Below are 56,369 nucleotides of genomic sequence, written 5' to 3' on the forward strand. Positions count from 1 at the left end.
GTGCGAAATAGGATTTCGGCGCGGTGGGCGCCCCCTGCGCGCATTTATCCGTGCCGGTTTCGATCGGTTGCGGACCTTCTTCTCCCCTCCCGCCCGCGGGAGGGGGCGGGGGAGGGCCTGTGATGGTGCGACAACCCTCCCCGCTGCGGCTAGCCAGCAAGCTGGCAACCCTCGCTGCCCCTCCCGCAGGCGGGAGGGGTGATCAGCTCGCTGCTGTAATGTCAGCTTCCCACCCCAAGGCCGTCAGTCAGCACCCCCGCACAGCCGCCAACGGCCATGTTCGACATGGGTGGTCTTGCCGACGATGCTTTCGGTCAGGATGATTTCGCCCACCGTCCAGCTGATCGGCGGCATTTTCTGCGCATTCAGCCGGTCGCCGCGATAGTTGATCGTGATGTGCGGTTCGGGGGTGGTGCCGTCCATGATCGGCGCCTTTTCGCGCAGCAGATGGTTCACCAACGCCTTCTGAAACGCCCGCGCCTCGGCCAGCGGATCGCGCGTGCGCAGCGTCACCGCCTTGCGGTTCTCGATCCGGTCGAAGCGGAGCGGGAAGGGCGCCGCGGCGAAGCCGTCCAGCGCGGCGATGGTCGCGGGCAGCCACTCGGGTGGCGCATAATGCAGGTCGTAGAGCGAGATCAGCGTGACATGGAGGAGGTCGGGCCCGCGCGAAGGATCGTTGCGGGGCAGCGCGGCGATCAGCGCCTGCACCTCCGGCGGCGGCTTGGCCATAACGTAGAGGGGGTTTCGGGCGCGCATGGATGGGAGTGTAGCATGGTGTGGGGGTGATGCCGACTGCTGCTCGCTCCATCCCCCCGGATGCAGGGCAAGGGCATCACGGGAACGACAACATCGCCACGCGCGACACGGTGAAGCGCAATGCGCCGCTCGGGCATCGCTATGTGGAGGTGGTCAGCGGCGAGACGCCCGCCGAGGTGCGGGCGACGGTGCGAAAACGGGTCGGGGGTGAGTGCGGCCTAACTCGTTTTTATTGACTATCCGAATATCTGTACAGCGGCGCCATTTTTATACGGCCCTTGCTATTCCTGGGTTATAGATAATCGAGTATCTCGTTCAATTAGACCATATTTCCCATCACCGAAATAAAATATTTCAATAGTTTCTATTCTGAGAACTCGAAAAACTACCATTTTTATATTCATGCTAATAACGGCATGGCCGAATGGAAGTAGATATATCTTTCTCCAGCGCTTTTCTTTCAACTTTTCTGTTAGATTCTTTACGATCTTGTCGATTTCTGCATTCACAGTCGCCGTGGATGAAAAATCGAGGCTGCCGGTTGATGCGGGATATAGTTCACCCTTGATGAACTCTAAGGGTAGAGGATGAACCCCTACATTGCTTACAATAGTGAGCTCGTCAGCCTCTGTTCCATCTCCCTGTAGAGCTTGTTCAATGAAACCACGCCCGCGTCTTTGGGCGATCTTTCGAACGATGTTTACGTCGTCATCAGGGCTCACCATTGAAGCGCCTTTCCCTTCGAGAATAGAAGAGAAATGTCTCGTTCGATCGATAAAAATAGGGGTGAACCTTCTTTGAGAAAGAATGCCGGAGGCATATCTGGCTGAGGTGCGTTAAAGTACATCTTCAACCAAATTCCTTCATCAACTTGAACAAAATTGTAGCATAATTTTTCTTCAGTCTGGAGAAGGGAAACATTTTTACAAGCATCTGCATCATATTTCTGCATTCCTCTAAAGAATTGTTCAGGAGTGCTTACAATTCCTTTTGTGGATGGAAATATGGACGCATCTCTCATGTGAAGGACTTCAATTGATTTACCTCTCTTAACTAGCCTTTCTCGAATCTCATCTTTATGCCTGTCAAGGAATGAAGAAGAATATCTAGATCCTATAATAAGCTTGTTAGAATTTATTATTGATTTTCTATATTCAATTTCCGTAACTTTGATTTTCACATCGCTAAGGCCGAGTTCTAGTGAACGCGTCTGCCCAACAGCATCCAATACGACTTCTCGAATCAATCTCTTTTTATTGACGAATTCGAATAGCGCGCCAAACGTTCCTGTCGTCAAAATTGCTGTCGCGATACCGCTCAATGCCTTGGCTGCGGGGCTTAGTTGATCAGCGATAAAAAGACTCGAGCCATAAAACATGGCCATGCTGACGGTGACGGCCAAGATTAATATTGCGATCGGATTTGTGGCGACGCCCTTGATTCCTTGCTTGATTACCTCCCACACGATTCTACCTCCCCCATTTGAGTAGACCCTACGGAAGACATGAAGCTTGGTAAATATCGCTATTTCTAATGGGGTGTTAGCTCGCGGTAAATTTCTCTGCGGGCAGTATGGTAGGTTGCGTACGCGCCTTGGTAGACACCTCAATCATGTTCCCTGCCACCCGCGCCCATATAAAGCTCGCTCCCCGTTTCCTTAAACAGCTCGCTCATCTCGGCCATGCCCTTCTCGGCTTCCTCCGCCGCGATGAAGTTTTCGGCGGGCTGGTTCTGCTTCGCCGCGAACTCGCGGACCTCCTGCGAAATCTTCATCGAGCAGAATTTGGGGCCGCACATGCTGCAGAAATGCGCGGTCTTGGCGCCTTCGGCCGGGAGCGTCTGGTCGTGATATTGCTCGGCCGTGTCGGGATCGAGCGACAGGTTGAACTGGTCGCGCCAGCGGAATTCGAAGCGCGCTTTCGATAGCGCGTCGTCGCGGACCTGCGCGGCGGGGTGGCCCTTGGCGAGGTCGGCGGCGTGCGCGGCGAGCTTGTAGGTGACGACGCCGACCTTCACATCGTCGCGGTCGGGGAGGCCGAGATGCTCCTTGGGCGTGACGTAGCAAAGCATCGCGGTGCCGTACCAGCCGATCTGCGCGGCGCCGATGCCGCTGGTGATATGGTCGTAACCCGGCGCGATGTCGGTGGTGAGCGGCCCGAGCGTGTAGAAGGGCGCCTCGCCGCACGCTTCGAGCTGCTTGTCCATATTCTCTTTGATCTTGTGCATCGGGACGTGGCCCGGGCCCTCGATCATCACCTGAACATCCTGCGCCCAGGCGCGCTTGGTGAGCTCGCCCAGCGTGTAGAGCTCGGCGAACTGCGCCTCGTCGTTCGCGTCATAGATGCTGCCGGGGCGGAGGCCGTCGCCGAGGCTGTAGGCGACGTCATACGCCTTCATGATCTCGGTAATCTCGTCGAAGCGTTCGTAGAGGAAGCTTTCCTTGTGATGCGCAAGGCACCATTTCGCCATGATGCTGCCGCCGCGCGACACGATGCCGGTCATGCGCTTCGCCGCGAGGGGGACGTAAGGCAGGCGGACGCCGGCGTGGATGGTGAAATAGTCGACGCCCTGTTCGGCCTGCTCGATCAGCGTGTCGGCGAAGATTTCCCAGGTCAGGTCCTCGGCGACGCCGCCGACCTTTTCGAGCGCCTGATAGATGGGGACGGTGCCGATCGGGACGGGCGAGTTGCGGATGATCCATTCGCGCGTGTCGTGGATGTTGCGGCCGGTCGACAGGTCCATGACGGTGTCGGCGCCCCAGCGGATCGACCAGACCATCTTGTCGACTTCGGATGCGACGTCGGATGCGACCGCGCTGTTGCCGATATTGGCGTTGATCTTGACGAGGAAGTTGCGGCCGATCGCCATCGGCTCGCTTTCGGGGTGGTTGATGTTGCTGGGGATGATCGCGCGGCCGCGGGCGACCTCGTCGCGGACAAACTCAGGAGTGACATAGTCGGGGATGCTGGCGCCCCAGTCCTGCCCGTCGCGCCTATATTCGGCGAGGCGCGCGCGGCCGAGATTTTCGCGCTCGGCGACATATTCCATCTCGGGCGTGATGATGCCGCGGCGGGCATAGTGCATCTGGCTGACGTTCTGGCCCGGCTTGGCGCGGAGGACCTTGCGGCGGACGTTGGGGAAGGCGGGGACGCCGCCCGAGCGGTCGGGGCCGAGCTGGCCGTTGTCCTCGGGCTTCACTTCGCGCTGGGTGACCTCCTCGACGTCGCCGCGGCCGCGGATCCAGTCGGCGCGGATTTCGGGGAGGCCGGCGTTGATGTCGATCGTCGCGTTGGCGTCGGTGTAGGGCCCGCTGGTGTCATAAACGCGGACGGGGGGCTCGCCCGAATGCGGGTCGAGGTCGATCTCGCGCATCGCGACGCGGATGCCGCTGCCCGTCTGCGTCGCGACGTGGATCTTGCGGCTGCCGCGGATCGGGCCGGTGGTGACGCCGATCGGCGTTGCGGCGCTCTTGTCGAGGCGGGAATCGATGTCGGCCATGTGCAGTCGCTCCATATGTTCGGAGCGAAAGACGGTTTTCCGGTGCGGAATGCCGACCCTCCCTCCGCCGGTATTAGCCGGATCAGGTTCAACGGGTCGCGGTTTATTCCGCTCTCAACCGGCCATTGCAGACGCGGCTCCCCGGGGATGCGGAGGGTTATAGGGGGCAGGGGAGGCGCTGTCCATTGGCGATGGCGGCGATGCGGTGGTAAAGGGCGGCGAGGGAGAGATTTATGCGGATGATGGCGGCGGCTTTATCGTTCCTGCTGGTGGCGGCGAGCCCGGCGGCGACGGTCGACGATCTCGGCTGGCTCGCGGGCGACTGGGTGAGCGAGGCGGACGGGCGCTGGACCGAGGAGAGCTGGGCGCCCCCGCGCGGCGGGCTGATGCTCGGGCACAGCCGGTCGGGGCGCGGCGATGCCCTGCGCGAGTTCGAGTTCATCCGGATCGCCGCGGGCGCCGACGGCACGCCCGCCTATATCGCGATGCCGCAGGGCGGCGCGCCGGTGACGTTCCGGCTGGTGCAGCGCGACAAGGCGAGCGCGACCTTCGAGAATGCGGCGCATGATTATCCGCAGCGCATCGCCTATGCCCGCGCGGGCGACACGCTGACCGCGACGATCTCGGCGATCGACGGGTCGAAGCCGCGCCGCTGGACCTATCGGCGGCGCTGATGGACAAGACGGGACGGTTGTTCGCGATCATCGACAGCCTGCGCCGGCGGCGGCGGCCGGTGACCGCCGAGGTGCTGGCCGAGGAACAGGGCGTGTCGGTGCGCACGCTGTACCGCGACGTGCAGGCGCTGGTCGCGCTCGGCGCGCCGATCGAGGGCGAGGCGGGGGTGGGCTATGTGCTGCGCGCGGGGTTTTTCCTGCCGCCGCTGATGTTCACTGCCGACGAGCTCGAAGCGCTCGTGCTCGGTGCGCGCTGGGTCGAGGGGCGGCAGGATGGGGCGCTGTCGCGCGCGGCGGGGCTGGCGCTCGCGAAGATCGCGGCGGCGAGCCCCGACGAGCTGAGGCACCGGATCGACGAGGCGGGGCTGTGGCCGGTGAGCAGCGGGTGGCGCGAGATCAATGCGCCGTTGCTCGCGACGGTGAGCGCGGCGATGCGCGCCGAAAAAACGCTGCACATCGGCTATGCCGACGCGAGCGGCGCCGCGACCGAGCGCGCGATCTGGCCCGCGGCGCTCGCCTATTTCGAAGAGAAGCATATCATCGCCGCCTGGTGCCTGTTGCGCCAGGATTTCCGCAGCTTTCGCATCGACCGGGTGACGTCGGCGCGGATCGGCGACGAAGGCTTTGGGCGCCGCCGCGCGGTGTTGATGGCCGATTTCTGGCGCCACCGCGACTTTTCCGAACAGCCTGCTGACATGATCTGTCAGGAGAGCCGGCTAAACCCTGCCGGGTGAAGGGCGGCCGGCGATCGGCGTCCGCGAAGGCCAAGGATTTTCATCGATGACCCAGACCTATCACGGCTCGTGCCACTGCGGCGCGGTCAAGTTCGAAGCCGACATCGACCTCGCGGCGGGGACGGGCAAGTGCAATTGTTCGATCTGCACCAAGAAGCGCGGCTGGAACGCGCAGGTCAAGCCCGACGCCTTTCGCCTGCTGACCGATCCCGCGGCGCTGAGCGATTATCAATTCGGGTCGAACAGCGCGCATCATGTCTTTTGCAAGACGTGCGGCGTCGCGTCATTCGGCCACGGCTATGTCGAGGAAATCGGCGGCGCCTATTATTCGGTGTCGATCGCGTGCCTCGACGACCTGACGCCCGCCGAAATGGCGGCGCTGCCGGTGCAGTATATGGACGGTGCGGGCGACAATTGGTGGAACCCGCCCGAGGTGACGGCGCATATGTGAGCTTTCCCTTCGTCATCCCGGACTTGATCCGGGATCCCGCTTTCTGAGGCATCGACCGGATTCAACCTCAAGCGGGACCCCGGATCAAGTCCGGGGTGACGATGAGAGAGAGGTCAGCTTCCGGTTGAAAGCGGCCTTCAGCTTGTGCGGCGCGCCAGATAAACGCCGGCGACCATCAACGCGATCCCCGCGAGGCGCTTGATGTCGATCGCCGAACGGATCGCGCCGAACAGGCCGAAATGGTCGATGACCGCCGCGCTGATCAGCTGGCCGACGAGCACGAAGAAGATCGCGTTGCCGACCCCGAAACGCGGCGCGATAAAGGTCACCGAGATGGCGTAAAAGGCCATGAAGGCGCCGCCGAAATAGAAATGCGCCGGGATATCGGACGACAGCCGCACCTGCCCGAGCGAACCGGTGGCGATCGCGCCCGTGACCGCGATGAGCAGGCCGAGGGTGAAGAGGATCACCGAGGCCGCCATCGGACTTTCGAGCCGCGCGCCGAGGCCGCCGTTGAGCGCGGCAAGGATCGGGATGCCGACCCCGGTCAGGAACATGATCGTGGCAAAGGCGGGGGCGGCATTGTTCGCGGTCATCGCTGGGTCTCCTTGGCGGCCTCAGCCGCGCGATAGGCGAGGATGGGCAATCCGCCTAATCCCCAATTGGCGGTCTCGACCTCGTCGATCGTCACGACGGTGGTCGCAGGATTTTTGCCGAGCACGCGCTGGAGCAATTCGGTGACGCCGCCGATCAACTCGGCCTTCTGTTCGGGGGTCGCGTCCTCGCGGGTGATGCGGATGTTGACGTAGGGCATGGTTTTTCCTCGCTGCTAAAGGCCCAGTTCCTCGAGCCCCGGATGGTCGTCGGGCCGGCGATCGCCCTGGTCGTCGCGCGGCCAGAGCAGGCGGCGGTCGGCGGCGGCGATCGCGACATCGTTGATGCTCGCGATCCGCCGCTGCATCTCGCCATTGTCCGCAAACTCCCAATTCTCATTGCCGTAGGAGCGCCACCACTGGCCATCGGCATCGTGCCATTCATAGGCGAAGCGCACCGCGATGCGGTTGTCGGCGAAGGCCCACAGCCCCTTGACCAGCCGATAATCCTGCTCGCGCTGCCATTTGGCGGCGAGGAAGTCGGTGATCGCGGCGCGGCCGGTGACGAAGGTCGAGCGGTTCCGCCACAGGCTGTCCGGCGTATAGGCGAGCACGACGCGCGCAGGGTCGCGGCTGTTCCAGCCGTCCTCGGCCAGACGGACTTTGAGGAGCGCGCCGTCCCGGTCAAAGGGCGGGAGCGGAGGGCGGGACATGGGGCTTCCTTTCAGGCGAAGGGGGTGGCGAATTCGATGCGGATGCCGCCGGGCATCGCACAGATGAAATGATGCGTCGTCGCGCCTTCGCGGATCGGTTCGGGATCGAATTCGATGAGCACGCCGGGGTGGCTCTGGACGCGCGCAAAGACGGTGCGCAGCGCGCCCAAATCGGCGACGCGGAGCGCCAGGTGATGCAGGCCGATATTGGCGCGGCGGTCGAATGGGGTCGCGCCTGCGGGATCGGCGACTTGCCAGAGCGTCAGCAAGGTCGTGCCGTCGGAGACGAAGATCGCGGGATAGTCGGGGCGTTCGGCCGCGACTTTATAGCCGAGCGCTTCGACGAAAAAGTCGCGCGCCTCCGCGACGTCGCGGACGGCGAGGCCGATGTGGTGCGCGCCCAAAGTCAGGGGGGCCGCCAAAGCTGTCGTCATTTTTCTTCCTTTGCACGAAGCGCGGCGATTTCGGCGCGCAACTGGTTGAGTTCGTCCGCCATCGGGCGGATCGCGGCGGAAATTTCGGCTTCGGTGAAGCGCGGGGTGATGTGCTGCGAGCAATTCCACTCCCAGCCGATCACATCGATGAAGAAGGCGCGCTCGGGGGTCGCGCGATACCCCTCCGGCATCAACGCGGTGACCGCGGCGGGATCGTCGGCGAGTTCGATGCTATGCGCATGGCCGACGAGTTTCAGCCGCTCGCGGTTCGGATAGTCCATCAGGAACAGCGAGACGCGGTCGTTGCCCGCGAGATTGGCGGTGCTGATATATTGCTTGTTGCCGCGATAGTCGGCGAAGCCGAGCCGGTTGCCCGCGATATGCTTGAGGAAACCGGCGGGGCCGCCGCGATGCTGCATATAGGGCCAGCCGTCGGCGTTGACGCTCGCCATATAGAAGCTGTCGCGCAGCGCGATATAATCGAGCTCCTTCGCCGTCAGCCGGTCGGGGGTGCCGTCGGCGCCCTCGTCCATCCTGGCATAGGACGCGCGCGATCCGTGACGTTCCTGGAGCGCCTGCACCGCGTCGTTGAACAGCGTCTTCCGATAATTTTTCGCCATTGCGTCGAACCTTTGGAATGCGGGGCGAACGAGGCCGGGAGGGAGCGGCGTCGTTCGCTGGAGCCGATCTAGGGCGTTGCAATGAGAGCGATAATAGAAGAATGTTGAATGAGTAAATTCCATAAACAGGAATAATCATGGACCGATTGCTGACGCTGGAAATGTTCGTCGCGGTCGCGAGCGAGGGCGGTTTTGCCGCCGCGGCGCGCAAGCTCGGCAGCTCGCCGCCCGCGGTGACGCGCGGTATCGCGGCGCTCGAGGCGCGGCTCGGGACGAGCCTGTTCCACCGGTCGACGCGCGCGGTCGCGCTGACCGACGCGGGCGCTGCGTTCCTCCATCAGGCGCGCCGCATCCTCGCCGACCTCGCGGGCGCCGAGCGCGAATTGCGCGGCGTGGAGGCCGAGCCGCGCGGGCAATTGCATTTGACCGCGCCGGTGATGTTCGGGCGGCTGCATGTGCTGCCTGTCGTCGGCGAACTGATGGCGCAGCACCGCGATCTGACGGCGCGGATGATGCTGATCGACCGCAATGTCCGCATCGTCGAGGAAGGGATCGACGTCGCGGTGCGTATCGGGCTGCTCGCGGATTCCGGGCTGAAGGCGGTGCGCATCGGCTGGGTGCGGCAGATGCTCGTCGCGAGCCCCGCCTATCTGGCGCGGCGCGGCGCGCCCGCGAGTGTGGCCGAACTGGCGGGGCATGATCTGATCGCGGCGATGGGGCCGCGCGCGGCGGGCGAGTGGCAATTCGTGTCGGGGCGCTGGCGCGTCGAACCGCGCCCGCGGCTGGTGCTCAACACCATCGACGGCATATTGGCGGCGGCCGAGGCGGGGCTGGGGATCGCCAATTTGCTGAGTTATCAGCTCGCCGCGGCGCTCGATGCGGGGCGGCTGATTTCATTGCTCGCCGACGAGCAGCCGCCCGCGCTGCCGGTGCACCTGTTGTTCGAACCGTCGCGCGCGGGATTGCCGGCGGTGCGGCTGTTCATCGCGGCGATGAAGGCGCGGATGCGGATGGTGGGGCTGGTTTGAGGGCAGGCTATTTCGCGGCGGGCGCTGCCGGGTCGTAGGACGAAACATGGTTCATCGCGATCACCCAGCGGCCGTCGATCTTGCGAAACAGGCGCGTGTTGATCCCTTCTTGCGACCGCTCGGGCCGCGCGAGATGATAGTGGCTGATGAGCAGCGCGGCGTCGGGCGCGAGGATGTCGATGCCGATGTCATAGAAATGGAGCGTCCCGCGCCGCGCGGGTGAGCCGCCATAGTCGCGGACATAATGGTCGAGCGTGCCCTGCCACCCGTCCTGGATCTTGCCGCCCGAGACAAAGGTCACTCCGGGGTTCCAGAAGCCCGCCATATAGCCGGTAAAATCGCTGCGGTTCCATGCCGCCTCCATATCGGCGACGACCTTCAGGATCGCGGCCTTCTCCGCCGCATCGTCGGCGCGTGCCGGGGTTGCGGCGCCGAACAGCAGCAGCGCCGCCAGCAGCATGCTTATCCATTTCGTCATGGGCTCTCTCTCCTCAGGGTTTGCGCAGGAACAGCGGATGTTCGGGCAGGCGCGCGCGATCGACAAGCTTTCCCTGCGCGATCACCGCCTCGACCTTTTCGATATTGCGAATGTCGGCGAGCGGGTCGTCCGACAGCAGGACGAGGTCGGCGATCTTGCCGGGCTCGATCGTGCCGAGGTCGGCGCTCATGCGCGCGGCGGCGGCGCCATGTTTGGTGCCCGCGACGATCGCCTCCATCGGGGTCATGCCGAGTTCGACGAGCCCCTCGATCGCGCGGATCGTGCCGATTCCCGGCTCGGCCTCGTCGCCCTTGGGCACGCGGCGGAATTCGGGGGCGTCGCCATAGAAGCTGTCGGTCGCCGGGGTGACCCGGCACCCCGCCTTGATCAGCCGTTCGGCGTTGCGGCGCTGCACATCCTGATTGTCGTCCATCATTTCGAGCCGCCGCCAGCGTTCGGCGCTGGTCGTCGGGGGCGGCATCTTCGCGATCTTCGCCTCCAGTTCTGCGCGCTTGGCGAGATGCTTTTTTCGATAGTCGCCGGTGATGTAATTCGACCGGATCCCGCACAGCACATCCTTCTTCACGATCAGCGCGATGAGATCGTCGGGCAGGTCGCGGCTCGTCAGCTCGGGATGCTGGATCAGGTCGATCCCCGCCTCGACCGCGAGCGTCAGTCCTTCCGAACTGGTGGCGTGCGTCTCGACCGGCTTGCCGCGCTTGTGGGCTTCCTCGACGATCACCGCCTGCTGACGCGGCGAAAAGCCGATCAGCGCGGGGCGGAGGAAATGGCTGGTGCCGCCATATTTGATGAAGTCGACCCCCTTGTCGAGATAGCGGTTCATCGCGATGCGCAGCTCGTCGGGCGTCATGTACATGATCTCTTCGCCCATGTCCTGTGCGAGCAGGTCGTTCCATTTCTCCTGGAACAGCGACAGGTCCGAATCCTTGGTGAGCGAGAAGGTCAGCGAGAAGGGCCCGCCCCAGCCGAGGATGTTGCCCGCCGCCTTGAGCCGCGCGCCGACGACCTCGCCACGGTCGATGCGGTCGCGCACCGTCAGGATCGGCGGCAGTACGCCATAGCTGTCGCGCATCGTCGTCACGCCATAGGTCAGCGCGCGCTGCGCGAATTCGAGCGCGAGTTCCTTGCCGCGGTCGGCATATTTCAGCGAGGTGTCGCGCCGCGCCGGCTGGCCATAGACCGAGACATGAACATTGCTGTCGATGAAGCCGGGCAGCAGATAGCGACCGCGGCCGTCGATGACCCGCGCCCCCGCCGTATCGGCACCGCCCTTGGCGATCGAAACGATCCGGCCCTTTTCGACGACGACGGTCATGCCCGGCTTCGGCGGGGCGCCCGTCCCGTCGATCAGCGTGACGCTGGTGATGGCGATCCGCCCCCCGGCAGGCGCCTCCGCGCGAGTCGCCGCCGGGACGAAAAGCGCGGAAAACATCAGAAAAATGCCGGCAAAAGCGGTTCTAAGACAGTTTATTGCGGTCACGCGATCCTCCCCGGAAACATGTGGCATTGACTCTTCGAAGATTGAGTATATCGTATTTCGTATACAGTAATAGCAAAAAGGGGTCCTGATGCAGTACCGCGAGGAATTAGCGACGCGTGCCGACGCCGCTTTTTCGCGGATGGCCGCGCACGCGCCCCGGCTATCCTGTCAGGCTCAAACGCCCGGAGCCCGCATGGGCATTCCGACGGCCACCGATCACCGCCCCGCGCGCGATGAAGGGAATTGTTTCCCCTTCGATCCCGCTGCCAGCGAGGGCGCCCAAAGCTCCGACATGTTCGCCGTTCAGCCAGCCGGGTCGCGGCGCGAAAAATCGCGCCCGTCCCGGACAAGAAATGGGGCCTGAGCGGCGTCCGGGGAAGCGTGCAGGAGAACGACGTCGCCCGCCGGCCGGCGGGCGCGAGCGAAGTCAACGACAGGCCAAAGGCCGTACACAGGGAGCGTCCATATGTCTTACGATCGAAGCAATCCGCAGGTCCGTTTTCGCCGCATACTTCTTGCCACCAGCCTGTTGTCCACCATCCTGCTGCCCGGCGCCGCATCCGCGCAGGATGTCGTGGCCGACGAAACCGCCGCTGAAGCGCCGACCGACATCATCGTGACGGGGTCGCGCCTGCAGCGCACCGACCTGACCGCGCCGAGCCCGATCACGGTCGTCGGACAGGAAGACGTCCAGCTGTCGGGCAACCTCACGCTCGAAAAGACGATGAACGAATTCCCGCAGCTCGCCTCGGGCAACACCTCGACCGTCAACAATGGCGGCGGCGCGGGCGTGCTCACCGCGAACCTGCGCGGGCTGGGCGAAACGCGCACGCTGACGCTGGTCAACGGCCGCCGCTTCATTCCGGCGAACGCGAACGGCTCGGTCGACCTGACCAGCATCCCCGACGCGCTGATCAAGCGGGTCGAGGTGATCACGGGCGGCGCGTCGGCCGTCTATGGTTCGGACGCGATCGCGGGCGCGGTGAACTTCATCCTCGACGACAGCTTCGAAGGCCTGCAGATGTCGGCGCAGGCCGGCATTTCGGACCGCGGCGACGCCGCGTCGAAAAAGATCGACATCACCTTCGGCGCCGACCTGGGCGGCGGCCGCGGCAACGTCGCGATTTCGGGCGCCTGGGCGAAACAGGATCCGATCACGCAGGCCGACCGTCCGTTCGGCCGGGTTCCGCTCGCCGAAATCAACGGCGCGCTCGTCTATTCGGGCTCGGGCAATATCCCGGGCACCCGCGTCCCGCTCAGCCAGGCGCAGCGCAACGCGCTGGTCGGCGTCAACATGACGCCGAGCGGCCCCTGCACCTCGATCACCGGCATCCGCTTCGGCGCCGGCGGCACGCCGCTGCCCTATTGCCAGCCCGAGGACACCTATAACTACGCGCCGTTCAACCTGCTCCAGCGTCCGCTCGAACGCATCAATTTCTCGGCGCTGGCGCATTATGACGTCACCGACCATATCACCGCTTATGCCGAAGCCTTCTTCGTCAACGCGCGCAACAATTCGAAACTGGCGCCCGACAGCTTCACGCCGGTAACGCCCGGCGCGGCGTCGTCGACGCTGCTCGTGCCGAATTATGCGACCAGTGCCAGCCTGTCGCCCGCAGTGCGCAATTTCTTCATCAACAATCGCGCGCTGTTCGATGCCGATGGCGACGGCACCGCGGCCGTGGTCGGCGGTGGCCGCCGCGCCGACGAGCTCGGCACGCGCGACAGCTTCTTCGAACGCCAGTCCTATGCGATCACCACCGGCCTGCGCGGCGATTTCGACATCGGCAAGCAGACCTGGCGCTGGGATGCTTTCTATCAATATCTGCGCAACCGCACCGATACCCGGGCCGAAGGCGTGATCAACCAGACACGCCTCAGCCTCGGGCTCGATTCGATCGTCAACGGTGCGGGTCAGGTCGTTTGCCGGTCGGGGGTCCCGGGCTGCGTCCCCGTCTCGATCTTCGGCCTCGGTTCGATTTCCCCCCAAGCCGGCGTCTATCTGACGCCGACGCGTACGAGCCACGACATCTTCGAACGCCAGGTCGCCGGCGCCTCGCTGAGCGGCACCTTGTTCGATCTGCCCGCCGGCCCGGTCGCGGTTGCGGTCGGCGCCGAATATCGCAAGGACAGCTATCAGTCGACGCCGAGCGCGATGGACCTCAACAAGGAATATGGCGCCGCGTCGAACAACGCGCTGGCGGGGTCGTTCGACGTGAAGGAAATCTTCGGCGAAATCCGCATCCCGATCCTGTCGGACACGCCCTTTTTCGACACGCTCGCGATCGAAGGGGCGGCGCGCTATTCGGATTATTCGACCGTCGGCGGGGTCTTCACCTGGAAGGCGGGCGGCGAATGGGCGCCGGTCAGCTGGGTCCGCATTCGCGGCGCGTATAACAGCGCGATCCGCGCGCCGAATATCAACGAGCTGTTTTCGGCGGTGGGTCAGGGCTTCACCGGGGGCACCGATCCGTGCGCGCGTCCGAACCTGACCGGCACCGACCCACGTAGTCAGCAGCTGCGCGACTTCTGCGTCGCGCAGGGCGTCCCCGCCGGCGACATCGCGACCTTCACGCAGGCGACGTTGGGGCTGACGCAGGAAACGGGCGGCAATCCCAACCTCACCGAGGAAAAGTCGAAGACCTACACGATCGGTGCGGTGATCTCGCCGCCGTTCATCCCGCGCCTCAACATCACCGTCGACTATTTCAATGTCGAGGTGAAGGGCGCGATCACGACGATCAACGCGCAGCAGACGCTGAACGACTGCTACACGGGCCTTAACGCGAACAGCCCGACCTGCCGGTCGGTCTTCCGCCTCTCCAGCGGCCAGATCGACTATGTCCGCACCAACCAGAATAATATCGGTGCGCTCAGGGTCCGCGGTCTCGACGTGCAGGGCGATTACACCATCCCGCTTCCCGCGGAGCTTGGTGACGATGCCCAGCTGCGCCTGACCGGCGTTGCGAGCTGGCTGTTCGAACGCTCGACGCAGGTGCTCAGCACCGTTGCCCCGCAGGATTGCGCCGGCTTCTATGGCGCGGGCTGCTCGACCGGCACCGGCGGGTTCATCGTTCCGGACTTCAAGCTGAATCTCGGCGCCGCCTATACCAGCGGTCCGCTGAGCATCCGCGGTCAGGCCCGGATGATCGGCGGCCTCAAAGTGTTCCCGACGGTCACCACCACCAATATCAAGACGGCCCCGGCCACCTGGTATTTCGACCTGACCAGCACGTTCGAGATCAACGACAACTTCACCTTCTTCGCCGGCGTCGACAATCTGTTCGACAAGATGCCGCCGATCCTCGGCACCACTTTCGTCGGCGACGCCAACGTCGACGTGTCGCTCTATGACACGCTGGGCCGGCGCTATTTTGCCGGTGTCCGGATGAAGTTCTAAAAACTTGCTCCCGGCCGGCGGCGCGTCACTGCTCCGCCGGCCTTTCTTTTTCCGCTATGGAAGGCGCTATTTCATGACCTTCAAACCGCGTCGTATCGCCGCCCTGATGGCGGCTGCTTCTTTATTCGCCGTCCTCCCCGTCACCACCGCAGCGGCGCCCGCGCCGGCCGGACAGACGGCGGCCGACGTCATCCCGGCACGCACCGAAGGAATCGGTCCGTTCAAGCGCGTCGTGCTGCGCAACGTCACCATGATCGACGGCACCGGCGCGCCCGCGCAGGGTCCGTTCGATATCGTGATCGAGAACGACCGCATCGCGCAGATCAAGTCGATCGGCGTCCCCGGCGCGATCGATCCCACCGAGCGCGCCGCGCCCGGCGACCAGGAGATGGACCTTACCGGCTATTATGTGATGCCGGGCTTCGTCGACGCGCACGTCCACCTTCATTCGCTCAGCGATTCGCAGAAGGTGCCGTCGGACTATATCCTGAAGCTGTGGATGGCCCACGGCATCACCTCGGTCCGCGACCTTGGCAGCGGGCACCCGATCGAATGGCTGGTCGACATCAAGAAGCGCAGCGAGCGCAACGAGATCGTCGCGCCGCGGATCGACATCTATCCGATGTTCCACCAGATTCGCGGGCCAGTGAACGACGCGGCGACCGCGCGCGCCGTCATTCAGGAAGCGAAGAAGCGCGGCGCCGACGGGATCAAGTTCATCGGCGGCGCGCCTGAGGATGTGCTTTACGCGGCGATCGACGAGACGAAGAAGCAAGGCCTGCACAGCACGATGCACCATGCGCAGCAGCTGGTCGCCTATGCCGACGTGCTCGACACGTCCGAAGCGGGCCTCGAAAGCATGGAGCATTGGTACGGGCTGCCCGAGGCGATGTTCACCGACAAGCGCGTGCAGTCCTTTCCGACCGACTTCATCAACAACGACGAGCAGATGCGCTTCGGCGAAGCCGGAAAATTATGGGCGCAAACCGCCGAGCCCGGATCGGACGCGTGGAACAAGGTGATGGATACGTTGCTCGAGCGCAAATTCGTGCTCGACCCGACCTTCACCGCCTACCTGACCAGCCGCGACTTCATGCGCATGAGCCGCGCGAGCTGGCACGACGAATATACGATGCCCGCATTGTGGGATTTCTATCGACCGAGCCGCGTCAACCACGGCGCCTACTGGTTCGACTGGACCACCGAGCATGAGATGGCGTGGAAGGACAATTATCGCCGCTGGATGCGCTTCGTGAACGATTACAAGAATCGCGGCGGCCGCGTGACGATCGGCAGCGATGCCGGCTATATCTACAACCTCTATGGCTTCGGCTATATTCAGGAGATGGAGCTGATGCGCGAGGCGGGCTTCAGCTCGCTCGAGGTGATCCACGCCGCGACGCAGGAAGGCGCCCGGCTGCTCGGCCATGACGATCAGGTCGGCACGATCCGCGTCGGGCGCAAGGCCGACCTCGTCGTCGTGAAGGGCAATCCGCTCGCCAACCTCAAGCTGCTCTTCGGCACCGGATCGGTGAAGCTGAACGATGCGACGGGCAAGGTCGAGCGCGTCGGCGGCGTCGCCTACACGATCAAGGACGGCATCATCTACGACGCGGCGAAGCTGCGCGCCGAGGTCCGCGACATGGTGGCGAAATCGAAGGCCGAGCGCGGCTTGCCGCCCGGCCCGATGGTGATCGAAAATGCAGGGACCGCGAACTGATCCGAACGGACAAAGGGAGAAGACAATGAACCGAGTTTCGGTGGCGCGGACGGTCGCGCTGGCGCTGGCGGCCTTTGCCGCGCAGGCGGCGATCGCACAGGCGCCCACTTCGGGCAGCGCGGATGCACGATTGAAGGCGCTGTACGAGCGCGAATGGGACTGGCGTCAGCAACAGGGGCTGCGCAGCGGTCGCGGCGGCGACGGCGACGGCCCGACGCATCTGCCCAGGGTCGACGCCGCGACGCAGAAGGCGCGGCTCGATTACTGGACCAAGGCGCTCGCCGAACTCGATGCGATCCCCGCCGATCAGCTTTCGCCCGAAGAGAAGGTCAACGCCGCGGTGTTCCGCCAGTCGATCGAAACGATGGCGAACGACATTAAATACAAGACCTATGAGGCGCCGTTCAACGCCGACACCTTCTTCTGGTCGGGGCTCAATCCGCGCAGTGGCGGCTTCGCGACCGCGCAGGCGTATCGCAACTATATCGCCCGCATGCGCGACATCCCGCGCTTCTTCGACGAGCAGACCGCGAATATGCGCGCCGGGCTCGCGCGGGGCTTCAGCGTGCCGCAGATCGCGGTGCAGGGCCGCGATGTGACGATCAAGCCGTACCTGCCCGCCGATCAGACCAACTCATTCTACGACGCGTTCAAGGAAATGCCCTCGACGATCCCCGCCGCCGAACAGGCCGCGCTGCGCGCCGAGGGCGAGAAGGTGATCCGCGAGGCCGTCGCGCCCGCCTATGCCAAGCTCTACGCCTTCATCCAGGGCGAATATATGAAGAAGGCGCGCACCACGCTGGCGGGGGAGAAGCAACCCGACGGCCCGGCCTTCTATCAGGCGCAGATCAAGGGTTTCACGACGCTCGACCTGACGCCCGAGCAGATCCACCAGATGGGGCTCAAGGAGGTCGCGCGGATCAAGGCCGAGATGGAGCAGGTGAAGGCGAGCACCGGGTTCAAGGGCGACATGCCGGCGTTCCTCAAATTCCTGCGCACCGATCCGCAATTCTATCCGAAGACGCCTTATGAGCTGCTCGCCAAATCCTCCTATGTGGCGAAGCGGATGGACGCGAAGCTGCCCGAGACGATCGGCTTCCTGCCGCGGCGCCGCTTCGCGATCCTGCCGGTGCCGCCCGCGCTGGCGCCGATCTATACCGGCGGGCGCGGCGGGCTCGAAAGCTGCATGATGAACACCTATGACCTGCCGTCGCGGCCGCTCTACACGTTGACGGCGCTCACCATCCACGAATGCAATCCGGGGCACAGTTTCCAGTCGGCGGTCGCGCAGGAAGCGACGCGCCGCCCGGCGTTCCGCCGCGGCACCGGCTTTTCGGGCTATGGCGAGGGCTGGGCGCTCTATTGGGAATGGATGGGCAGCAAGCTCGGCATGTACGAGACGCCGTACGAGGATTTCGGCCGCCTCTCCTATGAAATGTGGCGCGCGTCGCGGCTCGTGATCGACACCGGCCTCCACCATTATGGCTGGAGCCGCCAGCAGGCGCAGGACTATCTGCGCGGCAACACCGCTTTGTCCGAGCATGAGATCACGACCGAGATCGACCGCTATATCGCATGGCCGGGACAGGCGCTGGCGTACAAGCTCGGCGAGATGCTGATCCGTCGCAAGCGCGCCGAAGCCGAAGCCGCGCTCGGCGACAAGTTCGACCAGCGCAACTTCCACGACGCGATCCTCGCGCTGGGTTCGGTGCCGCTGCCGGTGCTCGAAGCGCGGCTCGACCAGTTCATCGCCGACGGCGGAGTCAACCCGCCGGGCTTCAACCCCGCGCTGCCCGAGGTGGTCAGCGCGCCCTGAAGAATTTCCGTCATCCTGACACTGGGGCGGCCGCAGCGATGCGGTCGCCCTCTTTGTTTGGCGATGACGGGACCGGCCTCAATAAGCGAGCGCACACCCATCGGCGCGCATCTCGCTCGCCGCCGCATAGACGCGCGTCTTGCCATCCATGCGATGCTCGACGCACTGGTAGCGTCCGAAACCACCGTCGGACTCGCCGAGCGTCCAGCCGATATCGGCCAGCTGCCGCTGCGTCGCCGCGGGGACGCCGCTTTCGAGCCGCAGTACGCCATTGATGCCATCGCCCGGCGAATCCTCGCCCATCGTCTCGGACGATCCCTCATGGTGCCAGCGCGGCGAATCGCCCGCGGCCTGGATCTCCAGCCCGTAATCGACGCGGTTGATGATGATCTGCGCCTGCCCCTGCGGCTGCATGTCGCCGCCCATTACGCCAAAGCTCATCCACGGCACATCGCCGCGCGCCGCGAAACCCGGGATGATCGTCTGGAACGGCCGCTTGCCCGGCGCATAGATATTCGGATGACCGTCCTGAAGGCTGAACAACTGCCCGCGATCCTGAAACATGAAGCCCAGCCCGTCGGCGACCAGCCCCGACCCCATGCCGCGGAAGTTCGACTGGATCATCGACACCATCATGCCATCCTTGTCGGCGCAGCTGAAATAGGTCGTGTCGCCGCGGCTCGGCGCCTTCCCCGGATAGACCGGCGACAGCAGCCGGTCGGGGCGGATCAGCTTGGCACGCTCGGCGGCATAGTCCTTCGACACCAGCCATTCGACCGGCACCTTGGCGAAATGCGGATCGGCATAGTAACGCGCGCGATCCTCATAGGCGAGGCGCTTGGCCTCCGCCTGCAGATGGATCGACCGCGCCGACTGAAAGCCCGCGCCCTTCAGGTCGAAATGCTCGAGGATGTTGAGCATCTGCAAGGTCGCGATGCCCTGCGTGTTCGCGCCGAGCGCATAGACGTCGGTGCCGCGATAGCCGGTCTTGTGCGGCTCGATCCATTCGGACTTGTGCGCGGCGAGATCCTCGTAGCGCAGCCAGCCGCCGATCCGCTTGAAATAGCCGTCGATCGTTCGCGCGATCTCGCCGGTGTAAAAGGCATCGCGGCCCCCTTCGGCGATCAGGCGGAAGGTGCGCGCCAGGTCGGGGTTGCGGAATATCTGCCCCGCGTTCGGCCCCTTGCCGTCATTGATCCCATAAGTGCGCATCGCATTGTCGATTTCCTCGATCCCGCGGCCGGGCTGGCGGAAATTGGCGATCGCGCGGCGGATATAATAAGCGATCATGTCGGGCACCGGCGCGCCCGCCTCGGCATGCGCGATGACGGGTTCGAACAGCTCTTTCCACGGCAGCTTCCCGTAGCGCTGGTGCATCGTCCACCAACCGTCGACCGCGCCCGGCACCGACACGCTGATCGCGCCATAGGCGGGCAAGGTCCCGCCCTTCGCGCGGCTGCGCACCGTCGCGAGGTCGAGCCCGCGCGGGCTTTTCCCCGAGCCGGCAAGCCCCGCGAGCTTCTTTGTCTTGGGGTCCCAGATCATCGCATAGACGTCGCCGCCGATGCCGTTCGCGGTCGGTTCGAGGAGGCCGAGGCACGCGTTGATCGCGATCGCCGCATCGACCGCCGACCCGCCGCGCTTCAATATGTCGATCCCCGCCTGTGTGGCGAGCGGATGCGCGGTGCCCGCCGCGCCATGGAGGCCATAGGCCGCGGTGCGCGAGGCGAAGCTTGCACCGACCGGCCGGTCGCCGCCCTGAACGTCGGGCCGGACAAACCGGTCCTCGCCCGCTTCCCACACCGGCGGCGCCGAACCGCTCGCCTTGGGGGCGGGCTTGGGCTGGCCGCCCTGCGCGAAGCCGGTGGTCGGCAGCAATGCTGCAGCCGGAACGGCAGCGAGAAGCGTACGACGATGCATGGGTTCAAATCCTCGTGAAAAAAATCATTCTGCGAGATGCGGGCACAATAGCAAGACCGGATTTGATATACGATCGCGGGCGGGCAGCGCGGAAAGCGAAAGCGAAAGCGAAAGGGCTATGGCGCATCGCTGCGCCATAGCCCTTCGTTCGTTCGGCGGGACGGCGATAACCGCCCCGGGACGTCAGATCCCTACGACCGCCTGATCGCGCCGTGCAAGGCTACGCGCGCGGCCATACGCAAAGTAGACGAGGACGCCGAGGATGTTCCATCCGAGGAAGCGGACCAGCGTCATGCTGGGCAGGCTGAACAGCAGATAGAGGCAGCCGAGCACCGCGAGCGTGCCGACCAGATAGGGCGCCGGGCAGCGGAACACGCGCGGCAGGTCGGGCGCCCTTTTGCGCAGGACCATCAGGCAGACGCCGACCGCGATGAAGGCGATCAGCGTTCCGGCGTTGGCCAGTTCGGCGATCTCGTCGAGGCGGAAGAAGCCCGCGACGCCGGCGACGAAAACACCCGTCACGCCGGTGACGAACACCGGCGTTCCCGTGCGTTCGGACACGCGGCTCAGCGAACGCGGCAGCAGGCCGTCGCGGCTCATCACAAAGAAGACGCGGCTCTGGCCGTACATCATCACGAGGATGACCGACGGTAAGGCGATGAGCGCCGCGAGCGCGACGAGGTGCGAGGCGACCGGGTGGCCGAGCGTGCGGAGCACGAGCGCGAGCGGCTCGGGCGAATTGCCGAGCGTCGTATAGTGCATCGCGCCGACCGCGCTGATCGCGACGAGCATATAGATGAGCGTGCAGATCGCCATCGACCCGATGATGCCGATCGTCAGGTCGCGCTTGGGATTCTTGGTCTCTTCGGCCGAGGTCGCGACCGCGTCGAAGCCATAGAAGGCGAAGAAGACGATCGCGGCGGCCGCCATCACCCCCTTGGTCGCGCCGCTCGCGTCGACATGGCTGGCAAAGCCGTAGGGCATGAAGGGCTGGAGATTGTTCGCGTCGAACGCGGGCGCCGCAAAGGCGACGAAGATCGACAGCGCGACGAGCTTGATCACCACGAGGATGATGTTGAGCGTCGCGCTCTCGCGCGTCCCGGCCATCAGCATGCCCGCCACCCCGAGCGCGACGAGCACGGCGGGCAGGTTGACGATGCCGCCGGCGTGCGGGCCGGATAGCAGGGCGGGGGGCAGATGGATGCCCGCCGACTGGATCCAGCCGACCAGATAACCCGACCAGCCGACCGCGACGGTCGAACAGGCAAGCGAATATTCGAGGATCAGGCTCCACCCGACGATCCAGGCGAGCGTCTCGCCGAGCACCGAATAGGTATAGGTATAGGCGCTGCCCGACGTGGGGATCATCGTCGCGAGTTCGGCATAGGCGAGCGCGGCGCAGGCGCAGACCGCACCGGCAATGGCAAAGGCGAGGATGACCGCGGGACCCGCGCGCTCGGCGCCGACGCCGGTCAGCGTGTAGATACCCGTTCCGACGATCGCGCCGACCCCCAGCGCCACAAGATGCGGCCAGCTGAGCGTGGCGCGCAGACTATGCCCCGCCTCCTGCCGCGCGACCGCGATGGGCTTTATCGGCCCGAAAAAACCTGCTGCCACCTATTGCTCCTCCCTTGTCTGGAGCCGACGGCAGCCGGCCCCCTGTTAATCGTCGACGAGCTGCTGCCTGAGATCGTCCAGCGTCTTGCGGATATGCGCATCGACCAGCACCGAAATCTTGTCCGCGTCGCGCGCAAGCCACGCCTCGAGCAGCTCGTGATGTTCCTCGTTCGCGCGCTCGTCGCGCCCCAGCGGTTCGAGGTGGACACGCACATAGCGTTCGGAGAGCACCTGCAGGCGCTCGAGAATGGTGATCGTGACCGGCTGGCCGCACGGGCGGAACAGCGCGCGGTGGAAAGCGCGGTTGAAGGCGCCGACCCCGTCGCCATGCTCATCGGTGACATGGTCGAGCGTATCGAGCGTTTCGATCGCATGGGCGTGGTCGGCCTCGGTCGCGAGCAGCGCGGCGCGCGCGGTGGCGTCGGGTTCCAGCTTGATACGCAGCTCATAGACTTCCTGCGCCTCCGAAGCGCTGAGCGACCGCACGAAGAAGCCGCGGTTCGCCTGGGATCGGACCAGCCCTTCCTCTTCGAGGCGGGCGAGCGCTTCGCGTAGCGGAATCTTGCTGACGCCGAGTTCGGCGGCCAGCGCGTCCTGGCGGATTGCATGTTCGCTGGAAACGCCGCCCGAAAGGATGCGGTCGCGGACGAGGTCCACCAGCTGGTCGGACAGGTTTCGGATGATGAGGCTCATAAAGACCTCATAGCACCGAAAATCCATTCCAGAAGCTGTCTGCTTGATCGACCCAGATCGTGTTGAAGCCGGTCGCGATCGCCGATCCCTCGATCGAGGGAATAATGCCGGGCGTATCGCCGAGCATCGCGCTGTCCTCGACCCGTCCAATGAAGCGGCTGCAGATATAGCTTTCGTGGACGAAACGGTCGCCAACCTGCAGCCGTCCCTTGGCGACGAGATGCGCCATCCGCGCCGACGTGCCGGTGCCGCACGGGCTGCGGTCGATCGCGCGCTCGCCATAAAAGACCGCGTTGCGGCCGTCGGCGCCTTCGCCCTTGGGCCGGTCGGTCCACATGACATGGCTGACGCCGCGGATGCGGTCGTCGACCGGATGCACCGGTTCGTACGCCGCCTGCATCAGCGAGCGAATGGTGCGGCTGAGATCGACGATCCGCGACGCACCGAGCGCGTCGAGACCGATATAAGGACCCTGCGGCTCGATGATCGCATAATAATTGCCGCCATAGGCGACATCGACCTTGAGCCGGCCGAAGCCGGGGACGTCGATTTCGATCCCCTCGGCCGCGAGATAGGAGGGCACGTTGCGGATCCGCACCCACGCAACCCGATCGCCCTCGGTGCCATATTCGATGTCGATCGTCCCCGCGGGAACCTCGACGCGCAACTTGCCGGGCACCCGCGGGGTAATCAGCCCATTCTCGAGCCCGAAGGTGATGAGCCCGATCGTCCCGTGGCCGCACATAGGAAGGCAGCCGCTGGTTTCGATGAACAGGATGCCGATGTCGCTGTCCGGCTGAGTGGGCGGATAAAGAAATCCGCCCGACATCATGTCGTGCCCGCGCGGTTCGAAACAAAGGCTCGTTCGGATCCAGTCGAACCGGTCGAGAAAGTCCTGGCGCCGCTCGCCCATCGACCCACCGCGGACGAGCGGCGCACCACCGGCGACCAGCCGGACCGGATTGCCGGCAGTGTGGCCGTCGATGCAGAAGAAGGTGTGGCGCATGGACTCTCCCTGGCCCGTCAGGCTGCGATCTTGCTCGGCTGCGTCGCCGCGCATTTTTCGACCATCGCGATCACATCCTTGCGGCGCTGCCCGGCGAGCGGCATGCGCGGCATGCGGACGCGTTCGGAGCCGCGCCCCATGATCTCTTCGGCGAGCTTGATCGACTGGACCAGATCGCGGTCGGCGTCGAGATGGAGAAGCGGCATGAACCAGCGATAGATCGCCAGCGCCTCGTCATGTCTGCCCTCGTTGAAGGCCGCGACAAGGCGGACCGATTCGGTCGGGAAGGCGCTCGTCAGCCCCGAGACCCAGCCGCTGGCGCCAAGGAACAGGCCCTCGAGCGCGACGTCGTCGAGCCCGGCCATCACCGTATAGCGATCGCCGAAACGGTTGAAGACGTCGGTGAAGCGGCGGGGATCGGGCGCGCTTTCCTTGATCGCGACGATGTTGGACACGTCGCGCAGCGCCTCGAGCGTCGCGAAATCGACGTCGACGCGGTACGCGGGCGGATTGTTATAGAGCATGACCGGCAGCGAGGTCGCCTCGGCAACGGCACGGAAATGCGCCTGCAGCTCTTCGGGGGTCGGCACATAGACCATCGCGGGCAAGAGCATGATCGCATCGGCGCCGAGCTTTTCGGCATCCTTCGCATATTGGATCGCGCGCGCGGTGGTGAGTTCGGACACGCCCGCGACGACGGGCACGCGCCCGGCAACCGCCTCGACCGCGCCTTTCAGGATATTCCGCTTTTCGTCGGGCTCGAGCGAATTATTCTCGCCGCACGTGCCGAGAATGATGAGTCCGGTCACCCCGTCATCGACAAGCGCGCTCTGCACACGCTGGGTTGCATCATAATCGACCGACAGATCTTCGGCGAATTGAGTGGTAGCTGCGGGATATACGCCCTCCCACAGTGTCCTTATCACGCTCATTCATTACCTCCGTTGAAGCTTCAGATCGTATACGGTATATGATACAAGATGCCAAATGATTTTCCATCCCGCTCGTCCGATCCGCAGAATGCCGTCGTAATTGGCGGTGGCGTCGTCGGACTCGCCACCGCTCTCGCGCTACAAAAACGCGACATTTCAGTCACATTGATCGATTCGCCCTCGGCATCCCCTGCCGCATCATGGGGGAATGCGGGCCATATCGCCATCGAACAGGTCGAGCCGCTCGCGTCGCGCGCGACGATCCGCTCGATGCCGCGCCGCCTGTTCTGGCGCGGCGGCGCGCTGTCCTTGCCATGGCGCGATATCGGCGCGTGGCTGCCCTTCTCGCTGCGGCTCGTCGCCGCGACGCGCCCCGCGCGCTTCGCGGCCGGCCGCGCGGCGCTCGGTCAGGCGCTGGGTGATGCGATGGGTTCGTGGCGCCGGCTGCTGGCCCGAATCGGCGCGGGCGACCTCCTCGTCGAGGATGGCCATTATATCCTGTGGGAAAGCGCGGCGAGCGCCGAAGCTGGCCGCGCACACTGGGCGGCGACCGATATCGGCCAAGCGACTATGCGCGATGCATCGTCCGCCGAGATGACGCGATTGGCCGCGCTCACCTCGGCGCCGGTCGCGGCCGCGGTCCATATTGCGGGATCGGGCCAGATCGCCGATCTCGATGCGCTGGGTGAGGCGCTGCGCGCCGCATTTGACGCTGCCGGCGGTTCGCGAATCGCGGCGAGGATCGACCGGCTGGTGATCGAGGACGGCCGCGCCGTCGCCATCGCCGTCGACGGTACACGCCACGCCGCGGACACGATGGTGATCGCGGGCGGCGCCGCGTCGGGGGCGCTGATGGCGTCGATCGGCCAGCGCGTACCGATCATCGCCGAGCGCGGCTATCATATCCAGTCGGCCGACACCGGCTGGCCGCATGATATGCCGCCGGTGGTGTTCGAGGACCGGTCGATGATCGTCACCCGCTTCCGCTCGGGGCTGCGCGCCGCGAGCTTCGTCGAATTCGGCCGCGGCGCCAGCCCCGCCGATCCGCGTAAATGGGCGCGGCTGCGAAAACATGTCGCGGCGCTCGGCCTGTCCTTCGGATTGCCCGGCGCCGAATGGATGGGCGCGCGGCCGACCTTGCCCGACTATCTGCCCGCGATCGGGCGGAGCGACCGCGCGGCGAACCTCTTCTATGCGTTCGGGCACCAGCATCTGGGCCTGACCCTCGCCGCGACGACGGGCGATGCCATCGCCGCGCTCGTTGCTGGCGACGCGCCGCCCTTCGACCTCTCCCCCTTCGACCTCAAGCGTTTTGGAGCCTGACATGACCAACGGAATCGGCGGATCGACCGCCGCACAGGAACTCGCCGCCATCGCCCCCTGGGCCGATCGCGCCGCGCCAATCGCCGCGGCGGAGCGCGAGGAGCGCATCGAAAAGGCGCGGCGGCTGATGCACGCGAACGGCGCCGATGCGCTGCTGGTCGGGGCGGGCGCGAGCCTGCGCTATTACGCGGGCATCCCGTGGGGCGCGAGCGAGCGGCTCGTCGCGATGCTGCTGCCGCGTACGGGAAAACCCATCGTCATCGCGCCCGCGTTCGAGCTCGGCACGCTCGAGGCCGACCTCAAGATCGAGGTCGAGTTGCGATTGTGGGAGGAGGATGAGAGCCCGTCCGAACTGGTGGTCGGTGCCTTGCGCGAGGTTGGTGCGACCAGGCTCGCAATCGATCCGGGCATGGCGTTCCTGTTCGTCGATCGCATCCGCCGCGCCGGTCCGGCGCTCGACATCGTCGACGGCGGGCCGATTGTCGACGGCTGCCGGATGGTCAAATCCGCCACCGAACTCGCGCTGCTCCAGCAGGCGAAGTCGATGACGCTCGAAGTGCATCGCCGCGCCGCACGCATCCTCGCCCCCGGCATCCGCGCGAGCGAGGTCACGCGCTTTCTGGAGGAGGCGCACCGCAAAATCGGAGCGCCGGGCGGCAACAGCTTCTGCATCGTCCAGTTCGGCCGTTCGACCGCCTTTCCGCACGGGCTTCCCGGCGACGCGCAATTGCACGAAGGCGACGTCGTGCTGATCGATGTCGGCTGCGTTATCGAGGGCTATAACTCGGACATCACCCGCACCTATGTTTTCGGCGACGCCGATGCGGAGCAGCGGCATATCTGGGCGCTCGAAAAGGAAGCGCAGGCCGCGGCCTTCGACGCCGCGCTGCCCGGCGCGCCGTGCGAGGCGGTCGATGCCGCGGCACGCGCCGTGCTGGAGAGGGCGGGGCTCGGCCCCGACTATCGCTTGCCCGGCCTGCCGCACCGCACCGGCCACGGCATCGGGCTGTCGATCCACGAGCCCGCCTATCTGGTGCGCGGCGACACGACCCCGCTCGCACCCGGCATGTGTTTTTCGAACGAGCCGATGATCGTTATCCCCGACCGCTTTGGCATCCGGCTCGAGGATCATTTCTATATGACCGAAAGCGGCGCCAAATGGTTCACCGAACCCTCGCCCGCGATCGACCGGCCGTTCGGCTGAGCTAGTCCAGCAGCGCGCGCACGTCGTCGTAGAGCGGGCGCGGCACCTGCACGCCATTGGCGAGGCTGCGCGCGCGCGCTTCGAAGCGGCGCTGGGAAGGTAAGCGCGCACCTTGCCCGGTGATCGCGTCGAATATCGCTTCGGCACGTTCGATATGCTTCGCCGCCTCGGCGCCGAGGAAGCCCGCGGGATCGATCGCGAGAATGAATTCGCCGCCGATCGGCGATGAGCCGGCGCCATCGTCGAGCGCGATCGATTCGGCGCTGGTGAGATCGCCGATCAGCGGCCCCGCGATCAGTTCGACCATCGTCGCGAGCGCCGACCCCTTGTGTCCGCCGAATGTCAGCATCGCGCCGTCGAGCGCGGCTTTGGCATCGGTCGTTGGCCGCCCTTCGGCGTCGATGCCCCAGCCTTCGGGAATCGGCTTGCCTGCGCGGCGATGCAGTTCGATCTCGCCGCGCGCGACCGCGCTCGTCGCGAAATCGAAGATATAGGGATAGGCGCCAGGGCGCGGCCAGCCGAACGCGATCGGGTTGGTACCGAACAAGGGTTTGATGCCGCCGGCGGGCGCGACCCACGCGTGGCTGGGGGTGCAGGCGAAGGCGACGAGGCCCGCGGCGGCAACCGCTTCGACCTCGGGCCAGAGCGCCGCGAAATGCACGCAATTGTTGATCCCGAGCGCCGCAATTCCATTCCGCCGTGCCTTTTCGACGAGCGTCGGCAGCCCCGCGCCGAACGCGGTCTGGGCAAACCCGCCGCCCGCATCGACCCGAACCAGCGCGGGCGCGATATCGGACACGAGGGGGGTGGCATCCTTGATCACCTTGCCTGTCTTCAGCGTGTTGACGCAAACGAGCAGGCGATAGATCCCGTGACTCGCGCATTCGTCGCGTTCGCCGGCGACGATGGTTTCGGTCACCGCCTCGACATGCTGGGGCGCGAGGCCGTGGTGCGTCAGGATTTCGCGCGACAGCGTCGCCACGTCATCCAGCGAAAGTCGGACTTTTTCGTCGCTCATCACTCATCTCACAGCAAATGTTCCAAGGGCCATTATAGCAGCTTGCTAAATTCGTATACTATATAATATGCTGTACCAAGGCGAGCGAAGTCTCAGGGGAGCATGATGCAAATATGGCACGTCGATCGCCGCACCCTGCTCGCGGGCGCCGCAGCCGCCGCGCTTGTCCCTGTTTTCGCCCGCGCCGCGCCCGTTTCGACCACGACTTTCGGGCCAGCCAAACCGCTGCCCCTGTCGGCAGTCCGCCTGCTCGAATCGCCCTGGCTTGAGGCGATCGAGGGCAATCGCCGTTACCTGCACGCACTCGAGCCCGACCGCCTGCTGCATAATTTTCGCGCCAGCGCGGGGCTCGAACCCAAGGGCGCGGTCTATGGCGGGTGGGAAAGCGACACCATCGCCGGGCACAGCCTTGGCCATTATCTGACCGCCTTGTCGCTGATGTATGCCCAGACGGGCGACGAGGAATGCAAACGCCGCGCCTCTTATATCGTCGACGAACTCGCCGCGGCGCAGGCCGCGCATGGCGACGGCTATGTCGCGGGTTTCACGCGCAAGCGCGGCGATGTCGTCGAGGACGGCAAGACGATCTTCGCCGAGCTGACGCGCGGCGACATCCGTTCGATGGGGTTCGACCTCAACGGCTGCTGGGTCCCTTTCTACAACTGGCACAAATTGTTCGCCGGATTGTTCGACGCGCAGGAGCTTTGCGGCAATGCCAGGGCGCTGCCCGTCGCGGTCGGACTTGGCACATACATCGATGGCGTGTTTGCGGCGCTGAACGACGATCAGGTCCAGCAGATACTCGATTGCGAGCATGGCGGGATCAACGAGAGTTTCGCCGAGCTTCATGCCCGCACGAAAGACCCCCGCTGGCTGCGCCTCGCCGAACGGCTGCGCCACCGCAAGATACTCGATCCGCTCAGCGAGGGCACGGATTCGCTGCCGTGGATCCATGCCAACACCCAGATCCCGAAGATCATCGGCCTTGCGCGGCTGCACGAGCTGACCGGCAAGGCGGGCGATGCGTCGGCGGCGCGCTTCTTCTGGGAAACGGTGATCCGCGATTACTCCTATGTCATCGGTGGCAATGCCGACCGCGAATATTTCCCGGCGCCGCGGACGATCTCGAAACATATCACCGAGCAGACGTGCGAAAGCTGCAACAGCTATAATATGCTCAAGCTCACCCGCCACCTCTACGGCTGGCGGCCCGAGGCGCGGCTGTTCGATTATTATGAGCGCGCGCACACCAACCATATCCTCGCGCATCAGGACCCGGCGACGGGCATGTTCGCCTATATGGTGCCGCTGATGTCGGGGTCGGCACGCAAATTTTCGAAACCCTTCGACGATTTCTGGTGCTGCGTCGGGTCGGGGATGGAAAGCCACGCCAAGCACGGCGATTCGGTGTGGTGGCAGAGCGGCGACACCCTGCTCGTGAACCTCTACATCGCCTCGACCGCGACATGGGAAAGCCAGGGCGCGGGTTTCCGGATGGAAACCGCCTATCCGTTCGGCGAAAACGTCGCGATCACGCTCGAAACGCTCGATCGCCCGCGTGACTTCGCGGTGGCGCTGCGGATTCCGGGCTGGTGCGAGGGCGCGGCGCTGACGGTGAACGGCAAATCCGTACCCGCGGGACCCTCTGGCGATTATGCGGTGATCCGCCGCCGCTGGGCGAAGGGCGACCGGATCGCGCTGACGCTGCCGATGCGGCTGCGCACCGAAGCCGCGAACGACGATCCGTCGACCGTCGCGCTGCTCCACGGCCCCGTCGTACTCGCTGCCGACCTCGGCCCCGCCGACCGGCCGTTCGAGGGGCCCGCTCCGGCGCTCGTCGCGGCCGACCTGCTCGCGGGCTTCGCGCCGGTCGATGCTGCGACAGGGAAGTTCCGCACGACCGGCATCGCGCGGCCCGCCGACCTCAGCTTCGCACCCTTTTACCAGCAGCGCGATCGCCGCACCGCGGTCTATTTCAAAAGCTTCGACGATGCCGGCTGGGCGCGTGAGCAGGTCGCCTTTGCCGCCGAGCATGCGCGCCAGCAGGACCTCGCGCGCCGGTCGGTCGATGTCATGAATTTGGGCGAGATGCAGCCCGAGCGCGACCATGGGCTGACCGCCAAGAACAGCTATGCCGTCACCTATCGCGGCCGTCACGGGCGCGACGCGCGCACCTTCGGCTTCTTCGAATATAGGGCGAAGGTGCGGCCGGGACCGCTGGTGCTACAGGCGACCTATTGGGGCGAAGAGCGGAACAAGCTGTTCGACATCCTCATCGACGGGACGAAGATCGCGACGCAGGCGCTCGACGGCGGGCACCCTGGCGACTTTTTCACGATCGATTATCCGATCCCGGCCGACCTGACCCGCGGCAAGGGCGAAGTTACCGTCCGCTTCCAGCCCGCCAACGACACGACACGCTGCGGCCCCGTTTTCGGCGTCCGCATCTTCACGCCCGCTTCAGCCCCCGAAACAGCCAAAGGGACGGTTTGACGCACGGCTAATTCGACAATGAAACAGGGGGTCGCAAAAATGGATAGACGCTGTCGATTGCTGGTCACGCTCGGGCTTGCGATATTCGCGCAGCCCACGCTCGCGCAGGAACAGGGCGCGAAGCCCGCGGTCCATGCCAAATCGGCGATGGCGTCCTCGTCGAACCCCATAGTGACCAAGGCGATGGTCGAGGTGATGAGGAAAGGCGGCACCGCGCTCGACGCCGTGCTGACCGCGGTCCCGATGCAGGCGGTGATCGAACCGCAGATGACGACCCTCGCGGGCGGCGTCTCGATCCTCTATTATGACGCCAAGACCCGCGAATATCATTATCTCGACGCCGAACTCGACCACACCAAGGATGCGCAGGTCGGCGGCGGCTGGGCGCAATATACCGGCGGCGGGGGCGAGCGACTGCCCGACACGTCGGGCAAGCGCATCGGCATTCCGGGCACCGTCGCGGGGCTGAAGGCGGCGGCGGACCGCTTCGGAACGCTCAAATGGGGCGATTATTTCGCCCCCGCGATCAAGCTCGCCGACGACGGTTACCCGATGTATAGCTTCCTCTATGGCGAACTGGCCGAGGCGGCGCTGACGCGGCTTTCGGCTTATCCGTCGGGGCGCGAGGAATATCTGCCCGAGGGTTATGTCCCGCCCGTCGGCACGATCGTGAAGCATCCGCGGCTGGCGCAGGCGATGCGCCGCATTGCCGCCGAAGGACCATCATACATCTACACCGGCGAATGGGCGCAGCGCTTCGTCGCCGCGGTGCGCGCGACCGGCGGCGGGCTGACCGCCGAGGAGCTCGCGGGGTACAAGGCGCGCTGGGAAACGCCGCTGCGCTCGACCTATAATGGTTATGAGATCATCGGCGCGCCGCCGCCGTCGACCGCGGGGACTTTGATCTCGATGGTGCTGAACGTCGTCGAGAATTACGACCTCAAGGCGCGCCCGCATTATGCGCAGTCGGCCGAAGCGCTCGAGCTGATCCGCCGTGCCTTCGGCTATGCCGAGACCGCGACCGACGAATTTGTGCGCGATCCGCTGAGCTATGATGTGCCGACCGAGATGCTGTTGTCGAAAGACAATGCGAAACGCTTCGCGGCGCAGGTGGCCGCTAGCCTGCCCAAGCCCGCGGTGGCGCCGCAGGCCTCGGCGGTGCCGGGAAGCGCGCTCGAACTCGCCGCCACCTTCGATAGCCACGACCGCCATTCGACCGACACCAATCATCTCGTCGCGGTCGACGCAGAGGGGAATATGGCCTCGGTCACCCACTCGGTTTACGGCAGCACCTTCGCGACGGGCATGGTCGTCGACGGGATCGCGATGAACAGCGGCAATAATTTCCCCGGCAATACCGCGGGCGCCGGCCGCCGCGTCATCTCGCCCTTTCCGCCGACGATGGTCGCAAAGGACGGCAAGCCGTGGATGACGATCGGCTCGCCCGGCCTGTCGTCGCGCGCGGTGACAATCACCCTCATCAACCTGCTCGGATACGGCATGCCGCTCGAACAGGCGGTCGACGCGCCGCGCTTTCAGGGATCGCAGGCGGGGGTGCCGATGGTGGTCGAAAGCCGCGTGACGCAGGCGGTGCGCGACGAGCTCAAGACGCGCTACGGCGTCAATGTCCGCCCGACCGCCCCCTATAATTGGCACTTCGGATCGATCCAGGCGATCCAGCGCAATCCCGACGGCAGCCTGACCGGCGTCGCCGATCCTCGCCGCGCCGGCCTCGCGGCCGGTTACTGATCAACAGGAGAAATTTCGATGCGAACTCTCGCTCCCGCCCTGCTGGCCGTCTCGGCCATCGCGCTTTCCGCCCCCGCCTTTGCCCAGTCGGCACCGCGGGCCGCTTCGCAGTCGGCCGACGCCCGATTGAAAGCGCTCTATGATGCCGAATGGCAGTGGCGCACCAAGGAACTCGCGCTCGATCCCGACGGCGAACGCGAGGGCAGCGACCGGCTGCCGAGCGTCGACCCCGCGAGTCAGGCGCGCCGCGCCGCCTATTGGAACAAGGCGCTCACCGAGCTGAACGAGATCCCGTTCGACCAGCTCTCGCCCGAAGAGCGGATCAACGCCGAAGTGTTCAAGACCGCGCTCGAGGAATTCGCGCTCGAACAGAAATATCGCGAGTTCGAGGACCCGTTCGGTTTCTGGACGTGGATCGCGCCGCGCGGCGGGCTGCCGGGGGCAGAGGCCTATCGCAATTATATCAAGCGGCTCGGCGACATGCCGCGCTATATCGACGAGCAGATCGTCAACATGCGCGCGGGCCTCAAGCGCGGCTTCACCAAACCGCGCGTCTCGCTCGCCGGCCGCGACGCGCCGATCGCGCCGCTGGCGTCGTCCGACGTCGACAAGAATCCGCTGTTCACCAGCTTCGCCGCGATCCCCGGCAATATTCCCGAAAGCGAACGCGCGGCCTTGGTCGCCGAGGGCCGCGCGGCGGTCGCGGCGGCTGCGCCCGCCTTCGCGAAGCTGCGTGCGTTCGTCCGCGACGAATATATCCCCAACGCGCGCGTCCCGATCGCGGGCGAGGCGCTGCCCGACGGCAAGGCCTATTATCCCGCGAAGATCCGCCAATATACGACGCTCGACCTGACGCCCGAGCAGATCTACGAAATCGGGGTCAAGGAGGTCGCGCGGATCGACGCCGATATGCAGGCGACGATGAAGAAGGCGGGATGGACGGGCGATTTTGCCGGCTTCCTCCACTTCCTCAAGACCGATCCGCAGTTCACCGCGAAATCGCCGTACGAGCTGATGGCGAAATCGGCCTATGTCGCGAACCGGATCAACGGCCAGCTCAAATTCCTCGTCGGCCATTTGCCGCGCTATCGCTTCACGATCCGCCAGACCCCCGACAATATCGCGCCCTTCGCGACCGGCGGCAACGGCGGGCTCGAGAGCTGCCTGATGAACACCTATAACCTCCCCGCGCGGCCGCTCTATACGATCCCGCCTTTGACCGCGCACGAATGCGCGCCGGGGCACAGCTTTCAGGCCGCGCTCGCGCTCGAGGCGCCCGACCGGCCGCAGATCCGCCGCACGACCTATTTCTCGGGCTATGGCGAAGGCTGGGGGCTCTATACCGAATGGCTCGGCATCCAGATGGGCATTTACGAGACGCCCTATGACGAGTTCGGGCGCGAGACGTATGAGATGTGGCGCGCGGCGCGGCTCGTCGTCGACACCGGGCTGCACCACAAGGGCTGGACGCGGCAGCAGGCGCTCGATTTCATGAAGGCGCACACCGCATTGTCCGATCACGAGATCACGATCGAGGTCGACCGTTACATCAACGATCCGGGGCAGGCGCTTGCGTACAAGCTTGGCGAGATGCTGATCCGCCGCAAGCGCGCCGAGGCCGAAGCGAAGCTGGGCGCCAATTTCGACCAGCGCTGGTTCCACGACACGCTGCTCGGGCTCGGGTCGGTGCCGCTGCCGACGCTCGAACGCGTGGTCGACGAATGGATCGCGGGCGGGGGCAAGAACCCCAATCCCGAACCCGCCGCCTGATTTTTCCGACAAGGAGACGCAAATTGCTCACGCGCACGATCCTGCTTTCGACCCTCGCCCTTCTGCCGCTCGCGCCCGCGGCGGCAGAGGCACCCGCCGCGGCTGCCCCTTCGGCCGCGGCCGCCACGCCGGGAAGCGCCGACGCCCGCCTCCGCGAGCTGTACGAGGCCGAATGGGCCTGGCGGCAAAAGGAATTCGCCCGCCGCGTCGGCGATCCGCCCTTCACCGCATCGGCCGACCATCTGCCGCGCGTCGACGCGGCGACGCAGGCGGCGCGGCAGGCCTATTGGCAAAAGACGCTCGCCGCGCTCGACGCCATCCCCGTCGACCAGCTCTCCGAAAATGAGAAGATCAACGCCGCGGTGCTGCGCACCAGCCTCGAAGCCTTCGTCGCCGAGGGCAAATACCGGATGTGGGAAATGCCGTTCAACGCCGACAGCCAGTTCTGGTCGGGGCTGAGCGCGCGGGACGCCTGGCCGTCGCTCGAGGAATATCAACGCTATATCGGCCGCATGCGCGACATCCCGCGCTATTTCGACGAGCAGATCGTCAATATGCGCGCGGGCCTGAAACGCGGCTTCAGCGTGCCGCGCGCCTCGCTCGAAGGGCGCGACGCGACGATCGCCGCCTATGTCGACACCGACCCGGCGAAAAACCCCTTCTACAGCGCCTTCACCAAGATGCCCTCGACGATCTCCGCCGCCGATCAGGAGCGGCTGCGCGCCGAAGCAAGGCAGGTGATTTCGGGGACGGTCGCGCCCGCCTATGCCAAGCTGCTGACTTTCTTCAAAGACGAGTATCTGCCCAAAGCGCGCACGACACTGGCGGCCGAGGCGATGCCTGACGGCAAGGCTTTTTATCAGGCGCAGATTCGCGAATATACGACCACCGCGCTGACCGCAGAACAGATCCACCAGATCGGCCTCAAGGAAGTCGCGCGGATCACCGCCGAGATGGAGCAGGTGAAGGAGAAAGCGGGGTTCAAGGGCGACCTTGCGGCGTTCATCCAGTTCCTGCGCACCGACCCGCAATTTTATGCGAAGACGCCCGAGGAACTGCTCGCCTTCTCGGCGCTTGTCGCGAAGCGCGCCGACGGCCAGCTCAAATATACGATCGGTTTCCTGCCGCGCTACCGCTTCACGATCCTGCCGGTGCCCGACGCGATCGCGCCGACCTATACCGCAGGGCGCGGCGGGCTCGATGCCTGTTTGATGAACACCTACGACCTGCCGTCGCGGCCGCTGTACCAGATCCCGGCGCTGACGCTCCACGAATGCGTCCCCGGGCACAGCTTCCAGGCCGCGGTCGCGCTCGAGACGGTGAAATGGCCGGCCTTCCGCCGCCAGACTTATTTCTCGGGCTATGGCGAGGGCTGGGGGCTCTACACCGAATGGCTCGGCACCAAGATGGGCATTTATCGCACGCCCTACGAGGATTTCGGCCGCCTTTCGTTCGAAATGTGGCGCGCCTCCCGGCTCGTCGTCGACACCGGCGTCCATCATTATGGCTGGAGCCGCGACAAGGCGATCGACTATCTCGCGAGCCACACCGCGCTCGCGCAGCATGACGTCGAGACCGAGATCGACCGCTATATCAGCTGGCCGGGACAGGCGCTCGCCTACAAGCTGGGCGAGATCACGATCCGCCGGCTGCGCACCAAGGCCGAGGCCGAGCTGGGACCGAAGTTCGACCAGCGCAAGTTCCACGACACCTTCCTCGCCCTGGGGTCGGTGCCGCTTCCGGTGCTCGAACAGCAGCTCGAAAAATTCATCGCCGATGGCGGCGAAGGTCCGACCGCCGCCGCCCCCTGATTTCCTTCCCCCCGACGCCTTCTATGACAGCGCGGCTGTAGGCAACTGAACAGGGGGGAGGCAGCGCTCGCGCCCACCGCCGGACGCGAGCGCTGCCTTATCAATCGCCGAGGACAAGCGCGCCGTCGATGCGGCGCGCGATGCCCCACGGGTTGGCGGGCTTCAGCGCCGCCGGAAGCAGGCTTTCGGGCAGATTCTGATAGCTGACCGGGCGCAGGAAGCGTTCGATCGCAAGCGTGCCGACCGAGGTGCTCCGCCCGTCCGAGGTCGACGGATAAGGTCCGCCATGCACCATCGCATGGCCCACCTCGACCCCCGTCGGCCAGCCATTGGCGAGGATGCGCCCGACCTTGCGCTCGATCAGCGGCAGCAGCCGCGCGGCGAGCGGCTCGTCGTCGGCATCGATCTGGAGCGTCGCGGTGAGCTGACCCTCGAGCCCGGCAATCAACGCCGCAACCTCGTCGATATCGCGGCAACGGACGATCACCGACGATGAACCGAACACCTCGTGGCCGAGCGCCGCGTCGGCGAGGAAGCCCTCGGCGTCGGTGATGAACAATGCACCGCGGGCCGCGCAAGCGCCCGGCCCTTCGGCCCCGCGCGCGACGAGCCGCGTCGCCGAATGACGATCGAGGGCATCGACGCCGCTCTCGAAGCTTTTGTGGATACCCGGCGTGAGCATCGTCGCAGGGGCGATGCCCGACAGCGCCGCGCCCGCCGCCGCGGCGAAGCGGTCGAGATCGGGGCCGTCCAGCGCGATCAGCAGGCCGGGATTGGTGCAGAATTGGCCGGCGCCCATCGTCAGCGACTGGGCAAACGCCTCGCCGAGCGCTTCCGCCCGGTTCCCGAGCGCGGCGGGGAAAAGGATGACCGGATTGATGCTGCTCATCTCGGCATACACCGGGATCGGCTCGGCGCGCGTCGCGGCGATCTGCATCAGCGCGAGCCCGCCGCCGCGCGAACCGGTGAACCCCACGGCCTTGATCCGCGCATCGGCGACGAGCGCGGCGCCCAGCGCGTTCGACGGGCCGGGCAGATAGGAGAAGACGCCTTCGTGGAGGCCCGAGCTTGCGACCGCCGCGCGGATCGCGCGTGCGACCAGCTCGCCCGTGCCGGGGTGCGCGGGGTGGCCCTTGACCACGACCGGGCAGCCCGCGGCGAACGCCGACGCGGTGTCTCCACCGGCGACCGAGAAGGCGAGCGGGAAGTTGCTCGCACCGAACACCGCGATGGGGCCGAGCGCAATGTGCCGGCGGCGGAGGTCGGGCCGTGGCAACGGCGCGCGGTCGGGCAAGGCGGGATCGATCGTCGCGTGCAGCCAGTCGCCCGCGCGGACAAAGGCGGCGAACATGCGCAGCTGCCCCATCGTCCGGCCGCGCTCGCCCTCGAGCCTTGCGCGCGGTAGGCCGCTCTCGGCCATTGCGCGTTCGATCAGATCGTCGCCGATCGCGGCAATGGCATCGGCGATGGCGTCGAGAAACGCCGCCCGCGCTTCGAGCGTGGTTCCGGAAAAGCTGGCGAAGGCGGCATCGGCGAGCGCACAGGCACGGTCGACATGGCCCGCGTCCGCGGCGCCGAACGGCGGTTCGATCGTCTGTCCGGTCGACGGATCGACCGCGAGGAAGGTCTCGGTTGCACTGTCTTCGGCCGCGCCGACCAGAATCGAACCAGCTATCATTTTGGCGTCCTTCATTGTTCTTGGGGGAGAGTCTGCGGCCGGAAGGCCCGGGTCATTTCGTCGTTGCGCGCCGCCGATGCGGCGATGGTGTCGCCCATCAGCCGGGTCAGCGCGTCCTCTTCGTCAAGGACTTCGACGCCGGCGAGGGTCACGCCGCCCGGGCTTGCGACGCGGCGCGCCATGTCGGCGGGATCGGCTCCGGCCCCAGCCAGCATCGCCGCCGATCCCGCCATCGCATCGGCGATCCGGAAGATGTCTTGAGAATCCGAGGTCAAGAAGGGCGTCTCCGCGACGATATTGTCGAGGACGCCTTAGTACATCGTATACGATTTTGGTCAAGTCATCGCGATTGGGCAGTCACCCTGCCGTCGGCCTCAGAACTGGTAAGCCAGGCCCCCGCCGAAGAGCCACTGGTCGGCGCTGCCGGCGTCCTTGACGATCGGCGAATCGGCGAAGCGGTCGCCGAGGCGGCCATATTGCGCGCCGCCGAGCAGCACGAAGCCCTTGCGAAGATCGCCCGACAGCGCATAGGCGCCCGCCATGCCGAGCGTATATTTGCCCGCGGTCGCCTTGCGCCCGGCGCCGGTATAGACGGGAAGCCCGCTCGCGGCGCTGCCGATCGGGTCGATGTCGTAATAATAGCGGCCGAAGCCCTTGCCGTAGAAGTTCACCGACGCCGACACGCCGATATAGGCGCGCTTCGACAGCGGCGTGCCGTAATCGATCGTCGGCGACGCGGCCCAGCTGCCGTGCTTGCCCGATATGTCCTTGGTCGCGACGAGGCGAAAGCCGAGCTGATCATAGGCGCTGGTGATCACGCCGGTCTTGGTGACCCCGGTGAAGAGGCCCATTTCGACCGCCATCTTGCGGTCGGGCAGCGCATCGACGCGCGGATCCTTGACGCTGCCGGTGCGGTCGCCGCGCAGGCTGATGATCGGGCCGAATTTCCAGTCGATCTTCTGGCCGCGGCGATGACGGATCAGGTCGACCTGGAAATTGGTGCCGCGCGTCGAAAAGGAAAAGCCCTCGTACCGCCCACGGAGATAGAAGGCCGGCAGAAAGCGGCGGTCGTTCGAGCCATTATAGTCGGGCGTGTTGAGCACGCCCGCCGCGACCGCGATATAGTTGCGCGACCATTTGCGCTCCGAATCATCATCGTCGTCATCGTCGGGCCGCGCCCCGGGGAGCAGGATATTCTCGTCGATATCGGTGTTCTGGAGGTAACGCGCGGGCTCTTCGTCGATCCCGGCCGCAAGGCCGGTGTCGGGGGCGGTGACCTCGTAAGGCAGCGGCGCGTCTTCGGCCGCGGCGGGCGCGGCGAAAGCGACGAGAAGCGGGAGGAGATACGCAGGGCGGGTGATGCGGAAGAACTGGGTCAAATCGGGCATGGTCATCCGCTCAAACATCCTATGGTCCTGCCCCTCTTTACGGGGGTGTAAGTAAACATTCCGCCATTGCAACGGCTTCGTCTTGCTGAAGGATGCATTTGGCCGCATGTGACTTTCATGCATCAACGCGCTTTCTCCGCTTTCATATTCCCCCGCGGTGCCATTGGTTCCCCGGCGGGCGCCCGGCGCGAGCGCGCAGCATGAGCCGCGTGCCGCGCTTCATCGGCTATGCCTTCATGGCGGCGGCGGCGGTGCTCGCGGCGGTGATGAAGAAAGAAGGCGTCGAAAGCGTCGGCCCGCTGCCCGCGGTTGCGGTCGCGCTTTTCCTCGGCATGGTCGGGGTGATGCTGGTGTTCACCGACCTGATGGTGCGCGGGCTTTATGCGCAGGTCGATGCCGCGAAACAGCGCGAGGAGGGGGAGGGCGAAGATTGATTCGCCGCCCTTGCAAGGCGGAGGATCGGCTGCCGCCTCGATCCCTTTTCGTTCGACACCCCCTGCGCTTGGCAGTATGACCGCGCGATGACTGACCGTCCGCATACGCCGCTGCTCGACACGGTGGATGTCCCCGCCGACCTCCGCAAGCTGAAGCCCGAAGACCTCCGCCAGTTCGCCGACGAGCTGCGTGCCGAGATGATCTCGGCCGTCGGGACGACCGGCGGGCATCTGGGGTCTGGGCTGGGCGTCGTCGAACTGACGACCGCGCTCCATTATGTGTTCGACACGCCGCGCGACAAGATCGTGTGGGACGTCGGGCACCAATGCTATCCGCACAAGATCATCACCGGGCGCCGCGACCGCATTCGCACCTTGCGCACCGGCGGCGGATTGTCGGGCTTCACCAAGCGCAGCGAGAGCGAATATGACCCGTTTGGGGCGGCGCACAGCTCGACCTCGATCAGTGCGGCGCTCGGCTTCGCGATCGCGAACAAGCTGAAGGACGAACCCGGCCGCGCGATCGCGGTGATCGGCGACGGGTCGATGTCGGCGGGCATGGCCTATGAGGCGATGAACAACGCCGCGGCGGCGGGCAACCGGCTGATCGTGATCCTCAACGACAATGACATGTCGATCGCGCCGCCGGTCGGGGGACTCTCGGCGTACCTCGCGAAGCTGGTGTCGTCGCGGCCGTTCATCGAATTGCGCGAGATCGCGCGGCGTTTTGCGCGCAAACTGCCCGAGCCGCTGCACAAGGCGGCGAAAAAGACCGACGAATTCGCGCGCGGCATGGCGATGGGCGGCACCTTGTTCGAAGAGCTCGGCTTTTATTATGTCGGGCCGATCGACGGGCATAATCTGGAGCATCTGATTCCGGTGCTCGAAAATGTGCGCGACAGCGATCACGGCCCGGTGCTGATCCATGCGGTGACCATGAAGGGCAAGGGCTATGCCCCCGCCGAAGCCGCCGCCGACAAATATCATGGCGTGCAGAAATTCGACGTGATCACCGGCGAGCAGGCGAAGGCGCCGCCGGGACCGCCCGCATACCAGAATGTCTTCGGCGAGACGCTCGCGAAGCTCGCTGACACCGACAAGCGCATCGTTGCGATCACCGCGGCGATGCCGTCGGGGACCGGGGTCGACAAATTCGCGAAAGCGCATCCCGACCGGACCTTCGATGTGGGGATCGCCGAACAGCATGCGGTGACCTTTGCCGCGGGGCTCGCGGCGCAGGGGATGCGGCCGTTCGCGGCGATCTATTCGACCTTCCTCCAGCGCGCGTACGACCAGGTTGTGCACGACGTCGCGATCCAGAATTTGCCGGTGCGCTTCGCGATCGACCGCGCGGGGCTCGTCGGGGCGGATGGGTCGACGCACGCGGGCTCGTTCGACGTTACTTATCTGGCGACGCTGCCCAACATGGTGGTGATGGCGGCGGCCGACGAGGCCGAGCTTGTCCATATGACCTACACCGCCGCCGAATATGACGACGGCCCGATCGCCTTCCGCTATCCGCGCGGCAATGGCACCGGCGTGGTGCTGCCCGCGGTTCCCGAGAAGCTCGCGATCGGCAAGGGGCGCGTCGTGCGCAGCGGCAAGACCGTCGCGATCCTGTCGCTCGGTACGCGGCTCGCCGAGGCGCTGAAGGCCGCCGACACGCTCGAAGCCCGCGGGCTGTCGACGAGCGTGATCGACCTTCGCTTTGCCAAGCCGCTCGACGAGGAGCTGATCCGCAAGACGCTCGCCGCCCATGAGGTGTGCGTGACGGTCGAGGAAGGCAGCGTCGGCGGGCTCGGCGCGCATGTGCTGACGCTGGCGAGCGACGAGGGGCTGATCGACGCGGGGCTGAAGCTGCGCACGATGCGCCTGCCCGATGTGTTCCAGGACCAGGACAAGCCCGAGCTGCAATATGACGAAGCGGGGCTCAACGCGCCGCAGATCGTCGACACGGTGCTGAAGGCGCTGCGCCACAACAGCGCGGGCGTCGAGGAAGCGGGCGCGCGGGCGTGACCCGATAAGCAAGCCGGGGGGCACGGGGCGGCATGAACTTCTTCAACCTCCTGCAATCGCTCGACGAGCTGCTTTACGAGGTCATGTCGTGGCTGGTCTTTTATCCGATCACGCTGTGGCGGACGCTCGTCCATCCGCTCAAGATGATGGATTATTCGGACGTCGAGCAGGGCGACACCGAGGACCAGCAATATACCGACACGCTGTCGCCGCCGCTGTTCCTGCTGCTGTCGCTGATCATCGTCCATGCCGCCGAACTGGCGCTGATCGGCACCGAAGCGGTGGTGACGAGCAAGATCGGCTTGTCGGCGCTGGTCAGCACCAACACCGACCTGATCATGCTGCGCATCGTGTCGTACAGCCTGTTCGCGGTGTTGATGGCGACGCGGCTGCTGCGCGCGCGCAAGGTCGAGCTCACGCGCGCGACGCTCCGCGCGCCCTTCTACAGCCAATGCTATGTCGTCGCGCTGCTCGCGATCCTGTTCGGCGCCGCCACGATATTGATCCGGCTGGCGCATCCATGGGCGCTGGTAACCGGCGTGGCGCTGGCGTTCGCCGCGTTGCTGTGGTTCGGCACCTTGCAGACCGCGTGGTTCGTCCAGCATCTGAAGTGCAGCCGGCTGCGCGCGTTCGGCCAGGCGTCGCGCGCGATGGTCGAAAGCATCGTCGCGGTGCTGCTGCTGTCGAACCTGTTCAGCTGAGCCAGAGTCGGGGCTCTAGCCCACCGGGACGATCGTCGCCTGCGCGATGGCGCAGCGACGCGGTTCTTCGCCGTCGCTTTCGGCCCAGACATCGGCGCGTACGATCGCCTGACGCTTTCCCGCCTTGACCACGCTGCCCCTTGCGCGCAGCCGGCTGCCCTTCGCGGGGGCAAGGAAGTTGATCGTGTAGCTGCCGGTGACGACGTCGCCGATCACGCTCGACGCCGCCCATGCACAGGCGTTGTCGGCCATCAGTCCGACGATCGCACCATGCGCATAGCCGTGATGCTGGGTCATGTCGGGGCGCAGCGCGAGCAGAAGTTCGGCCTCGCCATCGAAACAGCGCAGCGGCTCGACGCCGAGGAAGGCGGTGAAACCCGACGCATCGACCGCGACGCTTTTCATATAGGCGACGGCTTCGTCGTTGCTGGCAAAGCGGTGTCCGCGCATGATCCATCCCTTTAAGTCTGTAATGCAGACTTATTGCCGCTTGCGTCGCGATGGCGTCAAGTCTTAAATCCAGACTTATGAAGGATTATGTGCCATCGCGTTCGCCCTGTGCCGTCGGCCGCGCGTCGCGACTGCTCGGCGACCGCTGGGTGCTGCTGATCCTGCGCGAGGCTTTTCTGGGGATCGACCGGTTCGATGATTTCCTCGGCCGGCTCGACATTTCGCGCGCCGCGCTGAGCTCGCGGCTTGGTTGGATGGTGGAGGCGGGGGTACTCGAGCGCGTGCCCCCCGAAGGCAAGCGCGCGGCATACCGGCTGACCCCGTCGGGGCAGGCGCTGCGCCCGACCTATGACGCGATCAAGGCGTGGGGCGACGAATGGCTGCCGCGTGGTGCAAAGGAAAACGGCCCGGGCGATGCCGGGCCGTCGATCTACTGAGGTTTCGAAGCGGACTCAGGCGGTCGGGATCGCCGCCGATGCGTCGCGGCCGTCGCCCTCGGGGGCGGCGAGGATATCGCGGACGACGAGCCCCTTGTCGACGACCTGCGTGTCGGGGCTGCCGATCTGGCTGCGGATGCCCGGGTCGGCGCGCGCGCCGTCGGCGCTGCCGATGATCTGCGTTTCGCCGGGGCTGCGTGCCGAGGGGCCGCCGAAGAGCGCGCGCAGCGTCTGTTCGGCGGTCGATTCGCCGCCGGGGCGCGCGGTGCCGGGCGCCGGCGGGGTCAGCGCGAAATCGGGCGGCACGACGAGCGGCGCCTGACGCGACACCATCATTTCGTCGGGACGGTCGCGGCTGAACAGGCTGTTCGACCCGCAGGCCGAAAGCGTCGTGGCAAGAATCGAGGCGGCCAGGATGGCGGTGGTCCGGTTCACTGTAATAACTCCTATGCGCCCCGTTTATTCGGCGGACGGCTTGGCGCCCGTGCTCTCGGCCTTTTCGCCCAAGAGCAGCGCGCGCGCAACCAGCAAAAGCACGCCGATCGTGATGCACGCATCGGCGACGTTGAAGATCATGAAGGGACGGAAATCGCCGAAATGCAGGTCGGCGAAGTCGACGACATAGCCGAAGCGCACGCGGTCGACGATATTGCCGAGCGCGCCGCCGAGGATCATCGCGAGCGCGATCACATCGCCCTTCGCCTGTTCGCGCGTCATCCAGAAGGCGACCGCGGCGGCAACGATCCCCGTCACCGCGACAAGCGTCCAGCGCGTCGTGTCGGTGCAGCTGGCGAACATCGACAGCGAAATCCCGCAATTCTCCGCCCACGTCAGGTTGAAGAAGCTGACGAGTTCGATCTGCCCCTTGGGCTCGAGCGACAGCGGGACGGTGACGACCCATTTGGTGATCTGGTCGAGGATGAAGGCGACCGCGGCAAAGATCAGGCCGAAGCCGAGGTGCGGGGAACGGGGGCTGCTCATGTCGCGGTCAATACCGTGTCGCAGCGATTGCACAAGCTGCCGTCGGCCTCGACCTCGGGCAGGTGGCGCCAGCAGCGGCCGCATTTGTGGTTTTCGGTGCGGGTGACGGCGAGTTCGTCGCCCGCGCGCGCGACCGACACGATGAAGATTTCCTCCAGCGCCGCGGGATCGAGCGTCGGATCGGGGATCGTGACCTCGGCCTCGAGGCTCGAACGGATCGTCTTTTCGCGGCGATAGGGTTCGATCGCCTCGGTCACCGCTTCGCGCTGGGTGCGGACGCCCGCCCATTTGCTGACGAGCGCCGCGTCGTTCCATGCCGCGTCGACGCCCGGCCATTCGAGCAGGTGGACGCTGCCCGCATCGGGATAGCGCGTGCCCCACACTTCCTCGCTCGTGAACACCAGCACCGGGGTCGCATAGCGGACGAGCGCGTGGAACAGGGTATCGAGCACGCTGCGGTACGCGCGGCGCGTGTCGGTGCCGAGCGGCGCGGCGGGGCCGAGGTCGCAGTAGAGGACGTCCTTGCGGATGTCGAAATAGAAGGCCGACAGATCCTCGTTGCAGAAATCGGCGAGCAGGCGCGTGTAGCCGTTGAAGTCGAAGTCATCGACCGCCTGATGCATCTTCGCGTCGAGATCGGCGAGCAGGCTGAGCATATAGCGCTCAAGCTCGGGCATCGCCGAAACGTCGCTGACGCGTTCCTCTTCGGTAAAACCGTCGAGCGCGCCGAGCAGGTAGCGGAAGGTGTTGCGCAGCTTGCGATACTGGTCGGCGACGCCCTTCAGGATTTCGTCGCCGATGCGGTGATCCTCGGTGAAGTCGACGCTCAGCGCCCACAGGCGGATGATGTCGGCACCGTTGGTTTCCATCACCTTGACGGGATCGGTCGTGTTGCCGAGCGACTTCGACTGTTTGAAGCCCTTGGCGTCCATCGTGAAGCCATGCGTCAGCACCGCCTTATACGGCGCCTTGCCGCGCGTGCCGCACGACTCCAGCAGCGACGACTGGAACCAGCCGCGATGCTGGTCGCTGCCTTCGAGATAGAGGTCGGCGCTGTGCGTCGAGCCGTCGTGGCGGACGAGCGCGGGCCATTTGCCGCTTTCGAGCACGAAGGCGTGGGTGCAGCCCGAATCGAACCAGACGTCGAGAATGTCGACGATGCGCTCATAGTCGGCGGCGTTGTAGGCGTCGCCCAGATATTCCTGCGCGCGCGCGTCATTCCATGCGTCGACGCCGCCTTCCTTCACCGCCGCGACGATGCGGTCGTTGACGATCGGGTCGTTGAGATAATGCCCGGTCTTGCGGTCGACGAAGAGCGTGATCGGCACGCCCCATGCCCGTTGACGGGACAGCACCCAGTCGGGGCGCCCCTCGACCATGCTGCCGATGCGGTTGCGGCCCTTGGCGGGGACGAAGCGCGTGTCGTCGATCGCCTGCATCGCCGCTTGGCGCAGCGTGGGGGCGTCGCCGAGGTCTTCCTTGTGCGGGTCGAGCGCGCCGCCTTCATTCTCCCAGCGCCGGTCGCTCGGCGTCTTGGGCGAGATGTGCGTCATCACCTTGTCCATCGGCACGAACCATTGCGGCGTGCAGCGATAGATGACCTTGGCTTTCGAGCGCCAGCTGTGCGGATAGCTGTGCTTGTAATCGGCGCTGGCGGCGAGCAGCCCGCCGGCGTCGCGCAGGTCCGAACAGATCGGGCCTTCGGGCGCGTTGAACTTGGGGTTGATCACCGATCCCTGACCGCCGAGCCAGCCCCAGTCCTCGCGATATTTGCCGTCGCCTTCGACCGCGAACACGGGATCGAGCCCGTTCGCCTTGCACAGGTCGAAGTCGTCCTCGCCATGATCGGGCGACATATGGACGAGCCCGGTGCCGCTGTCGGTGGTGACGAAATCACCCGCGAGGAAGGGGCGCGGACGCGCAAAGAAGCCGCCGAGCGCGTGCATCGGGTGGCGGGCGGTGCGGCCTGCAAGCTCGCTTCCCTTGAAGCGGTGAACAACATCGCCGCCACCGATGGCAACGGTACCCGGCACTGGAGGCATCCAGCGCCTTTGAGTATCTTCGACTAGATCGGCAGCCACAATGTAGCCGTAGCCGCCTTCCCGGATGAGCGCGTATTCGACGTCAGAGCCATAGGCGAGAGCCTGATTGACCGGAATCGTCCACGGCGTCGTAGTCCAGATAACAGCGAAGGCCTTTTCGACCAGCTCCGGGAACGGATTTTCGACGATCTCGAAAGCGACATCGATCTGGGTCGAGACGATATCCTCATATTCGATCTCGGCCTCGGCGAGCGCGGTCTTTTCGACCGGCGACCACATCACCGGCTTGGCGCCGCGATAGAGCATGTCGTTCGCGGCGAATTTGAGCAGTTCGCGCACGATCGTGGCTTCGGCCTCATAATCCATCGTCAGATACGGATGGTCCCAGTCGCCGCCGATGCCGAGGCGTTTCAGCTGTTCGCGCTGGGTGTCGACCCAATGCTGCGCATAGGCGCGGCATTCGGCGCGGAATTCCTCGACCGGAACCTCGTCCTTGTTGAGCTTTTTCTTGCGATACTGCTCCTCGACCTTCCACTCGATCGGCAGGCCGTGGCAATCCCAGCCGGGCACATAAGGCGCGTCCTTGCCCTTCAGCGTCTGCGTGCGGACGACCATGTCCTTCAGGATATGGTTGAGCGCATGGCCGATGTGCATGTCGCCATTGGCATAGGGTGGGCCGTCGTGGAGGATGAACTGGTCGCGGCCCTTGCGGCTCTCGCGAATCTGCCCTTCGAGGCCCGCCTCGATCCATTTGGCGAGAATCAGCGGTTCCTTCTGCGGCAGGCCGGCCTTCATCGGAAAGTCGGTCTTGGGCAGGAAGACGGTGTCGCGATAATCGCGCTGTTCGGCGGCGGGCGTGCTCTCGGTCATGCGCGGCCGCTTAGCGCAGATTCGGGCGGGAGCAAACAGCGGTTTCCCTCTCCCCTTGCGGGAGAGGGCAGCGAGACTTGTGAACTCGTTCACTAGTCGCAGCGGGAGAGGGGCTGTGTGCTATCGATAGGGCTGCAACCCCTCTCCCAGCTACGCCTAGGCAGCAAGCTGCCATGGCTCCGCACCGGCGCGAGGTCGTTCGTGCCCCCGGCACGAACTTGGATTGCCGGGGGCAATCCATCCTCGCACCCCCGCAAGGGGAGAGGGATTTACCTTTGCCGCGGCCGCAGCGCGGGGCCGAGATTGTAGATGTCGTCGATCCACACATAGCCGGTGAAGCTGGCGGGCACCTTGGTCAGCTGGCCGACCTCGGACAGCCCCATGCCGCCCTTTTCGTCGCCGCGCGGACCGGTGAGGAGGATGCGCGTGCCATGCTTTGCGGCGCGGTCCTGCAGTCGGTCGGGCCAGCCCCAATAGGCCCATTGATAGTTTAATGGCACCATGATCGTGCCGCCGATGCAGCTTGGCGGATACCAGCCCGACCAGCCAAATTTGATATAATCGGTCGTGCAGCGCTTCGCGGCATCGGGGTCCATCGTCCACGCCTTCGGCGCCTTGGCGCGGATCACGTCCATCAGGCGCGCGTTGCCGAAAAAGCCGAAGCGCGGATCGTTGGCGTCGATACCGGCGCGCGCGAAGGCGGCGAGGACAAGCTCGGCCTCCTTCGGGTCGCGCGACTTGAAGTTGATCAGCAGCGAGGCGTGGCCGAGCACGCCGAGCACCTCGTCGAGGCTGGGCATCAGCCCGACGCCCTTGCCGCGCAGCGGGAAGGTCCGGCCGCCGTCGGCGGTATAGCCATAGCCGATATCGAGCGCCTTCAGTTCGGCCAACGTGCGGTCGCGGATTTCGCCTTTGCCGTCGGTGCGGCAATCGAGCGTCCAGTCATGGAAGACCGCGACCTGCCCGTCCTTCGTGCCCGCGACGTCGAATTTGACCATGTTCGCGTCGCGGCCGATCGCCGCCTTCATCGAGGGCAGGCTGTTTTCGATATAGTCATGCTCGGGCGGCCGGATGCGCGTCGCGGTGCAGGTCTCGTCGGTGACGCCCGTGTGATCGAACAGCTGCGACACCCCGCGGTGCGCGATCAGCACGCGCTTGCCGGTGGGGTCGGGGGCGAGGAAGCTGGCGTTGCTGAGGGTGAACCAGGCGACGACAAGCGCGAAGACCCAGAGGAAAATCTTGGTGCGCCGCTTCATCGGCTTTTTCTTCGGGCCTTCGAGCGCGGTCGCCCAGTCTTCGCTGTCGGTCATTGATCCCCCCATTTCCTCTCCCCTCGCGGGAGAGGGCAGTGAGACTTGCGAGCTTGCTCGCTAGTCGCAGCGGGAGAGGGGGTGTGCCCTATCGAAACGGCGCCTCCCCCTCTCCCAGCTTCGCCTAGGCAGCAAGCTGCCAAGGCTGCACAACCCTCTCCCGCAAGGGGAGAGGGGTCAGGTTTCCGCCAGCAACCGCTTCGCCTCGTCGCAATCCGCCGCGATCTGCGCCATCAGCGCGTCCATATCGTCGAACTTCGCTTCCGCGCGGATGAAGGCGTGGAAGGCGACGTCGATTTCCTGCCCGTAAAGGTCTTCGGAAAAGTCGAAGAAATGCGGTTCGAGCAGCTCCTTCGGCGGGTCGAAGCTCGGGCGGATGCCGAGGTTCGCGGCGCCCTTGAGGATGCGGCCGTCGGGGAGTTTCCCGGTGACCGCGTAGATGCCGTAACGCGGGCGGAGATACTGCCCCATTTCGAGGTTCGCGGTCGGGAAACCGAGCAGGCGGCCGTTCTTGTCGCCGTGCTGGACGATATTGCGCACGGTGAAGGGGCGGGTGAGCAGGCGCGTCGCGGCGGCGCAGTCGCCCGCCTGCAGCGCTTCGCGGATGCGGCTCGACGAGACGACTTCCTCGGCGTCGTCGACGGGGGCGACCATTTCGGTGAAGAAGCCGAGGCGGCGGGCATGGTCGGCGAGCGTCACAACATTGCCGCCGCGGCCCTTGCCGAAGACGAAGTCGGCGCCGGTCACGACGCCCGCGGCGCCGTAGCGACCCAGCAGCAGCTCGGTGATGAAATCCTCGGCGGTCGTCGCGGCGAGCGCCGCGTCGAACGGCAGGACGAGCATCGCGTCGGCGCCCGCCGCGGCGAACAACTCCTGCCGCTGGTCGAGCGTCGTGAGGCGGAAGGGCGGGACGTCGGGCTTGAAGAAGCGCACCGGATGCGGGTCGAAGGTCGCGACGATCGCGGGGCGCCCTTCATCCTGCGCGTGGCGCACCGCGCGGCCGACGACCGCCTGATGCCCCGCGTGAAAGCCGTCGAAATTGCCGAGCGCGATCACCCCGCCGCGCAAGGGCTCTTCGATGCGTTGGTGGCCGTCGAGGCGGATCATGGCGCCGCTGTAATGGCAGGGGGCGGCGTCAGCGGAACAAGCCCCGCCTTGAGCACGCGGATCGCGTTGCCGCCCATCGCGGCGCGGATTTCGTCGTCGCTGAAGCCCGCATCGATCAGCGCCTGCGTCACCTGGACGAGCTTCGACGTGTCGAAACGCACGGTGGTGGCGCCGTCATAATCGCTGCCGAGCGCGACATGCTGGATGCCGACGAGGTCGCGGACATGTTTCATCGCCTTCGCGATGCTCGCGGGCGAGGTGTCGCAGACCGCGGCATCCCAATAGCCGATGCCGATCAGCCCGCCGGTCGCAGCGACGCCCTTGATCTGCTCGTCGGAAAGGTTGCGATTGACCTTGCACGTCGCCTGCACGCCGCCGTGGCTGGAGACGACGGGGCGGCGCGCGATCTTAAAAATGTCGGCGACGCAGGCGTTCGAGCAATGCGCGATGTCGACGATCATGCCCTTGGCGTCCATCGTTTCGACGACCTGCCGCCCGATGGGGGTCAGGCCGCCCTTCTTGAGGCCGTGCATCGATCCCGCGAGATCATTGTCGAAAAAATGGGTCAGCCCCGCCATCCGGAACCCCGCGGCGTAGAGCTTGTCGAGATTGGCGAGCTTGCCTTCGAGGCCGTGGAGCCCCTCGATGCTCAGCATCGCGCCGACGGGTGGCACCTCGCCCCGGCGGTCGGCGAGCAGCGTGTCGATGTCCTCGGGCGCATCGACCGCGCGCAGCTTGCCCGCTGACGTGGCAACCGCGCGGTGGAGCTTTTCGGCATGCCAGAGCGAGCGTTCGAGCAGCGAGTTCCACGTCCGCACCGGCTGGAGCTGCGCGATCACGAGGCTGGTGATGTTGTCGGTGTCGGCGCCGTTCGCGTCGTAATTCTGGCCCTTGGGCGACTTGGTCGTACTCGCGAGCACCTGCAGCGCGACATTGCCGTCCTCGAGGCGCGGCAGGTCCATATGGCCGCGGTCGGCGCGATCGAGGATGTCGCGCTTCCAGAGCAGGGTATCGCTGTGGAGGTCGACGATCGTCAGCGTCCGGTGCAACGCCTTGGCGCGTTCGCTGACCGTCAGGAGCGGTTTGCCGTCGATCTTGTTGGTGCTGCGTTCGAGCATGCCCGGGGCGAGGGCGAAAAAGGCGAGCGCGGCGACCGCGACAGTGAGCAATATGCCGATCAGCCAGCGACGCATGGGCCTATTTCCTTGTCAGCGTGACGAAGCTGTATGCCGGGCGGCCGGCGTCGTCGGCGGGATGATCCTCGCGCGCCGTCTCGTGCCACTCGGCCGCCGCCGGATAGTCGATCGCCGCGTCGCCCTTGGGCTCAAGCGCGACTTCGGTCAGCTCGATGCGGTCGGCGAGCGGCAAGAAGAGGCGATAGATTTCGGCGCCGCCGATCACCATGACGTGCGGTGCGTTGGCAAGCTTCAGCGCCTCCTCGATCGTCGCGACGGGCTCGGCACCCTCGTCCTGCCATTCGGCATCGCGGGTGAGGACGATGTGGCGGCGGCCTTCGAGGATCGCGGGCAGGCTGTCGAAGGTCTTGCGCCCCATGATCATCGGACGGCCCATCGTGACCTGCTTGAAGCGGCGAAGGTCGGCGGGCAGGTGCCAGGGCATCTTGCCATTGGCGCCGATCACGCCGTTCGATGCGCGCGCGAGGATCAGCGTGATTTCGGGATGATTCATGCGGGAGAAGTTCCAACCCAGGTTGCATGGCCGAGCTTGCGGCCGTCGCGGACCTCTGCCTTGCCATAATGATGGACGTGACACGCGGGGTCGGCGAGCAGGTCGGGGACCGTCTCGATCCCGCCGCCGATCAGATTGTGCATGACGACGGGCAGCGCCGCGGTGGCGGTGCTGCCGAGCGGCAGGCCGGCGACGGCGCGGATGTGATTTTCGAACTGGCTGACCACCGCGCCCTCGATCGTCCAGTGCCCGCTGTTGTGGACGCGCGGCGCCATCTCGTTGAAGACGGGGCCGTCGCCGCCCACGAAAAACTCGCCGGTGAGGACACCGACATAATCGAGCTCTTGGGCGATCTTTGCCATCAGCGCGCGCGCCTCGTCCTGCTGGTCGAGCACGGCTTGCGGCGGGGGCAGCGTCGAGGTTGCGAGGATGCCGCCGTCGTGGACGTTGACGGGCGAGTCCCAGAAGCGCGTTTCGCCGTCGATGCCGCGCACGAGGATGACCGAAAATTCATGCGCGAAGTCGACGAAGCCTTCGAGCACCGCGGCGTGACGGCCGATGCCGTCCCATGCCGCATCGGCGTCGGCGGCGGCCATGATGCGCGCCTGTCCCTTGCCGTCATAGCCCATGCGGACGGTCTTGAGGATCGCCGGGGCGCCGATCTGTTCGAGTGCGGCGTCGAGCGCCGCGCGGTCCGGCACCGCGGCGAAAGGCGCGGGGCGGCCGCCGAGCCCGGCGACGAAATTCTTTTCGGTCAGCCGGTCCTGCGCGATTTCCAGCCCGGCGGCACCGGGGCGCACCGCGACATGTCCCGAAAGGAAGCGGACCGTGTCGACGGGCACATTTTCGAATTCGTAGGTGACGACGTCGCACGTGGCGGCAAAGGCGGCGAGGCGCGGCTCGTCGTCCCACGCGGCCTGGCTGTGGTGCGCGGTGACTTCGGCGGCGACGCTTGTCGCGTCGGGGGCATAGATATGGACGCGGTAGCCGAGCTGCGCCGCGGCGACCGCGAGCATGCGCCCGAGCTGGCCGCCGCCGAGGATGCCGATCGTCGAACCGGGGGAAAGCACCGGGGATCAGCCCTCGCGCACGGGGGTGGGGGCGACGCTGTTCGTCTGCGCTTCGCGCCAGGCGTCGAGTTTTTGTGCCAGATTGGCATCATTATTCGCGAGCAGCGCGGCGGCGAACAGGCCGGCGTTGGTCGCGCCCGCTTTGCCGATCGCAAAGGTCGCGACGGGAATGCCGCCGGGCATCTGGACGATCGAATAGAGGCTGTCGACGCCGCTCAATGCCGCTGACTGGACGGGGACGCCGAGCACCGGAACGCGCGTCATCGATGCGACCATGCCGGGCAGGTGCGCGGCGCCGCCGGCGCCGGCGATGATCGCCTTGAGGCCGCGGTCCGCCGCGCTTTTCGCATAGTTTACAAGGCGGTCGGGGGTACGGTGCGCCGAGACGATCTGCACTTCGTGCGCGATGCCGAACTCTTCGAGGATCTGGACCGCGTGCGCCATCGTCGGCCAGTCCGACTGGCTGCCCATGATGACGCCGACTTGCGGGGCGGTTTCGCCCATTTCAATCCCTCCTGCCCCGGCTTCATCGCGTGTGAATCGCCGCCGATCCCCCCTAGCGACTGGTTTGCGCGCGGGCAACGGCGCGCGATTGATGTCGCGGCGTTTACCGATTGGTATCAAGTCGGGACTAGGGTTGCGCTCAATATCTCGCGGCATTCGGCTGGGGATCGTGGGTTGGGTTCGGGGACGTTGAATGGATAGCGTAGGGGGGGCACGGATCGCGGTCGACCAGTTCGGCACCGTCGCCGTAGACTCCATCGAGGATCAGATGCGTGAAATACGCCGGGAACGCGACGCATTGCGCCGCGAGAACCGCGTGTTGAAGATCGCCGTCGCCGAGCTCGAACGTGTGTCCGAGCGCGATACGCTGACGCCTTTGTTCAACCGCCGTTATTTCCTGACCGCGATCCACCACCGCATGGCGCGGTTCGAGCGGCACGCCGAACGCGCCGCGGTCGTCTTTATCGACGTCAACCAGCTCAAATATATCAACGACAATTTCGGCCATGCCGCGGGCGATTTCGCGCTGCTGGAAATTGCCAAGCGGCTCGCGGGTTCGATCCGCGCGACCGACGTCGCGGCGCGTATCGGCGGCGACGAATTCGGGCTGATCCTCGACCAGTCGAGTGAGGATGGCGCGCGCGTGCAGGTCGATCGGCTGTGCGCCGTGCTGACCGCGGCGCCCGCCGAATATGACGGGCACGAGATCGCACTGTCGGCGTGCTTCGGCGTCGCGATGCTGCAGACGGGGATGACCGAATCGGACATTTTGGCCGCCGCCGACCGCGATATGTATCGCAGCAAGCAGGGGCTGGGCGGGCTGCCCGGCCACCGCTAACCGCGCGTTAACCAAAAAAGCGCATCGTCCCCATGGCGACAGGGGGGTAAGATGCGGAACCAGACCGACCCATATCTCGACATCCAGGACCGGATCACCGGCCAGATCGGCGCGCTCGCCGAAGCACTGCCGCACTGCGCGCTCGCGCAGATCGTGCAGGGGGTCGACGACATCCGCTGCCTCGCGCGCGACCACGGCTTTGCCGCGGTCGAGACGCTCGCGAGCCGGCTCGAATCGGCGGTCGCGGGGGGCGGTTATCGCGCCGCGATCCTGACTTATCTCGACGCGATGAGCGATGCGGCGGCGGTGCCGCAGGGGCCGCTGCCGTATGCCGCACAGGAAGCGTGGCTCGCGTCGGTCGCGGTTCGGCTGGGCCATTGACCGCGTCCACCTGACACTTCAGACCTGACGTCATGGATGCAATCATACTTGCGCTGGTGGCGGTGCTGCTCGCCAATGCCGACGGGCGCAGCGGGATTGCGCTGTCGCGGCTGGTGAGCGCGCGCAGCGACCGGCGCGTCACCGTCGTCATCGCTTTTGGCGCTTTCATCGTCAACGCGGTCATCGCCGCGGTTGCCGGCGCGATCGCCAATGGGATGATCGGGCAGGGGGTGGCGGCGCTGCTTGTCGCGCTCGCGATGCTGTCGGCGGCGGTCGCTTTGCTGTGGCGGGTGAAGCTGCTGCCCGATCCGGTCGCTGACGATGCGTCGCCCGTGATATTGGCAGGCCGGATGCTCGCGAACCAGTTCGGCGACCGCAGCCATTTCCTGATCGGCGCGCTCGCCGCGACGAGCGGGGCGGGGCAATGGGCGGCGGCCGGCGGGCTGGTCGGCTGGACGCTGGCGATGCTGCCCTTCCTTGCTTTTGGCCCGGCGCTCGCCGAGCGGCGCGCGGCACGGACCCTGCGCTGGGCGGCGGCGGCGATCCTGATCCTCTGGGGGCTTCGGACCGCGCTCGGCGCGTTCGGATTGATCGGCTGATACGTTCGATTGATTCGGTTTCATCGTTTTTGTCGATGAAACTCACCCAAAGCTTCAATGGGAAATCGGCGCGCCGCTTCGCTATATCGGCGGGGCAACAGAAAGGATGCTCCCATGTCCGATAAAAATGACAATGCTCCCGCCGTCGCCGACGCGCTCAATGCGCTGCTCGCCGACAGTTTTGCGCTCTATCTGAAGACCAAAAACTATCACTGGCACGTCCAGGGCCCGCATTTTCGCGAGCTGCACCTGCTGTTCGACGAGCAGGCGGCGCAGATTTTCGCGACGACCGACCTGATCGCCGAGCGTGTGCGCAAAAATGGAGCGCCGACGTTGCGCTCGATCGGCGACGTCAGCCGCCGCGCATCGATCCGCGACGATGACAGCGCGGGCGTCGATGCCGAGGCGATGATCCGCGCGTTGGCGGGCGATAACAAGATTCTGCTCGGTCAGCTCAAGGCGGTGAAGGCCGCGGCCGAGGCCGACGGCGACATTGCGACGAGCGGACTGGTCGACGGCTGGGCCGACGAGACGCAGCAGCGGATCTGGTTCCTGGAGGCGACGCTGGGCTATTGATGGCTCGCCCCTCTTTCTCCCTCGATGGGAGAAGGATACGCAGCCTTGTCGCGAAGCGGCTAGGCGAAGTTGGATGAGGGTGAACGCGCGTCCTTGCGCCGTTGGTTTCAGGCCGCGACCGCACCCCCACCGCTGCGACTAAGCCAGCAAGCTGGCAAGTCTCGCTACCTCCCCCATCAAGGGGGAGGATGTGGGGCCGCCAACCCTCAAACAAAAAGGGCGGCCCGCGAGCCGCCCTTTTCGTTTTTCCGGTTATCCCGCCGATCAGTCCTGATGCGGCTGGATGTTCACCGCGGCGAACTTGCCGCGGTCGTCGACTTCGATGTCGAACGCGACGCGGTCGCCTTCGTCGAGGCCCGCCATGCCGGCGCGCTGCACCGCGCTGATGTGGACAAAGGCATCGGCCTGCCCATCGTCGCGCGCGATAAAGCCGAAGCCCTTCGTCGTGTTGAAGAATTTGACGGTGCCCGAGGTGCGTTCACCGGTCAGCTGACGACGGCCGCGGGCGCCGCCCGGGGCGGCGCCGGGGCCGCGATCGTCACGCTGACGCGGAGCGAATTCCTCGACCGGCATCGGTTCGCCTTCGATCTTGAGATCGATGGCCGACACCTTGCCGTTGCGTTCGACGAGCGTGAAGCCGAGCGGCTGACCCGAGGCGAGACCCTGAAGCCCCGCCTGTTCGACCGCGCTGATGTGGACGAACACGTCTTCGCCGCCATCGTCGCGGGCGACGAAACCGAAGCCCTTCGACGCGTTGAAGAATTTCACCGTGCCATTGCCTTCGCCGACGACCTGCGCGGGCATGCCGCCGCCACGTCCGCCGCCGAAACCACCACCGCCGCCACGATCGCCGCCGCCGAAGCCGCCGCGGTCGCCGCCGCCGAAGCCGCCACGATCACCGCCGCCGAAGCCGCCGCGGTCGCCGAAGCCGCCCCCGCGGTTGCCGCCGCCATAGCTGTCGCCGCCATAGGGTGCAGGTTCGAAGCTGTCGAAATTGCCGAAATCATCGCGCTTGCCGCGCCCCCGCTGGCCGCGGCGATCCTTGTTGAAACTCATTGTCTAATAGTCGCTTTCGGTTCGTCCATACCCCATTCGATCAGCGCCTTGCGTCGGACGGGGACGCAGTTCACCATGGGCACAGACTCGCCCCGTGCCTCTAACGGCGCAATATATAACCTAAATGAACGCCATCTGCGAACGGAAAATTCGAGTCCCGACCCCGGCGGAAAGCGCGCTTTGCCGCAGCCCCGCGGCGGGCGGCCTGTGCGCACGAAAACCAGTCATTGAGCGGCACGGCCGCTTGGCCTAAGGCGACCTCTATGACTGTCTATTTCCACGAAGAAGAT

Annotated in this window: 54 protein-coding genes and 1 riboswitch (1 of these 55 running past the window's edge); of the genes, 23 read left to right on the plus strand and 31 right to left on the minus strand. The window is 65.6% G+C overall.

What is annotated here, in order from left to right; genetic code table 11:
- Positions 1-243 precede the first annotated feature (243 nt).
- Positions 244-729 carry a 2'-5' RNA ligase family protein gene (locus tag FG91_RS06180; RefSeq protein ID WP_037513381.1) on the minus strand — a complete coding sequence of 162 codons (486 nt, stop codon included), beginning with the start codon at positions 727-729 and terminating at the stop codon, positions 244-246.
- 56 nt (positions 730-785) lie between these two features.
- On the opposite strand from FG91_RS06180, the gene FG91_RS21685 reads away from it, so the two are divergent.
- Positions 786-992 (plus strand): hypothetical protein, encoded by a 207-nt coding sequence (locus tag FG91_RS21685; protein ID WP_152568017.1) that lies wholly within the window; start codon positions 786-788, stop codon positions 990-992.
- Positions 993-1,037: 45 nt separating this feature from the next.
- Here FG91_RS21685 and FG91_RS21690 read toward each other — a convergent pair whose 3' ends face one another.
- From FG91_RS21690 to thiC, 3 genes are all read right to left on the minus strand, one after another.
- Complete coding sequence (locus tag FG91_RS21690; protein ID WP_152568018.1) at positions 1,038-1,481, minus strand: hypothetical protein; 444 nt, start codon at positions 1,479-1,481, stop codon at positions 1,038-1,040.
- Positions 1,475-2,221 (minus strand): hypothetical protein, encoded by a 747-nt coding sequence (locus FG91_RS21695; protein WP_152568019.1) that lies wholly within the window; start codon positions 2,219-2,221, stop codon positions 1,475-1,477. Before FG91_RS21695 ends, FG91_RS21690 begins: the two co-directional genes overlap by 7 nt.
- 140 nt (positions 2,222-2,361) lie before the next feature.
- Positions 2,362-4,254 (minus strand): phosphomethylpyrimidine synthase ThiC, encoded by a 1,893-nt coding sequence (gene thiC, locus FG91_RS06185; RefSeq protein WP_037513383.1) that lies wholly within the window; start codon positions 4,252-4,254, stop codon positions 2,362-2,364.
- 42 nt (positions 4,255-4,296) lie between these two features.
- Positions 4,297-4,408, minus strand: a riboswitch (TPP riboswitch).
- A 79-nt stretch (positions 4,409-4,487) separates the two neighbouring features.
- Between thiC and FG91_RS06190 the strand changes: the two genes are divergently transcribed.
- From FG91_RS06190 to FG91_RS06200, 3 genes are read left to right on the plus strand one after another with little or no spacing between them, the layout of a single operon-like run.
- Positions 4,488-4,928 carry a DUF6265 family protein gene (locus tag FG91_RS06190; protein ID WP_052187357.1) on the plus strand — a complete coding sequence of 147 codons (441 nt, stop codon included), beginning with the start codon at positions 4,488-4,490 and terminating at the stop codon, positions 4,926-4,928.
- Complete coding sequence (locus FG91_RS06195; protein ID WP_037513386.1) at positions 4,928-5,662, plus strand: helix-turn-helix transcriptional regulator; 735 nt, start codon at positions 4,928-4,930, stop codon at positions 5,660-5,662. Before FG91_RS06190 ends, FG91_RS06195 begins: the two co-directional genes overlap by 1 nt.
- Positions 5,663-5,708: 46 nt before the next feature.
- Positions 5,709-6,113 (plus strand): GFA family protein, encoded by a 405-nt coding sequence (locus FG91_RS06200; protein ID WP_037513389.1) that lies wholly within the window; start codon positions 5,709-5,711, stop codon positions 6,111-6,113.
- A 137-nt stretch (positions 6,114-6,250) separates the two neighbouring features.
- Here FG91_RS06200 and FG91_RS06205 read toward each other — a convergent pair whose 3' ends face one another.
- From FG91_RS06205 to FG91_RS06225, 5 genes are read right to left on the minus strand one after another with little or no spacing between them, the layout of a single operon-like run.
- A complete protein-coding gene (locus tag FG91_RS06205) occupies positions 6,251-6,709 on the minus strand; it encodes a DMT family transporter (RefSeq protein WP_037513391.1) in 459 nt (152 codons plus the stop codon).
- Positions 6,706-6,927: a tautomerase family protein gene (locus FG91_RS06210; RefSeq protein ID WP_037513393.1), complete on the minus strand. Its 222-nt coding sequence runs from the start codon at positions 6,925-6,927 to the stop codon at positions 6,706-6,708. The genes FG91_RS06205 and FG91_RS06210 overlap by 4 nt, the downstream gene beginning before the upstream one ends.
- 15 nt (positions 6,928-6,942) lie before the next feature.
- Positions 6,943-7,419: a nuclear transport factor 2 family protein gene (locus tag FG91_RS06215; RefSeq protein WP_037513395.1), complete on the minus strand. Its 477-nt coding sequence runs from the start codon at positions 7,417-7,419 to the stop codon at positions 6,943-6,945.
- Positions 7,420-7,430: 11 nt separating this feature from the next.
- Positions 7,431-7,853, minus strand: a complete 423-nt coding sequence (locus FG91_RS06220) for a VOC family protein (RefSeq protein WP_037513398.1) — start codon at positions 7,851-7,853, stop codon at positions 7,431-7,433.
- A complete protein-coding gene (locus FG91_RS06225; RefSeq protein ID WP_037513401.1) occupies positions 7,850-8,473 on the minus strand; it encodes a pyridoxamine 5'-phosphate oxidase family protein in 624 nt (207 codons plus the stop codon). Before FG91_RS06225 ends, FG91_RS06220 begins: the two co-directional genes overlap by 4 nt.
- 137 nt (positions 8,474-8,610) lie before the next feature.
- Between FG91_RS06225 and FG91_RS06230 the strand changes: the two genes are divergently transcribed.
- Positions 8,611-9,501: a LysR family transcriptional regulator gene (locus FG91_RS06230; protein WP_037513403.1), complete on the plus strand. Its 891-nt coding sequence runs from the start codon at positions 8,611-8,613 to the stop codon at positions 9,499-9,501.
- 7 nt (positions 9,502-9,508) lie between these two features.
- Here the strand turns inward: FG91_RS06230 and FG91_RS06235 are convergent, their stop codons facing one another.
- Both FG91_RS06235 and FG91_RS06240 read right to left on the minus strand, forming a co-directional pair.
- Positions 9,509-9,979 (minus strand): YybH family protein, encoded by a 471-nt coding sequence (locus FG91_RS06235; protein ID WP_037513406.1) that lies wholly within the window; start codon positions 9,977-9,979, stop codon positions 9,509-9,511.
- A 13-nt stretch (positions 9,980-9,992) separates the two neighbouring features.
- On the minus strand, positions 9,993-11,432 hold the full coding sequence (locus FG91_RS06240) for an amidohydrolase family protein (RefSeq protein ID WP_235211962.1): 1,440 nt from the start codon (positions 11,430-11,432) through the stop codon (positions 9,993-9,995).
- Positions 11,433-11,946: 514 nt separating this feature from the next.
- Between FG91_RS06240 and FG91_RS06245 the strand changes: the two genes are divergently transcribed.
- The 3 genes from FG91_RS06245 (at position 11,947) to FG91_RS06255 (ending at position 18,416) form a co-directional block, all read left to right on the plus strand.
- A complete protein-coding gene (locus FG91_RS06245; protein WP_052187358.1) occupies positions 11,947-14,880 on the plus strand; it encodes a TonB-dependent receptor domain-containing protein in 2,934 nt (977 codons plus the stop codon).
- A gap of 73 nt (positions 14,881-14,953) precedes the next feature.
- Positions 14,954-16,600, plus strand: coding sequence for an amidohydrolase family protein (locus FG91_RS06250; RefSeq protein WP_037513685.1), 1,647 nt, complete (start codon positions 14,954-14,956; stop codon positions 16,598-16,600).
- Between the two features lie 25 nt (positions 16,601-16,625).
- Positions 16,626-18,416, plus strand: a complete 1,791-nt coding sequence (locus FG91_RS06255) for a DUF885 domain-containing protein (RefSeq protein ID WP_052187359.1) — start codon at positions 16,626-16,628, stop codon at positions 18,414-18,416.
- Positions 18,417-18,494: 78 nt separating this feature from the next.
- On the opposite strand, the gene FG91_RS06260 is transcribed toward FG91_RS06255, so the two are convergent.
- The 5 genes from FG91_RS06260 to FG91_RS06280 form a co-directional block, all read right to left on the minus strand.
- Entirely contained in the window at positions 18,495-20,336 is a 1,842-nt protein-coding gene (locus FG91_RS06260) for a gamma-glutamyltransferase family protein (RefSeq protein ID WP_037513408.1), read from the minus strand.
- 183 nt (positions 20,337-20,519) lie between these two features.
- Positions 20,520-21,953 carry an amino acid permease gene (locus FG91_RS06265; RefSeq protein WP_037513411.1) on the minus strand — a complete coding sequence of 478 codons (1,434 nt, stop codon included), beginning with the start codon at positions 21,951-21,953 and terminating at the stop codon, positions 20,520-20,522.
- Positions 21,954-21,998: 45 nt separating this feature from the next.
- Positions 21,999-22,646 carry a GntR family transcriptional regulator gene (locus FG91_RS06270; protein ID WP_037513412.1) on the minus strand — a complete coding sequence of 216 codons (648 nt, stop codon included), beginning with the start codon at positions 22,644-22,646 and terminating at the stop codon, positions 21,999-22,001.
- Positions 22,647-22,653: 7 nt separating this feature from the next.
- Positions 22,654-23,652: a 4-hydroxyproline epimerase gene (locus tag FG91_RS06275; protein WP_037513688.1), complete on the minus strand. Its 999-nt coding sequence runs from the start codon at positions 23,650-23,652 to the stop codon at positions 22,654-22,656.
- 17 nt (positions 23,653-23,669) lie between these two features.
- A complete protein-coding gene (locus FG91_RS06280; protein WP_037513415.1) occupies positions 23,670-24,584 on the minus strand; it encodes a dihydrodipicolinate synthase family protein in 915 nt (304 codons plus the stop codon).
- 48 nt (positions 24,585-24,632) lie between these two features.
- Between FG91_RS06280 and FG91_RS06285 the strand changes: the two genes are divergently transcribed.
- Both FG91_RS06285 and FG91_RS06290 read left to right on the plus strand, forming a co-directional pair.
- Entirely contained in the window at positions 24,633-25,907 is a 1,275-nt protein-coding gene (locus FG91_RS06285; protein WP_037513418.1) for an NAD(P)/FAD-dependent oxidoreductase, read from the plus strand.
- Position 25,908: 1 nt separating this feature from the next.
- Positions 25,909-27,111 (plus strand): M24 family metallopeptidase, encoded by a 1,203-nt coding sequence (locus FG91_RS06290; protein ID WP_037513420.1) that lies wholly within the window; start codon positions 25,909-25,911, stop codon positions 27,109-27,111.
- Position 27,112: 1 nt separating this feature from the next.
- Here FG91_RS06290 and FG91_RS06295 read toward each other — a convergent pair whose 3' ends face one another.
- Entirely contained in the window at positions 27,113-28,129 is a 1,017-nt protein-coding gene (locus FG91_RS06295; RefSeq protein WP_037513422.1) for an Ldh family oxidoreductase, read from the minus strand.
- A gap of 105 nt (positions 28,130-28,234) precedes the next feature.
- Here FG91_RS06295 and FG91_RS06300 point away from each other — a divergent pair, with 105 nt between their 5' ends.
- Genes FG91_RS06300 through FG91_RS06315 form a run of 4 tightly spaced genes read left to right on the plus strand, consistent with a single transcriptional unit; the run spans position 28,235 to position 35,952 of the window.
- The gene (locus FG91_RS06300) at positions 28,235-30,622 is read left to right on the plus strand and encodes a glycoside hydrolase family 127 protein (protein WP_037513689.1); all 2,388 of its coding nucleotides are present in this window, start codon (positions 28,235-28,237) and stop codon (positions 30,620-30,622) included.
- A 39-nt stretch (positions 30,623-30,661) separates the two neighbouring features.
- A complete protein-coding gene (locus FG91_RS06305; RefSeq protein ID WP_161785629.1) occupies positions 30,662-32,371 on the plus strand; it encodes a gamma-glutamyltransferase family protein in 1,710 nt (569 codons plus the stop codon).
- An 18-nt stretch (positions 32,372-32,389) separates the two neighbouring features.
- Positions 32,390-34,141: a DUF885 domain-containing protein gene (locus FG91_RS06310; RefSeq protein ID WP_037513428.1), complete on the plus strand. Its 1,752-nt coding sequence runs from the start codon at positions 32,390-32,392 to the stop codon at positions 34,139-34,141.
- A complete protein-coding gene (locus FG91_RS06315; RefSeq protein WP_081940449.1) occupies positions 34,093-35,952 on the plus strand; it encodes a DUF885 family protein in 1,860 nt (619 codons plus the stop codon). Before FG91_RS06310 ends, FG91_RS06315 begins: the two co-directional genes overlap by 49 nt.
- A 100-nt stretch (positions 35,953-36,052) precedes the next feature.
- On the opposite strand, the gene FG91_RS06320 is transcribed toward FG91_RS06315, so the two are convergent.
- The 3 genes from FG91_RS06320 to FG91_RS06330 form a co-directional block, all read right to left on the minus strand.
- Positions 36,053-37,630, minus strand: a complete 1,578-nt coding sequence (locus tag FG91_RS06320; RefSeq protein WP_037513690.1) for an aldehyde dehydrogenase (NADP(+)) — start codon at positions 37,628-37,630, stop codon at positions 36,053-36,055.
- Between the two features lie 11 nt (positions 37,631-37,641).
- Positions 37,642-37,905, minus strand: coding sequence for a pyrroline-5-carboxylate reductase dimerization domain-containing protein (locus FG91_RS06325; RefSeq protein WP_037513432.1), 264 nt, complete (start codon positions 37,903-37,905; stop codon positions 37,642-37,644).
- A gap of 99 nt (positions 37,906-38,004) precedes the next feature.
- The gene (locus FG91_RS06330) at positions 38,005-39,024 is read right to left on the minus strand and encodes a MipA/OmpV family protein (protein WP_161785630.1); all 1,020 of its coding nucleotides are present in this window, start codon (positions 39,022-39,024) and stop codon (positions 38,005-38,007) included.
- Between the two features lie 194 nt (positions 39,025-39,218).
- Between FG91_RS06330 and FG91_RS06335 the strand changes: the two genes are divergently transcribed.
- The 3 genes from FG91_RS06335 to FG91_RS06345 all read left to right on the plus strand — a co-directional run bounded on the left by FG91_RS06335 (position 39,219) and on the right by FG91_RS06345 (position 42,169).
- Positions 39,219-39,452, plus strand: a complete 234-nt coding sequence (locus tag FG91_RS06335) for a hypothetical protein (protein WP_037513433.1) — start codon at positions 39,219-39,221, stop codon at positions 39,450-39,452.
- Positions 39,453-39,539: 87 nt separating this feature from the next.
- Positions 39,540-41,468, plus strand: coding sequence for a 1-deoxy-D-xylulose-5-phosphate synthase (dxs, locus tag FG91_RS06340; RefSeq protein WP_037513435.1), 1,929 nt, complete (start codon positions 39,540-39,542; stop codon positions 41,466-41,468).
- Between the two features lie 32 nt (positions 41,469-41,500).
- Complete coding sequence (locus FG91_RS06345) at positions 41,501-42,169, plus strand: hypothetical protein (RefSeq protein ID WP_037513436.1); 669 nt, start codon at positions 41,501-41,503, stop codon at positions 42,167-42,169.
- A gap of 15 nt (positions 42,170-42,184) precedes the next feature.
- Here FG91_RS06345 and FG91_RS06350 read toward each other — a convergent pair whose 3' ends face one another.
- On the minus strand, positions 42,185-42,619 hold the full coding sequence (locus FG91_RS06350; RefSeq protein WP_037513438.1) for a PaaI family thioesterase: 435 nt from the start codon (positions 42,617-42,619) through the stop codon (positions 42,185-42,187).
- 89 nt (positions 42,620-42,708) lie between these two features.
- Here FG91_RS06350 and FG91_RS06355 point away from each other — a divergent pair, with 89 nt between their 5' ends.
- Positions 42,709-43,056: a winged helix-turn-helix transcriptional regulator gene (locus FG91_RS06355; RefSeq protein WP_235211963.1), complete on the plus strand. Its 348-nt coding sequence runs from the start codon at positions 42,709-42,711 to the stop codon at positions 43,054-43,056.
- Between the two features lie 15 nt (positions 43,057-43,071).
- On the opposite strand, the gene FG91_RS06360 is transcribed toward FG91_RS06355, so the two are convergent.
- The 9 genes from FG91_RS06360 to purE all read right to left on the minus strand — a co-directional run bounded on the left by FG91_RS06360 (position 43,072) and on the right by purE (position 52,629).
- Complete coding sequence (locus FG91_RS06360; protein WP_037513439.1) at positions 43,072-43,491, minus strand: DUF3035 domain-containing protein; 420 nt, start codon at positions 43,489-43,491, stop codon at positions 43,072-43,074.
- Between the two features lie 24 nt (positions 43,492-43,515).
- A complete protein-coding gene (gene lspA, locus FG91_RS06365) occupies positions 43,516-44,037 on the minus strand; it encodes a signal peptidase II (RefSeq protein ID WP_037513441.1) in 522 nt (173 codons plus the stop codon).
- A complete protein-coding gene (gene ileS / locus FG91_RS06370; RefSeq protein WP_037513443.1) occupies positions 44,034-46,949 on the minus strand; it encodes an isoleucine--tRNA ligase in 2,916 nt (971 codons plus the stop codon). Before ileS ends, lspA begins: the two co-directional genes overlap by 4 nt.
- Before the next feature lie 269 nt (positions 46,950-47,218).
- Positions 47,219-48,259 (minus strand): glycerophosphodiester phosphodiesterase family protein, encoded by a 1,041-nt coding sequence (locus FG91_RS06375; RefSeq protein WP_037513444.1) that lies wholly within the window; start codon positions 48,257-48,259, stop codon positions 47,219-47,221.
- A gap of 177 nt (positions 48,260-48,436) precedes the next feature.
- The gene (locus FG91_RS06380; RefSeq protein WP_037513446.1) at positions 48,437-49,366 is read right to left on the minus strand and encodes a bifunctional riboflavin kinase/FAD synthetase; all 930 of its coding nucleotides are present in this window, start codon (positions 49,364-49,366) and stop codon (positions 48,437-48,439) included.
- Complete coding sequence (locus FG91_RS06385; protein WP_037513447.1) at positions 49,363-50,559, minus strand: dipeptidase; 1,197 nt, start codon at positions 50,557-50,559, stop codon at positions 49,363-49,365. The genes FG91_RS06380 and FG91_RS06385 overlap by 4 nt, the downstream gene beginning before the upstream one ends.
- A 4-nt stretch (positions 50,560-50,563) precedes the next feature.
- A complete protein-coding gene (locus tag FG91_RS06390; RefSeq protein WP_037513449.1) occupies positions 50,564-51,055 on the minus strand; it encodes a dihydrofolate reductase in 492 nt (163 codons plus the stop codon).
- Complete coding sequence (locus FG91_RS06395; RefSeq protein ID WP_037513450.1) at positions 51,052-52,125, minus strand: 5-(carboxyamino)imidazole ribonucleotide synthase; 1,074 nt, start codon at positions 52,123-52,125, stop codon at positions 51,052-51,054. Before FG91_RS06395 ends, FG91_RS06390 begins: the two co-directional genes overlap by 4 nt.
- Positions 52,126-52,131: 6 nt before the next feature.
- Entirely contained in the window at positions 52,132-52,629 is a 498-nt protein-coding gene (gene purE / locus FG91_RS06400; protein WP_037513453.1) for a 5-(carboxyamino)imidazole ribonucleotide mutase, read from the minus strand.
- 193 nt (positions 52,630-52,822) lie between these two features.
- Here purE and FG91_RS06405 point away from each other — a divergent pair, with 193 nt between their 5' ends.
- From FG91_RS06405 to FG91_RS06420, 4 genes are all read left to right on the plus strand, one after another.
- Positions 52,823-53,467 carry a GGDEF domain-containing protein gene (locus FG91_RS06405; RefSeq protein WP_037513455.1) on the plus strand — a complete coding sequence of 215 codons (645 nt, stop codon included), beginning with the start codon at positions 52,823-52,825 and terminating at the stop codon, positions 53,465-53,467.
- Positions 53,468-53,518: 51 nt separating this feature from the next.
- Positions 53,519-53,848: a hypothetical protein gene (locus FG91_RS06410; RefSeq protein ID WP_037513458.1), complete on the plus strand. Its 330-nt coding sequence runs from the start codon at positions 53,519-53,521 to the stop codon at positions 53,846-53,848.
- A 32-nt stretch (positions 53,849-53,880) separates the two neighbouring features.
- Positions 53,881-54,447, plus strand: coding sequence for a TMEM165/GDT1 family protein (locus FG91_RS06415; RefSeq protein WP_037513460.1), 567 nt, complete (start codon positions 53,881-53,883; stop codon positions 54,445-54,447).
- 114 nt (positions 54,448-54,561) lie between these two features.
- Positions 54,562-55,023: a Dps family protein gene (locus FG91_RS06420; protein WP_037513462.1), complete on the plus strand. Its 462-nt coding sequence runs from the start codon at positions 54,562-54,564 to the stop codon at positions 55,021-55,023.
- A gap of 264 nt (positions 55,024-55,287) precedes the next feature.
- On the opposite strand, the gene FG91_RS22530 is transcribed toward FG91_RS06420, so the two are convergent.
- The gene (locus FG91_RS22530) at positions 55,288-56,079 is read right to left on the minus strand and encodes a cold-shock protein (protein WP_037513463.1); all 792 of its coding nucleotides are present in this window, start codon (positions 56,077-56,079) and stop codon (positions 55,288-55,290) included.
- A 263-nt stretch (positions 56,080-56,342) separates the two neighbouring features.
- Here FG91_RS22530 and FG91_RS06430 point away from each other — a divergent pair, with 263 nt between their 5' ends.
- Positions 56,343-56,369: the beginning of a ribonuclease D gene (locus FG91_RS06430; RefSeq protein WP_037513464.1), read on the plus strand. It continues 591 nt past the right edge of the window; the window shows 27 of its 618 coding nt (coding positions 1-27); the start codon lies at positions 56,343-56,345; its stop codon lies beyond the right edge, outside the window.

Source organism: Sphingopyxis sp. LC81, assembly GCF_000756375.1.
Classification (GTDB): Bacteria; Pseudomonadota; Alphaproteobacteria; order Sphingomonadales; family Sphingomonadaceae; genus Sphingopyxis.

Bases quoted from the DNA above. Each gene is read 5' to 3' on its own strand.
- FG91_RS06225 (WP_037513401.1), bottom strand. From the start codon at position 8,473: ATGGCGAAAAATTATCGGAAGACGCTGTTCAACGACGCGGTGCAGGCG.
- FG91_RS06220 (WP_037513398.1), bottom strand. From the start codon at position 7,853: ATGACGACAGCTTTGGCGGCCCCCCTGACTTTGGGCGCGCACCACATC.
- FG91_RS06405 (WP_037513455.1), top strand. From the start codon at position 52,823: ATGGATAGCGTAGGGGGGGCACGGATCGCGGTCGACCAGTTCGGCACC.
- FG91_RS06385 (WP_037513447.1), bottom strand. From the start codon at position 50,559: ATGCGTCGCTGGCTGATCGGCATATTGCTCACTGTCGCGGTCGCCGCG.
- FG91_RS06375 (WP_037513444.1), bottom strand. From the start codon at position 48,259: ATGACCGACAGCGAAGACTGGGCGACCGCGCTCGAAGGCCCGAAGAAA.
- FG91_RS06260 (WP_037513408.1), bottom strand. From the start codon at position 20,336: ATGCATCGTCGTACGCTTCTCGCTGCCGTTCCGGCTGCAGCATTGCTG.
- FG91_RS21685 (WP_152568017.1), top strand. From the start codon at position 786: ATGCCGACTGCTGCTCGCTCCATCCCCCCGGATGCAGGGCAAGGGCAT.
- FG91_RS06350 (WP_037513438.1), bottom strand. From the start codon at position 42,619: ATGCGCGGACACCGCTTTGCCAGCAACGACGAAGCCGTCGCCTATATG.
- FG91_RS06335 (WP_037513433.1), top strand. From the start codon at position 39,219: ATGAGCCGCGTGCCGCGCTTCATCGGCTATGCCTTCATGGCGGCGGCG.
- FG91_RS06410 (WP_037513458.1), top strand. From the start codon at position 53,519: ATGCGGAACCAGACCGACCCATATCTCGACATCCAGGACCGGATCACC.
- FG91_RS06390 (WP_037513449.1), bottom strand. From the start codon at position 51,055: ATGAATCATCCCGAAATCACGCTGATCCTCGCGCGCGCATCGAACGGC.
- FG91_RS06310 (WP_037513428.1), top strand. From the start codon at position 32,390: ATGCGAACTCTCGCTCCCGCCCTGCTGGCCGTCTCGGCCATCGCGCTT.
- FG91_RS06210 (WP_037513393.1), bottom strand. From the start codon at position 6,927: ATGCCCTACGTCAACATCCGCATCACCCGCGAGGACGCGACCCCCGAA.
- FG91_RS06305 (WP_161785629.1), top strand. From the start codon at position 30,662: ATGGATAGACGCTGTCGATTGCTGGTCACGCTCGGGCTTGCGATATTC.
- FG91_RS06240 (WP_235211962.1), bottom strand. From the start codon at position 11,432: ATGTTTTCCGCGCTTTTCGTCCCGGCGGCGACTCGCGCGGAGGCGCCT.
- FG91_RS06195 (WP_037513386.1), top strand. From the start codon at position 4,928: ATGGACAAGACGGGACGGTTGTTCGCGATCATCGACAGCCTGCGCCGG.
- FG91_RS06415 (WP_037513460.1), top strand. From the start codon at position 53,881: ATGGATGCAATCATACTTGCGCTGGTGGCGGTGCTGCTCGCCAATGCC.
- lspA (WP_037513441.1), bottom strand. From the start codon at position 44,037: ATGAGCAGCCCCCGTTCCCCGCACCTCGGCTTCGGCCTGATCTTTGCC.
- FG91_RS06315 (WP_081940449.1), top strand. From the start codon at position 34,093: ATGGATCGCGGGCGGGGGCAAGAACCCCAATCCCGAACCCGCCGCCTG.
- FG91_RS06250 (WP_037513685.1), top strand. From the start codon at position 14,954: ATGACCTTCAAACCGCGTCGTATCGCCGCCCTGATGGCGGCTGCTTCT.
- FG91_RS06320 (WP_037513690.1), bottom strand. From the start codon at position 37,630: ATGATAGCTGGTTCGATTCTGGTCGGCGCGGCCGAAGACAGTGCAACC.
- purE (WP_037513453.1), bottom strand. From the start codon at position 52,629: ATGGGCGAAACCGCCCCGCAAGTCGGCGTCATCATGGGCAGCCAGTCG.
- FG91_RS06330 (WP_161785630.1), bottom strand. From the start codon at position 39,024: ATGACCATGCCCGATTTGACCCAGTTCTTCCGCATCACCCGCCCTGCG.
- FG91_RS06270 (WP_037513412.1), bottom strand. From the start codon at position 22,646: ATGAGCCTCATCATCCGAAACCTGTCCGACCAGCTGGTGGACCTCGTC.
- FG91_RS06295 (WP_037513422.1), bottom strand. From the start codon at position 28,129: ATGAGCGACGAAAAAGTCCGACTTTCGCTGGATGACGTGGCGACGCTG.
- FG91_RS06205 (WP_037513391.1), bottom strand. From the start codon at position 6,709: ATGACCGCGAACAATGCCGCCCCCGCCTTTGCCACGATCATGTTCCTG.
- FG91_RS06190 (WP_052187357.1), top strand. From the start codon at position 4,488: ATGCGGATGATGGCGGCGGCTTTATCGTTCCTGCTGGTGGCGGCGAGC.
- FG91_RS06235 (WP_037513406.1), bottom strand. From the start codon at position 9,979: ATGACGAAATGGATAAGCATGCTGCTGGCGGCGCTGCTGCTGTTCGGC.
- FG91_RS06255 (WP_052187359.1), top strand. From the start codon at position 16,626: ATGAACCGAGTTTCGGTGGCGCGGACGGTCGCGCTGGCGCTGGCGGCC.
- FG91_RS06180 (WP_037513381.1), bottom strand. From the start codon at position 729: ATGGCCAAGCCGCCGCCGGAGGTGCAGGCGCTGATCGCCGCGCTGCCC.
- FG91_RS06280 (WP_037513415.1), bottom strand. From the start codon at position 24,584: ATGAGCGTGATAAGGACACTGTGGGAGGGCGTATATCCCGCAGCTACC.
- FG91_RS06285 (WP_037513418.1), top strand. From the start codon at position 24,633: ATGCCAAATGATTTTCCATCCCGCTCGTCCGATCCGCAGAATGCCGTC.
- FG91_RS06300 (WP_037513689.1), top strand. From the start codon at position 28,235: ATGCAAATATGGCACGTCGATCGCCGCACCCTGCTCGCGGGCGCCGCA.
- FG91_RS06200 (WP_037513389.1), top strand. From the start codon at position 5,709: ATGACCCAGACCTATCACGGCTCGTGCCACTGCGGCGCGGTCAAGTTC.
- dxs (WP_037513435.1), top strand. From the start codon at position 39,540: ATGACTGACCGTCCGCATACGCCGCTGCTCGACACGGTGGATGTCCCC.
- FG91_RS06245 (WP_052187358.1), top strand. From the start codon at position 11,947: ATGTCTTACGATCGAAGCAATCCGCAGGTCCGTTTTCGCCGCATACTT.
- FG91_RS21690 (WP_152568018.1), bottom strand. From the start codon at position 1,481: ATGGTGAGCCCTGATGACGACGTAAACATCGTTCGAAAGATCGCCCAA.
- thiC (WP_037513383.1), bottom strand. From the start codon at position 4,254: ATGGCCGACATCGATTCCCGCCTCGACAAGAGCGCCGCAACGCCGATC.
- FG91_RS06380 (WP_037513446.1), bottom strand. From the start codon at position 49,366: ATGATCCGCCTCGACGGCCACCAACGCATCGAAGAGCCCTTGCGCGGC.
- FG91_RS06275 (WP_037513688.1), bottom strand. From the start codon at position 23,652: ATGCGCCACACCTTCTTCTGCATCGACGGCCACACTGCCGGCAATCCG.
- FG91_RS06345 (WP_037513436.1), top strand. From the start codon at position 41,501: ATGAACTTCTTCAACCTCCTGCAATCGCTCGACGAGCTGCTTTACGAG.
- ileS (WP_037513443.1), bottom strand. From the start codon at position 46,949: ATGACCGAGAGCACGCCCGCCGCCGAACAGCGCGATTATCGCGACACC.
- FG91_RS22530 (WP_037513463.1), bottom strand. From the start codon at position 56,079: ATGAGTTTCAACAAGGATCGCCGCGGCCAGCGGGGGCGCGGCAAGCGC.
- FG91_RS06290 (WP_037513420.1), top strand. From the start codon at position 25,909: ATGACCAACGGAATCGGCGGATCGACCGCCGCACAGGAACTCGCCGCC.
- FG91_RS06420 (WP_037513462.1), top strand. From the start codon at position 54,562: ATGTCCGATAAAAATGACAATGCTCCCGCCGTCGCCGACGCGCTCAAT.
- FG91_RS06230 (WP_037513403.1), top strand. From the start codon at position 8,611: ATGGACCGATTGCTGACGCTGGAAATGTTCGTCGCGGTCGCGAGCGAG.
- FG91_RS06215 (WP_037513395.1), bottom strand. From the start codon at position 7,419: ATGTCCCGCCCTCCGCTCCCGCCCTTTGACCGGGACGGCGCGCTCCTC.